The following is a 55,173-nucleotide window of genomic DNA, read 5'->3' on the forward strand; positions in this document are numbered from 1 at the left end:
ACCCAACATCACTTTCTTCCTCTGCAAATTGCGCGTTTGGTCCCTTCAGGGGCGGGCCCCCCCCCGGGGGGGGGCCCCCCCCCCTGCCGGGTGGGATTCGACGATGACGCCGCGTCGGTCAGTTGGCCGTCGCAGGGATCAGTGGCCGTCGCAGGGATCAGTGGCCGCCCCGGGACGCGGAGAACGCCTCAGCCGCGCAGGGACGTGGTGACGGTATCGGCCGCGGCAATGGTGGCGGTGGCCAGCTCGTGCAGGCGGGCGGCGGGGAGATTGGTGTCGGGGCAGGAGACGATCGACGCGATGACCGAGCCGTCGGAGGCGAAGATCGGGGCGGCCACCGAGACGACCGCATTGTGGTCGCCGAGTTCGTCGGGGAGATAGTCGATGGTGATGAGGTCGGCGATCATGGCGCTGAGACGGTGCCGCAGCGGATCGGTGACAGGGGAATGGCGAAGCGCCCCCAGGGCTTCCAGCATGGGGGCGGACTCGTCGGCGAGGCGTTCGACGGAATAGCCGCGGGCGGCGATGACGTCGAGGACCGCGGTGAGGCGGGGGCGGTGGCGCGGGTCGGCGGCCTGCAGCCAGGTCTCCCGCTCGGATTCCGGTGCCCAGGCGATGAATTCGCGGCAGACCGGCGGTGCGAACGGCATCCGGCGGGCGGGGCGGATCCACGGGACCGATGGGGTGCCGAGCACCTCGGTGATGACGATGGCCTCCTGTTCCCGCTCGGCCAGGAAGATGGGGACGCCGTGCGCGGCGGCCAGCGCGTGCATGGGCTCCACGGCCAGACGGCGCAGCGGAAAAGCGGTGTCGGCCCGCCGTGCCACGGCCAGTAGTCCGAGGCCGAGGCTGTAGTTCCCCTCGCTGTCGCGCACGGTCCAGCCGTCGGCGGTGAGCTGGGCGAGCACGGCGTGCGCGGTGGCCCGGGACATGCCGGTGGCGCGCACGATGCGGGCCAGGGAGAGGCGCTCGCCGGAATGCCGCGACAGCAACTCGATCGCCTGCACGACCCGGTGGGTCGGCGGTGAGGCGGGCGCGGAACCTGCTCCGGCCGCCGTTCCCGGTTCGGAAGCCACAGGGGCGGTGGTGGATTCAGGCAACTCGATCCCTGCTGGTGTCGGTCCCGGCGCTGCGGGAGGTTCGCGCCCGATCGTATCGACCGGGGTATCGGTCATCCGCACCGGAGTGGCCCGGATCCGGTGTGCCCGAGCTACTCCGATGCGCGGCAATTCGGGCGCGGGTATTGACCGTCGCCCGGTACCGACTTATCGTCAGTGTCACATTATCGAACAATAGCGTCGAATATTCGACACCGCAAGGTCGAATGACCGGACGGATCGGATGACGCGGCGAATGGGACGAGAGATGCGCACGGGATATGAGCTGTCGCACCTGAACGCCTTGGAGGCGGAATCGGTGCACATCATCCGGGAGGTGGCGGCCACCTTCGAGCGGCCGGTGCTGCTGTTCTCCGGTGGTAAGGACTCGGCGGTCATGCTGGAGCTGGCGCGGCGGGCGTTCTGGCCCGCGCCGTTGCCGTTCCCGTTGCTGCACATCGACACCGGGCGCAATTTCGACGAGGTCATCGACTTCCGGGACCGCACCGTGGCGCGGCTGGGCGCCCAACTGCTGGTCGGCAGCGTGCAGGACGATATCGACGCGGGCCGGGTCACCGAACGGCCGGGTGAGACCCGAAACCGGCTGCAGACCACCACCCTGCTGCGCACCATTCGCGAGCACCGCTTCGACGCGGTATTCGGCGGGGCGCGCCGCGACGAGGAGAAGGCGCGCGCCAAGGAGCGGGTGTTCAGCTTCCGCGACGAGTACGGCGCGTGGGAACCGCGGGCCCAGCGCCCCGAGGTGTGGAACCTCTACAACGGCCGGCACCGCAAGGGTGAGCACATCCGGGTGTTCCCGCTGTCGAACTGGACCGAGCTCGACATCTGGGAGTACATCGACCAGGCCGAGGTGGAGCTGCCGTCGCTGTACTACGCGCACCGGCGCACCGTGGTGGCGCGCGACGGAATGCTGCTGGCGGACAACCGATTTCTGGAGTTCGGCCCGGAGGAGAAGCGCTTCGAGGCCACCGTGCGCTTCCGGACCCTCGGCGATGCCGACTGCACCGGTTGCGTGGAATCCACCGCGGCCGACCCCGCCGAGGTGATCGCCGAAACCGCCGCCACCCGGCTGACCGAGCGCGGCGCCACCCGCGCCGACGACCGCATCTCGGAGTCCGGCATGGAAGATCGCAAGCGAGAGGGCTATTTCTGATGCGTCGCAACCTGTTACGACTGGCCACCGCGGGCAGCGTGGACGACGGTAAATCGACCCTCATCGGGCGGTTGCTGTTCGACTCCAAGAGCCTGTTCAGCGATCAGCTGGATGCCATCGAGCGCGCGAGCCTGTCGCGCGGCGGCGACGGGCCGGACCTGTCGCTGGTGACCGACGGCCTGCGCGCCGAACGCGAGCAGGGCATCACCATCGATGTCGCGTACCGCTACTTCGCCACGCCGCGAAGGAAATTCATCATCGCCGACACGCCGGGGCACGTGCAGTACACCCGGAACATGGTGACCGGCGCCTCCACCGCCGACCTGGCGCTCATCCTGGTCGACGCGCGCAAGGGCGTCTCCGAGCAGACCCGCCGCCACGCCTTCCTGTCCTCGCTGCTGGGGGTCGGCCACCTGGTGCTGTGCGTGAACAAGATGGACCTGGTCGACTGGTCCGAGCAGCGGTTCGAGGAGATCCGGTCGGAATTCGCGGATTTCGCCACCAAGCTGGATGTCGGCGATCTGAGCTTCATCCCGGTGTCGGCGCTGCACGGCGACAATGTGGTGGATCCGTCCGCGCGCACCGCCGACTGGTACCCGGGCCCGCCGCTGCTGCGGCACCTGGAAGAGGTGCACGTGGCCTCAGACCGCAACCTCATCGACAACCGGCTGCCGGTGCAGTACGTCATCCGCCCGCACGGGCAGAGCCAGCGCAGCTACGCGGGCACCGTCGCGGGCGGCATCTTCAAACCGGGCGACGAGGTCGTGGTGCTGCCGTCGGGGCGCACCAGCCGGGTCAACCAGATCTGGGGGCCGGGCGGCGGGAAGGTCGACGAGGCCTTCACCGGTATGGCGGTGTCGCTGACCCTGGACGACGAAATCGATATCGGCCGTGGCGATATGCTCGCCCGGCCCGGCAACCAGCCGCACGCCGATCGTGAGCTCGACGCCATGGTGTGCTGGTTCTCCGACGACACCGAACTGCGGGCCGGCAACTCCTACGCCATCCGCACCGCCACCCAGACCTCCAAGGTGGAGGTGAGCGAGCTGGACTACCGGCTGGACGTGAACACCCTGCACCGGCAGACGGACGCGGATCGGCTGGGGCTCAACGACATCGGGCGCGTCACGATCAAGAGCCGGCAGTCGCTGCTGTTCGACCCGTACCGGGAGAACCGCGCCACCGGCAGCTTCATCCTCATCGACGAGACCACCGATCAGACGGTGGCCGCGGGCATGATCACCGGACGCTCCACGGGCGCACCGCGGGTCGGGCAGAAGGCCTCGAATGTGGTGTGGCACAGCTCCGCCGTGGAGCGCGGGCAGCGGCTCAGCACCGGCGCGACCGTGTGGCTGACCGGGCTGTCGGGCTCCGGGAAGTCCACCATCGCCGTCGAATTGGAGCGGCAGCTCATCGAATCCGGGCAGCCCGCCTACCTGCTCGACGGCGACAACCTGCGGCACGGGCTGAACAAGAACCTCGGCTTCACCGACGAGGACCGCCGCGAGAACATTCGCCGCGTCGCCGAGGTGGCGGCGCTGTTCGCGGATGCCGGCGTGGTCGCCATCGTCTCGCTCATCAGCCCGTTCCGGGCCGAACGGCGCGAGGCGCGCAAGCTGCACGACTCCAGGAATCTGTCGTTCCGGGAGATCTTCGTGGACACCCCGCTCGAGGAGTGCGAGCTGCGCGACTCGAAGGGCCTGTACAAGCGGGCCCGCGCCGGGGAGCTGCGCGAATTCACCGGCATCAGTTCGCCCTACGAGCGGCCGGAATTCGCCGACCTGACCATCACCCCCTCGGCCGGGACGCCGGCCGAGATCGCCCATCGAATTCGAGAGATCCTAGGAATCGCTGAAAGCTGATGACAGATATAGAAAAGGCCGAGCTGCCTCTCACCGAGCCGTTCCTCGCGGCCGTTGCCGAGGCCGAGAAGCTCATCGCCGGCGCCGACTTCATCCGTGACCCGCACGACCTGGCGGAGGGCTACGACTACCTGCAGGCCGGCATCGCTGCGGTGCTGCAGCTGTCGCGGGCGCACGGCACCTCGCACCCGTACCTGGTGACCGCCACCGGGCCCTACACCAAGATGGGCCTCGACAACCCGGACACGTTGTACTACAGCGCCAATATCGAGCCGAACGCGGAATACCTGCTCACCGGCGTGCGCGGCAGCACCGTCGACCTGAGCTTCCAGGTCCTCAAGGGCGACTACACCGCATCCGACGTCCCGAACGGTGACGACGCGTTCGACGACCGGCGGCTGCAGATCGACGCGGACGGCAGCTACCAGCTGCGTTTCGGGCCGCCCAAAGAGAATCCGGAGCCGAACTACTTCGTGCTCCCCGAGGGCGCGTCCATGCTGGCCGTGCGCGAGGTGTACGGCGACTGGAATACCGAGCGCAAGGGCAGCATTCGCATCGAGCGGGTGGACACCATCGGCACCGCGCCGGTCGAGGCGGGCGTGGAACAGCTGCGCAAGCGGTACCGGGCCGCGGGGCGGATGCTGCTGACCCGGGTGCACACCTGGTTCAACTTCCCGAAGTGGTTCTACCTGAACCTGCCGGTCAATACGTTGACCGAGCCTCGGCTCACGCCGGGCGGGCTGAGCACCCAGTACTCCTCCGTCGGGCATTTCGAGCTGGACGACGATCAGGCGCTCATCATCACCGTGCCGAAATCCAATGCGCCGTATCAGGGTTTCCAGCTGGGCAGCCGCTGGTACATCTCCCTGGACTACGTCAACCACCAGACCTCGCTGAATCATCAGCAGGCGCAGGTGGATCCGGACGGGATGATCCGCATGGTCGTCTCGGCGCGGAACCCGGGCGTGGCCAACTGGATCGAGACCACCGGGCGCAAGCTCGGCATCCTCCAGTTCCGCTGGCAGCGGGTCTCGCGGCCGATGACGCCGGAGGACGGGCCGACCATCGAGCTCGTTCCCTTCGACAAAGTGGCTGAACGACTGCCCAACTTCGAACACAATCGGATCGACGAGGCCGGATGGCGCGAGCGGATCGCCGCTCGCCAGCGCGCCTTCGCGGAAAGGATGCTGGGATGAGCCGCCTGAAGACGGGTCTGCTGGCCGACAAGGTCGTGGTGGTCAGCGGCATTGGGCCCGGTCTCGGTCGCTCCATCGCGCTGGAGGCCGCGGCGGCCGGGGCCAAGGTCGTGCTGGCGGCGCGCACCGAGTCGCGGCTGAAGGAGGTCGCCGACGAGATCGCGGCCGAGGGCGGTGCGGAAACCCTCTGCGTGCCCACCGATATCACCGATGAGGCCACGGTCCAGAACCTGGCGAAGCAGACCCTGGAGACCTTCGGCCGGGTCGACGCCCTGGTGAACAACGCCTTCAAGGTGCCGTCCATGAAGCCGCTGGCGCGCACCGACTTCGAGCAGATCCGCGAGAGCGTGGACCTGACCGTGCTCGGCAATCTCCGCATGACGCAGGCGTTCACCGACGGGCTGGCCGAGACCAAGGGCTCGGTCGTCATGGTCAACTCCATGGTGCTGCGGCACTCCGAACCCCGCTACGGCAGCTACAAGGTCGCCAAGGCGGCCCTGCTGGCCATGTCGCAGACCCTGGCGACCGAGCTGGGCGAGAAGGGGATTCGCGTCAACAGCGTGCTGCCCGGCTACATCTGGACCGACCAGCTGAAGTGGTATTTCAGCGAGATCGCCAAGAAGTACGGCATCACCGAGGAACAGGTCTACCAGCAGACCGCGTCCAAGTCCGACCTGAAGCGGCTGCCGCTGCCCGATGAGATCGCCCAGACCATCGTCTTCCTCATGTCGCCGTGGGCCAATGCCATCACCGGGCAGACCATCGACGTCAACTGCGGCGAATACCACGTCTGAGCAAGGAGTTTCACCACTATGAGCGGACGTACCAACGTCGGCACCGTCGAGGATCTGCACCACTCGGCGTCGAAAGTCTGCGGCCTCACCGACTTCGGGTCCGACGACTACCTGGAGGCGCTCGGCGTCCTGCTGGAGTCCTACCAGCGTGACGCCGGGCTCACCGAGCTCGGCTCCAAGATGAGCCGGTACTTCCTGCGCGGGGCGCTCGTCGCCCGCGCCCTGAGCGAAGCCTCCTGGCAGGCCAACCCGGCCTACACCGAAACCCAGGTCACCAGGCCGATTTTCGTGACCGGGCTGCCCCGCACCGGCACCACCGCCCTGCACCGGCTGCTCGCCGCCGACCCGCAGCACCAGGCGCTGGAGATGTGGCTCGCCGACTTCCCGCAGCCGCGGCCGCCGCGCGAGACCTGGGCCGACAATCCGGTCTACCAGGCGGTCGACAAGGGGTTCGCCCAGCACCGGATCGAGAACCCGGAATTCATGGGCGTGCACTACATGACCGCCGCCGAGGTCGAGGAGTGCTGGCAGCTGCTGCGCCAGACGGTGAAATCCATCTCCTACGAGTCGCTGGCCTACCTGCCGAGCTATTCGCAGTGGCTGCGCAAGCAGGACTGGACGGATGCCTATGCGCGGCACAAGGCGAACCTGCAGCTCATCGGCCTGGGTGACAACCGGCGCTGGGTGCTGAAGAACCCCAGCCACCTGTTCGCCCTCGACGCGCTCATGAAGGTGTACCCGGACGCGCTGATCATCCAGACCCACCGCGACCCGGTCACCATCGTCGGCTCCTCGTGCAGCCTGTCCGAGCAGGCCACCGCGGGCTGGTCCACGACCTTCGTCGGCGAGAAGATCGGTGAATCACAGCTCGAACTGTGGTCCCGCGGCCTGCGCGAATTCAATACCGCGCGAGCCCGGTACAACCCGGACCAGTTCCTCGACATCGAATTCGACGAACTCCGCGCCGACCCCTTCGCCACGGTCGAGAAGATCTACTCGAAATTCCGCCTGGACTACACGGATTCGGCCCGCACCGCCATGACCACCCTCGATGAGGAGAGCAAGTCCGGCGACCGCAAACCGGTCCACAAGTATTCTCTGGCCGACTATGGCCTCACCGAAGACCAGGTCCGAGCCGAATTCGAGCTCTGACCAACCCATCTCGGACGGCCGGGTGCGCACCTCGCGCACCCGGCCGTCCGCGCTGTGGCGGGTCTGTCGCCGCGGTCGATTCGACCGTGATCAACCTCTGGCCCTCACGTCGGGTGCGCGACCGGGGAGGTCACCGCGCTCAGTCCGGCGAACAGTACGGTCAAGCCGCGCTGCATGATCGCCTCGACCTCGGCGAAATCGGTCGACTCGGCCCTGAGGATCCAGTGCGTATAGGCCTGGCGGCTGGTCTGTACCACCAGTTGGGCAGGCAGTTCGCGCAGGAACGGATCGGTGCCGAGATCCATACGCGCGGAGAGGAATTCGGTGATGGGCTCGTAGAGCCATTCGCCCCACTCCAGCCATCGACGCCGGTATTCGGGTGTGTTGATCATCAGCGTCATGAAGGTCCGATCGAAGTCGAACGACTGCCGTTGATGGACCTCGGTGGTGAATGCGTGGGTCAGGACGTAGGCCGGGTCGGCGTCGATGGGCGCCTTCGCGAGCACCTCGCGCACGAGCTGCTCACTGCGACGGAACAAGGGGAGCACCACGTCCTCCTTCGTCGCGAAGTAGCGGTGGAAGGTGCGTGGCGCGATTCCGACCGTCTCGCAGATGCGTTCGACCGTCGCGGAGGTGTCGCCGTCGGCGACGAACAGGGTGTGGGCCGCGAGCGCGATGGTCAGGCGTAGGTCTTCGGCCCGCTTGGTGGCCAGCTTCGCCTTGGCCGGGTTGCTCACGACGGGTCCTCCTCATTCCTGGTGGCGCCAACCGTAACGCCGTACCGGCAGCCCCTGGGGCGACGGGCTGGAATCCGGAGAAACGGGTCGAGTGGTGCCTTTTCCGGGCAATGTGGTCGTGCTCACGCCCTGCGTGTCATATTCTGCCACAAATGGCAGATCCTGACATTGATGTTCGAAGGCAGGTGGACCGTGGCAACGACGACACGAACTCACGACGGCCCAGCGGCCATGATCGATCGGGTGGCGTCGCTGCTCGATGCCTTCGACGGGCCGAGATCGCTGACATTGGCGGAGATCGCGCAGCGGGCCGGGCTGCCACGGTCGTCGACGCATCGGATTCTGCGGCGTCTGGTGGAACTGGGCTGGGTGGAGCGTGAAGGTTTCGAGTACGGGCTCGGCTTGCGAATGTTCGAACTCGGTGCGCAGGTGGCCCCGCAGCGCCGGTTGCGCGAGACCGCCGCACCGGTGCTGACCGCACTACATCTACGCACGGGTTTGACCGCGCACCTGAGCATTCTGACCGGGCCGGATGTGCTGCACCTCGAGCGATTGGGTCCACCGCCCGGGCCGGGAGCCGGATGGTCGGTCGGGGCGCGCCAGGCCGCGGCCCTGACCGCGCCGGGGCGGGCGCTGCTGGCCGGGCTCGACCCGCAGCGGTGGCCCGAACTGTCGTTCCAGCAGGCGCCGACCTGCTACAGCGTGCGCTCGTCGCGACAGCTGGCGCGGGAACTGGGCACCGTTCACGACCGTGGCGGTGTCGCGGTCGACTCGCAGGGCTGCGTACTGGGTGTCACGGTCGTGGCCGCGGCCATCGGCGGGCTGTGCGAGAGCGCACCGGCCGCGGTATCGCTGTCGGGTCCGACCCGGTCGGTATCCATCGAAAACGCTACGGCCGCAGTGCGAAGCGCCGCGGTCGATATCCGGCGACGCCTGCTGGGGTTGCGGCCGAACGCCCGCACCGGGAAAGCCTCCGGTGCGGGCGTGCTCGATTCGTGCTCATGACATCTGCGCGGCGGCTGCGCTCATGACATCGGCGCGGCGGCTGCGCTCATGACATCTGCGCGGCGGCTGCGCGGGCCAGATTGGCTCGGACCTCGGCATTCCAGGCCTCGGCCGGGCGGGTGGTGTCGAGTTCGTATTCGAATCGATCGACCATCGCCGGTTCGATATCGGCCTGGTCGACGTAGAACTGCTGATACCAGCGGCGCAACTGATAGACCGGGCCGTCTTCCTCGCAGAGCAGCGGATTGTCGATGCGCGCCTTGCGTTTCCAGATCGCCACGTCCTGCTCGAAGCCGACCTTGACCCAGTCGCCCATCGCACGGGCGCCGGCCATGGCTTCCTCGGCGTCGAGACCGGCGGGGATCTCGACCATGATGCCGTACTGCAGGACGAAGGAGTTCGCGTCGATCGGATAGTGGCAGTTGATCAAAACTGTTCTGTGGTCGCCGTTTTCATAGCGATAGAGCAGGTCGTCGATCATGAACGAGGGGCCGTAGTACGACGCAACCGACTGTGTGCCGAGCAGTTTCGGCTCGCCGACCGGTCCCGGCAGATCCGCACGCGCACCGCTGTCGAAGTACTGGGTCGCTACATGCCCTTCGAACACGTTGCGGAAGTAGGTGGGCAACGAGCCGTGCACGTAGAAGAAGTGCGCCATATCGACGATATTGTCGACGATTTCACGGCAGTTGGTGTCGACGACGGTGGTGTACCAGTGCCAATCGGTCCACCCTTCGCTGCCGGCCGACTCGATGCGGGGAATGGCGACCTCCGGTGGCGGCGGATTGCCCTCGGGGTCGTTCCACACGAACAGCATCCCGTCCTGCTGCAGTGTGTTCCACGCTCGGGTACGTGCCAGCGGCGGGACGCGGCGGCCGTAGGGAATCTGCTTGCAGCGGCCGTCCCCGCCCCAGCGCCAGTCGTGAAACGGGCACGCGATCTCGTCGCCTTTGACTTCGCCGTCGGACAGATCCCCGCCCATGTGCCGGCAGTAGGCGTCCAGCGCATTCAGGGTGCCGTCCGCCCCGGCGAAGACCACCAGCTTCGTCCCGAACGCCCGGATGGAATGCGGCTTGCCGTCGGCGAAGTCGCGCACCAACCCCAGACAGTGCCAGCCTCGCGCGAAGCGGGCCGGTGCCGGTTCGGCTTCGACCCGGCGGAACTCGTCACGCATCGTTGTCATAGGTACCGTCCTCGCTCGGTGTGGATGCGGAACACCAACTCACGGGCCCGTCATCGGGGCCGATCCCGCATATTTCCCGTTATAACGGTGGAAAAACTCATGCCGCACAGACGATTTCACTGACTGGAAGAGTGGAGAAAACTCCTCCATGGGGTCTCGGTGACCGGAACGTGAACCGGTGGTCGCCCCCGGTTCGCCGCTTATCGTGCCGATCGCCAGGGGGCGAGGAGGAGTTCGCAGGCGCGGTGGACGTCGGCGAGGGCTTGGTCGATGGTCAGGCGGCCCGCGATGGTCCAGGTGAGAATGCCGTAGACGCACTGCTCCAGCAGACGTGCCAGGCGGTGGTCCTCGTCGGCCGGGTTCGTGATGCCCGCGGCGGCCAGGATGCGTTCGGGCATCACCTGATCCGTGACCAGAGCTGCCGCGGCGGAAGCCGGCTCGGGGGACGACGGATCGTGCGGCAGGGCGTGGCCTTCGGCACGCACCGCGTTCATCGACACCATCATCGCCCGGGCCAGCAGGGGGTGGCGCAGCAGCTCACCGATCGCACGGCTCAGGAACTCGGTGGCACCGGTGACCGGGTCGCCGGGAACCGCTGCGGGGTGCGGCAATTCGCGGACCGCCCCATCGAGGACCGCCGCGAACAGGTGGTTCTTGGACGGGTAGTACCGGTACAGCGTGCCCAGCGCGACCCCTGCGGACTGCGCGACCTCGCTCATCTGCACCCGCTCCAGGCCGTGCTCGGCGCCCAGCCGGGCGGCAGCGCGCAGGATCGCGCGCTGCCGCTCCAGTTGCCGGGCCGTCGAGACGCGGCCGGGGGCGCGGGAGTCCTGAATGCGCGGCATGAAACCACCTTCTGTCCGATAACTAGAATTCACTCTAGTTTTTCCGGGCGGAAGTTTGTAGAACTGGAAGGGACCGAGTTCGATCTCACAGGTGAGGAAGTAGCGATGAACGGTGTGGACCCGCAACGTTATGGGCCGTGGGCGGTCATCACCGGGGGATCGGAGGGGGTCGGCCGGTCGTTCGCGTTGGAGCTCGCCGGGGCCGGGATCGCGCTGCTGCTGGTGGCGCGGCGGCTCGAACCGCTCGAGGCGACGGCCGCGGAATGTCGGGAGCTGGGGGTCGAGGTACGCACGCTCGCAATCGATCTGACCGCCGCCGATGCGGTGGGCGAGATCGTCGCCGCGGTCGCCGACGTGGAGGTCGGCCTGCTGGTTCTCAACGCCGGGGCCAATACCCACAGCGCGCCCTTCGTGGATGGGGATCTGACCGCGTTCGGGCAGGTCATCGATTTGAACATCACCTCGCCGCTCGGGCTGATCCACCACTTAGGGCGCGCCATGAAAGCCCGTGGACGAGGCGGGATTCTGCTGGTCGGGTCGCTGGCCGGGTATCTGGGCTCGCAGCACCACACCGTGTACGGCGGGGTCAAGGCGTTCGGGCGGATCTTCGCCGAGAGCCTGTGGCTGGAGCTGGGGGAGTACGGGGTGGATGTGCTCGAACTGGTGCTCGGCGTGACCCGGACACCGGCCATGGAACGCGTCGGACTCGACTTCACCGTGCCGGGGATGACGGTGTCCGAGCCCGATGACGTGGCGCGCGAAGGACTTTCGCGGCTCGGGCACGGGCCGGTGCACATCATGTCCGGCAACGAGGCGGGAGCCGCCCAGCGCAATGACCCGGATCGGGCGGCCGCCGTGCTGCGCGCCGACAAGGGCATGCGGCGGCTCATGGGTCTGCCGGAACGGGTGGTGCGATGAGTATCCGGCTCGGTCTGTCCACGCCGATCGTGGTGCAGGTGCCCGGCGTCGCCTCGCCCTGGGAGGCCACCGCCGGCCCCGAGGATCTGACCCGGATCGCCACGGCCGCCGATGAACTCGGCTTCGACCACCTCACCTGCTCCGACCACGTCGGTGTGCCCGCGGCGGCCGCCTCGGTGCGCGGCGCGACCTATTGGGACCCGCTGGCCACCCTGGCGTACCTGGCGGCGCACACCACCCGGATCCGGCTCGCCACCTCGGTGCTGGTGCTCGGCTACCACCATCCGGTGGCGCTGGCCAAGAGCTACGGCACCCTCGACCGGCTCAGTGGCGGCCGGGTAGTGCTCGGGGTCGGAGTGGGCTCTCTCGCCGAGGAATTCGCCCTGCTCGGCGCGGCCTGGGAGGACCGGGGCGCGCGGGCCGATGCGGCGCTGACCCGATTGCGCCGGGCCTGGGGTCGCCGCGATGTCGAAGGCTTCGTGCTGGAACCGCACGCCACCGCCACCACCGTGCCGATCTGGGTCGGCGGGCGCACTCGCCGGTCGCTGCGCCGCGCGGTGTCGCTGGGGAGCGGCTGGGTGCCGTTCGGCCTGCCCGCCGACCAGATCGCGGATCTGCTCGCCACGGTGACCGTGCCCGACGGTTTCGATGTGGTGCTCACGCCCGGCGTGCCGCTGGATCCGCAAGGGAACGCCGAGGATTCCGTGCGCCGGCTGGCAGCGCTGCGGGCGGCCGGGGCGACCCACCTCACCTGCACGGTCCGGGCCACCGATGCCGTCCACTACTGCGATCAGCTCGCCGCGCTGCGCGATCTGGTCGACCGTCATCTCCTGTAGCAGAAGGATTTCCATGATCGAAGAGCGTCTCGCCGTGCTCGAGGACCGGTTGCGCCGGGTCGAGGACGAGCTGGCCATCACCCGTCTGATCGCGTCCTACGGCCCGCTGGTCGATGCCGGGGCCGCCGAGGCGGTCGCCGAATTGTGGACCGAGGACGGCGAATACGACGTCGAGGGCTGGCACATGCGCGATCGCGGGCAGGTCCGCGACATGGTCGAATCGCAGGCGCACCAATCGCTCATCGCCGCCGGATCGGCGCACTTCCTGGGTCCGGTGTCGGTCACCGTGGACGGGGACACCGCGGACGCGGTGTGCGAATCGCTGCTGGTCCGGCGGCGGGACGGCGGATTCTTCGTGTGGCGGGCCGGGGCGAATCACTTCCGCCTGGTCCGCACTTCCGAGGGCTGGCGGATCGCGCAGCGGATCACCCGGGCGCTGGATGGCTCCGAGACCGCCCGAAAACTGCTCATTGCGCCCTGGACCAGCGGAGATGTCGTTTCCGAATGGAAATGAGGGTCCCCTAACGACGCCGCCGATTCTTCCAGCTATGGTTAGCATCACCTAACGCCGCACCTGGGCGTTTGCTGGAAGGACCTGAAATGAACGGACGCTCGAGCGGCATGCCGCCGGTGCGCAAGACCCTGCTGCGCGTGTCGGCACTGGGCGCAGCGCTGGTGGTCGCGGCGGCATGCAGCAATACGAAGTCGAACAACGACGACGTGAAGGCGCTCGACGGAAACCATTACGCCCAGGTCAATATCGCCTCCAGCAAGGAGTCGGACAAGGCGCAGTTCACCGACCCGAAGTTCATCAACGCCTGGGGCATCGCGGACCGTCCCAAGGGCGCCGGCGGGCACTTCTGGGTCGGCGCGGGCGGCTACTCCTACCAGTTCGTCGGTGACGTCACCAAGTCGCCGGATGCCAAGTACCAGAAGATGTTCCAGGACCCGCTGAAGCTGGTCACCATCCCGGGCGCGGACTCCATCCCGGACGACGACGGCGACGACAGTGAAGGCAAGACCACCGGCGTCGTCTTCAACTCGGCCCCCATCACCTCCGACATCTTCGCGGTGAAGGACCAGCCGGTCAGCTACGACGGCAAGAACGAGAAGCTCACCGGCTCCGCGCGATTCATCTTCGCCACCGACTCCGGCAAGATCTCCGGCTGGACCGAGCAGGGCGCGGGCGGCGCCATCGTCCGCCACGACGGCCCGGCCGTGCTCGAATACGACGGCACCGCCGCGGGTATGAAGTTCAAGGGCATCGCCCTGGACCCGTCCGGTGCCAAGCTGCTGGCCGCCGACTTCGGCAAGGACCCGCAGGTCCGCACCTTCGACAAGGACTGGAAGCTGGTGCCCACCACCGGTTTCGCCAACCCGTTCGCCACCGGTGACGCCATCGACCCGGCCGACGCGTCCAAGGGGAAGAAGGTGAAGGTCGGCGACCCGGCACCCTTCAATGTCGCCACCATCGGCGACCGCGTCTTCGTCAGCTACGCCGTCACCCAGTCCGAGGGCGGCGACCCGAACAAGCTGAAGGCCGGCGAAGAGGACAAGCTCGACAAGGACCAGGAGAAGAACGCCGGCAACAAGGCCAAGAAGGGCCAGGTCGCCGAATTCGACAAGAACGGCAAGCTGGTTCGCACCCTCGACGCCGACGGCCGCCTCAACGCGCCGTGGGCCGTCACCATCGCCCCGCAGGGCTTCGGCCCGCTGTCGGGCAAGCTGCTGGTCGGCAACTTCGGCGGCGCGGGCCACATCCTGGCCCTCGACGACCAGTCCGGCAAGTTCGTCGACTACCTGCGCGACGCCGACGGCAAGCCCGCCGAGATCGAGGGCCTCTGGGGCCTCATGTTCGGCAACGGTGAGAGCCTCGGCGACGCCGACGCCCTCTACTTCACCGCGGGCCCCAACGACGAGAAGGACGGCCTCTTCGGCAGCCTCCGCCTGAAGTAACCCGCGAAAGCCCCGGGCCCCGAGTCGATTCCGGCTCGGGGCTCACGCTTTTTCCGGGGCAGGCTCGTCGCCGGGGTCAGCTCGCGCCGACACCGAGCGCGGTGAGCAGGACCAGCACCACGGTGACGACGGCGAAGACCCCGTGCCCGCCCACGACCAGGACGGGGAAGTGGCGTTCGGCCGGTTCGGACTGCGGGACACCGGCTGCCCGGCCCCGATAGACCGGCAGCCAGCGCAGCAGCATGAAGAAGCCGAGCAGTGCCACCGGAATCAGCAGCGCGAAGGCGACCCAGGCGACGGCCTTGGTGCTGACCACCAGATAGATGATCCACAGCACCAGCCCGGCCACGGCCAGCAGGAAGTGGCCGAAGATGACGGGCGGGGGCAGATGGCTGGAACTCGGTTGCCGGACACCGCCTTTGGCGATCCAGGTGCCGAGCAGAACGAAACCGCCGGCCGCGGTGAGCAGCCAGGTGATGAGTGCCGCGATGGCCATGATCAACTCCTGTCGAGAGAGGGACGGGGATTCAGCGCTGGAAACCCGTGGCCTGGGTGGTCTCGTCGGCGACCCGGACGCCATAGCGATAGGCGAGTTTGCCGCCGAGATAGCCGGATACGGTCAGGGCCGCGAGGGCCGCCACCGACAGCAGCAGCGGACCCCACGGCACCGGACCGGGCGTGCCCTCGGCTCGCCGCCAGACGAAATCCAGTGCGAAGGCGACGGTCACCGCGAGGTTGAGGCTCAGATGGACCAGGCCGGTGCGGAAGGCCGGGGTTCCGGCCGGGATGGCCAGGAAGTCCAGGAATCCGACGGTGGCCGCCGCGAGTGCGCCGAGCACGCCGATGGCGATCAGCCACAGCGCGCCGCGCGCCAGGAACTCCGGATCACCGACCAGGTGTGAGGCGAAGTCGAAGATCAGGCTCGCCACCCAGGTCCCGATGGGCACGGTGACCAGGATCGGATGGAACGGATGGCCGTACGGCCCGGTCAGCGCCGCGCTCACCGGGCGCTTGGCCTGGTACGGATCAGGCTCGGCCTGCTGCGGATCAGCCGTCACGACAACCTCCCAACCAGCCTTGAATTCAGGAAATAATTCTTGGCGTAATTACCCGGACTGGTCAAGGACTACACGCTGGAGCGGTGCGCAATACTTTTCGGCCAAGATGATGGGCGCTATTGTGGTCGCGTGACCAGTGCTTCCGCGATCGGTGCCGTCGCCGTCCTCGATGACGACCTGCGGCGCGGCATGTACTGGTACATCCGCCGCGCCCGCCGCCCCGTCACCCGCGACGAGGCCGCCGCCGAGGTCGGCATCTCCCGCAAACTCGCCGCCTTCCACCTGGACAAGCTCGTCGACGCCGGCCTGCTGCGCGCCCGCTACGAGGCCGTCGGCGCCCCCCGTCGCGTCGGCCGTACCCCCAAGGTCTACGAACCCGCCGAAACCGATGTGCGCGTGAGCATTCCGGAACGCCGCTACGAGGTGCTGGCCGAAATCCTGATGAGCGCGGTGCTCGGCGAGGGCGCGGACGAGACCGCCCGGGACGTCGCCGTCCGCGTCGCCACCGAGCGCGGCACCGCCCTCGGCGCCGCCGAACGTGACCTCCGCAAACCCGGCCGGCTCGGCCCCGAACGCGCCCTCACCCTCCTCCAGGCCCTACTGTCCGACCAGGGCTTCGAACCCGGCCGCCCGGCCCCGTCCTGCATCCGCCTGCACAACTGCCCCTTCCACCCCCTCGCCGCCTCCGCCCCCGAACTCGTCTGCACCCTCAACCATGCCTACCTCTCCGGCATCCTCGACGGTCTGGGTGCGAACACCGTCGAAGCCGTGCTGGCTCCGGCCCCCGGTGAATGCTGCGTCGAACTGCGCCCGGCGGCCGACCGCCCGGACCACCCTTCGCCCGCCCCGGGCTCATCGGCAGCCTCCGCCTGAGCGAGATGCGGCTATTCCATGGTCTTCCCGATCAGGAACAGCGTGAGGACGATGCCCATCACCACGACCAGTCCGTAGTGGCCGGCCGACCGGCCGTAGTCATAGGTGGAGGCGGCGACGACGATCGTCATGATCAGGAAAAGAAAGCGCTTCACCACAGACCCCCACAGGCTCGTTCCCAACCGTACGAGCGGTGGATTCGGTTGTGCCACAGCGTAATGGGTGAAAGGCAGCGCAGTGGCAGCGGCCCGCCCGAACCGCCCGAACCGGGCGCGTCGGGGTGGAAACGGGGCAGCGGTCACCGGGGAATCAGGGTGCGCGACCGATGAATCCGAGACTGTCGCCACGTCCTATGAACAACCGCGCGGCCCACCTCGACCCATTCGCAAGGAGCACACCGATGCGCAAGATCACCGCAGGACTGTTCATCTCCCTCGACGGCATCGTCGCCGACCCGCAGGACTGGCACTTCCCCTACTACAACGACGAGATGGGCGAGGCCGTCTCGGCCCTGGTCGCCACCGCCGACACCCTGCTGTTCGGCCGCGTCACCTACGACTCGTTCGCGGGCGCGTGGCCCGAACGCGAGGCCGCCGGAGCCGAGGACGCGGGTTTCGCGAAGGCGCTCGGCGATCTGCGCAAGATCGTGTTCTCCCATCGCGAACTCGACTTCACCTGGCGCAATTCCGAACAGCCCCAAGGTGATCTGGTGGCGACCGTGGCCGCCCTCAAGGCCGAACCGGGCGGCGACATCTCGCTCAGCGGCTCGACCTCGATCGTGCGCCAGCTGCTGGCGGCCGCGCTCATCGACGAACTGCACCTGTTCGTGCACCCCATCGCCCTGCGCAGCGACGGCCTGCGGCTCTTCGACGAGGGCACTCCCGTCCCGCTGCGGCTGCTGTCGGCCACGCCGTTCAAAACCAGTGTGCTGCACCTGATCTACGGCCCCGCCGACGCTCCCGAGGAGGCCGGCTACGAGGACGCGCGAGCGCACCTCGCCTGAGCAGCCGCGCGGCCCCGAACCAGCGAGTAGGTCAGAGGTGTGCCAGCATCGGCCGCATGGCGATCTCTGTGGAGTCTGTTGCACATATCCGGCTCACCGTGGGTGACATCGGGCGGTCGAGAGCCTTCTACGATGCGGTCTTCGGGTGGCCGGTGGCGCTGGAGATCGCGGCCGACGCGGACGACGACACCCGACGGCGGCTGAGCTTCCTGCACGGCGGGGTGATCTACCGGATGGCGCAGGGGCTGATCGGTCTGCGGCCGGTCGGAACCGATCGGTTCGACGAGGACCGTGTCGGTCTCGACCATCTCGCCTTCCCGGTCGGGTCACTGGCCGAATTGGAGGCTGCCGCAGCGCATCTCGATGCCTGCGGGGTCGCGCACGAGGACATCAAGGACATCGGCGCCAGCTACATCCTGGAGTTCCGGGACCCGGACAACATCGCACTGGAGTTGATTGCGCCGAAGTAGGTGCCGGGCCCGGGGCTACTTCATGGCCTTGCCGACGAAGAACATGGTCAGGACTGCGCCCAGGGCTATTGCCGCGCCGTAGTGGCCGGGGGCGAGGGCGTAGGTGTAGGTCGACGCGGCGAGGATGATCGCGGCGGCGAGGAATAGCAGGCGCTTCGCTTTGGGCTCCACAGGCTGGAATTCAACCGTAGGAGGAGGCGGATTCCGGGGCGCCACGGCGGCGGAGGTCAAGGGTGGGAGCGGGTCCGCCGACGGCGGGCCCGCTCCTTGTCGGGCAGTGGCGCTCCGACCGGTTACTTGCCGAAGGATCCACCGGCCGAGCCGCTGGCGACCAGGCAGAGCGGATTGTTGACCATGAGCATTTGCGCCGAGCCCGAGGACGAACCGGTGATGCCGGAGTCGATGGCGGGTGTGTTCGGCGGTGTAGCAGCGGGATCACCGGAACCGCCGAGTCGCACCGAGCGGCCGTCGGAGTTCGGATCCGCCGGTGCACCCAGCAGGTCCAGTACCGTCGGGGTGATGTCGGCCAGGGTGTAGCCGTTGTTCTGCGCCCCCGCGGCGAAGTCCGGCCCCCGCGCGATCATGAAACTCGCTGTCTCGTAGGCGCTCTGACCGCCGTGGCCGCCCTCGGGCTTGTGCCCGTGGTCCGTGGTCACCAGGATCGTCCAGCGCTCGCCGGCGTGCGTCCGGGCGCGGTCGTCGACCGCCTTGGTGATCTTGCCGACCAGCGTGTCCACCCGGCCGATGGCATCCCGGTACGCCTGCGGCCAGATGCCGCGCAGGGTGTGGCCGACGATATCGACCTGATCGAGGTGGGTGAACACGAAATCCGTGCCGTCGTCGGTGATGGCGGACACCACCTGCGCCGCGGCATTCGAATCCGCGGTCGTCTCACAGACTCCCGCGCCGGTCGGATCGACCTGCGTCACGGACACCCTGTCCGCCGCGGGATTTCCGGTCCGGGCGATCATGCCGATCTTGTCCCAGGTACCCAGCGACGCGGTGGCCAGGCTCGGCTTCGCGCGCTCCAGCTGCGTGAACACCGTCGGATACTGTGCGAAAGGCGCAGGGGTGCAGGTGGAGTCATTGTCCTTGATGCCGTGCTTGGTATCCCAGACCCCGGTCAGGGCCGTCGCCCAGGAGACGCACGACATGGTGGTGTGCGGGGCGATGGAGGTCCGCGCCAGGGTGCCCTGGGCCGCGAGCAGGCCCAGGTTCGGGGCATTGGCCGCCTGCACCTCGCTCCACAGCGTGCCGTCGATGCCGATCACCACGACCTTGTTCACCACGGGTGCGGCCGTCGCCGGGGCGGCCGTGGCCAGCGGGAGTGCGGCCAGCGCGGCGGCGGCCACCAGTGCACGAGTACGAGACATGCGCGGCAACCTAGCCGGGGTTCGGCACTTCCGCAGCAAATTCGGACAATTGACCAGAACTGTCCCGCTGAGTGAAACGCCAGCGGGTCGCATCCCCTAGTCGGAGCGGGGGTTCGAGCGGGTCTGCCGCCGCCGGGCCCGCTCCTTCTCGATGGCGTCGAAGCGGAGTTGCAGGCCGTCGGTGAAGGCCGACAGCGCCAATTCGAAACTCTCCGAATCGATCTCGTCGGCCTTGGCGCGCAGCAGATGCGCCTGCTCCAAATGCGGGTAGCGGTCGCGGTAGACCTGGACGTCGTCGACGAAACCGCGGGAGAACGAGCCCATGGTGGCGCCCATGACCAGGTAGCGGGTGGCCGCGCCGATCATGGTGGCGTCGCGCGGGGGCCAGCCCGCGGAGACCAGGCCGCCGTGGACGGCGTCGGCGGCGCGCAGGTTCTCGTCGCGGGTGCCGGGCCCGGCGGCCAGGTAGGCGACGAAGTTGGGGTGCCGGACCAGGGCGTCGCGGTAGGAGTGGGCCCACGAGATGAGGCCGGCGCGCCAGCCCTGGTCGAAGGCCGACACATCGACCCGCGCCATGAGACCGCCCGCGATGTCGTCGAGGACGGCGTCCTTGGTGGGGTAGTGGGTGTAGAGGGAGGCGGCCTGCACACCCAGTTCGGCGGCGAGCTTGCGCATGGACAGCTCGGCGAGCCCGTCGCGATCGATCAGGGTCAGGGCCGCGTCGCGAATCCGTTCGCGACTCAGCAGCGGCACCTTCGGCCTGGCCATCCGGCTCACCTCCTTCGATGGAAGACCTCGGCGATCCCCCGGCGGACGTCGAATTTATCACCCGGTCCTTGATTAACCGAACACTGTTAGGATAACTTTCGCGTCATAAACCTAACAACGTTTGGTTAGGAGCTATCACAACCATGGACTTCGAACTCGGCGAGTCGCAGCGCGAACTGCGCGAGCTGGCCCGGGCCTGGGTGGACAAAGAGGTCGTTCCGCACGCGGCCGCCTGGGATCGGGCCGAGGCGGTCGATACCGCGATCGTCGGCAAGCTCGGTGCGATGGGCTTTCTCGGCATCGAGATCCCGGAGGAGTACGGCGGCTCCGGCGGCGCGGCCCTGGACTACTGTGTCCTGCTCGAGGAACTCGGTCGCGGCGACAGCTCGGTGCGCGGCATCGTATCCGTCTCGCTCGGCCTGGTGGCCAAGTCGATCAAGACCTACGGCACCGAGACCCAGAAGCGGGAGTGGCTGCCGCGCCTGTGCTCCGGGCAGTCACTGGGCTGCTTCGGCCTCACCGAACCCGGCACCGGCTCCGACGCGGGCAGCCTCACCACCAGGGCCGTTGCCGACGGCGATGATTGGCTGCTGTCGGGCACCAAGATGTTCATCACCAACGGCACCTGGGCCGACGTCGCCATCATCTTCGCCCGCACCGGCGGCCCCGGCCCCAAGGGCGTGACCGCCTTCCTGGTGCCCACCGACGCCCCCGGCTTCGCGCGCACCGAGATCAAGGGCAAGCTCGGCCTGCGCGGCCAGGCCACCGCCGAACTCGTCCTCGACCAGGTCCGGGTGCCCGACGCCAACCGGCTCGGCGAGCTCGGCCAGGGCTTCAAGATCGCCATGGCCGCCCTGGACAAGGGCCGCATGGGTGTGGCCGCCGGGTGTGTCGGCGTCGCGCGCGGCTGCCTGGAGGCCGCCGTGAAATACGCTCGGGAGCGCGAGCAGTTCGGCAAGCCGATCGCCTCCTATCAGCTGGTCCAGGAACTCATCTCCGATATCGCCGTCGATGTCGAGGCGGCGCGGCTGCTCACCTGGCGGGTCGCCGACCTGGTCGGGAAGGGCAAGCCGTTCGGCACCGAGGCCTCGGTCGCCAAGCTGTTCGCCAGCGAGGCCGCGGTGAAGGCCGCCAACAATGCCATCCAGGTGTTCGGCGGATACGGCTACATCGACGAGTACCCGGTGTCGAAGTACCTGCGCGACGCCCGCGTGCTCACCCTCTACGAGGGCACCAGCCAGATCCAGAAGCTGCTCATCGGGCGCGCCCTCACCGGCGTGAACGCCTTCCTCTGAACGTCATTCACAGACAGGGAGATTCAGTCATGTCGAAAGTCGCAGTCGTGACCGGTGCGGCCCGCGGAATCGGCGCGGGCACCGCGGCCCGCCTGGCGGCCGACGGTTTCGCCGTCGCCATCGTCGATCTCGACGAGGCCGCCTGCAAGGACGCCGTGGACGCCATTGCCGCCCAGGGCGGCACGGCCATCGCGGTGGGCTGCAATGTCACCGACGAGGCGCAGGTCGCCGCCGCGTTCGAACGCATTGCCGCGGAACTGGGTTCGGTCGACGTGCTGGTCAACAACGCCGGCGTGCTGCGCGACAACCTGCTGTTCAAGATGTCGGTGGACGATTGGGACATCGTCATGTCCGTGCACCTGAAGGGCACGTTCCTGTGCTCGCGGGAGGCGCAGAAGTACATGGTGAAGCAGAAGTCCGGCAAGATCGTGAACACCTCCAGCGTGTCCGCGCTGGGCAGCCGCGGCCAGGCCAACTACTCGGCCGCCAAGATGGGCATCCAGGGCCTGACCCGCACGCTCGCCATGGAATTGGGGCCGTTCGGCATCAACGTCAATGCCGTCGCGCCGGGCTTCATCGTCACCGAGATGACCGATGCCACCGCCGCCCGCGTGGGTGTCTCGCCGGAGGAGTTCCGCGCCGAGGCCGCCAAGATCACCCCGCTGCGCCGGGTCGGCGAGCCCGCCGACATCGCGAACGTGGTGTCCTTCCTGGTCTCCGATGACGCGTCGTTCGTCACCGGCCAGACCATCTACGTCGACGGCGGACGCCGCCTTTAATCACGAAACTTCGGTCCGTGCTGGGTGATTCGCTCCCGGCGCGGGCTGTCACCGGCTCAGAGAGATCGTCACCATGCAGAGAACAGTTTTCGACAAGGACCACGACGCCTTCCGCGAGACCGTGCGGGCCTTCATCGAGTCCGAGGTCGTCCCCGTCTACGAGGAGTGGTATTCGGCCGGTATCGCGCCACGCGAGTTCTATTACAAGCTGGCCGAGCTCGGTGTCTTCGGCATCGAGGTGCCCGAGGAGTACGGCGGCGCGGGCATCGAGTCGTTCAAGTTCCAGGCCATCCTCATGGAGGAAGTCGCCCGTGCCGCAGTGCATCTCGGCGGATCGGGCGTGCACGTGGGGCTGTGCCTGCCCTACCTCAAGAATCTCGCGACCGAGGAGCAGAAGCAGCGCTGGCTGCCCGGCTTCGTCACCGGCGAGATCATGTTCGCCATCGCCATGACCGAGCCCGGCACCGGCTCCGACCTGGCCGGAATGCGCACCACCGCAAAGCTTTCCGCGGACGGCACCCACTACGTGCTGAACGGGTCCAAGACCTTCATCACCGGCGGCGTGCTCGCCGACCGCGTCATCGTCTGCGCCCGCACCGCCGCCCCCGGCGACACCGATCGCCGCCACGGCATCTCGCTGTTCGTGGTGGACACCAAGTCCCCGGGCTACAGCGTCGGCCGCAAGCTGGACAAGCTGGGCCTCAAGGTCTCCGACACCGCCGAACTCAACTTCACCGACGTCGAGGTGCCGGTCGAGGACCTGCTCGGCGAGGAGCACAAGGGCTTCTCCTACCTGGGCCAGAACCTCCCGCAGGAGCGGCTGTCCATTGCCGTCGGCGCGTACGCGCAGGCCAAGGCCGCGATCCGCTTCGCCAAGGAATACACCCGGCAGCGCAACGTCTTCGGCCAGCCGGTCTCCGGCTTCCAGAACACCAAGTTCGAACTCGCCGCTTGTCAGGCCGAGGTGGACGCCGCCGAGGCCGTGGTGGATCGCGGCCTCGAGGCCCTCGACGAGGGCACCCTGACCCCGGCGGATGCCGCCTCCGCCAAGCTCTTCTGCACCGAGGTCGCGCACCGAGTCATCGACCGCTGCCTGCAGCTGCACGGCGGATACGGCTTCATCAACGAGTACCCCATTGCCCGCCTCTACGCCGACAACCGCGTGAACCGGATCTACGGCGGTACCAGCGAAGTCATGAAGATGATCATCGCCAAGGACATGGGTCTCTGACCAACCGATCGAACCGAGGTATCGATGAACGCGACTCTCTCCCTGGCCGGCATCCTCGCCGAACCGGCGTGGCGGCGACCCGACCACATCGCCCTGATCGAGGGCGACCAGCGCATCACCTTCCGCGACCTGTGGCGGCAGGCCCGCGAACAGGCCGGGGCCCTCATCGAACTCGGGGTGCGGCCGGGTGACCGGGTCGCGCTCATGGGACCCAATACCGCTGATTTCCCGCGTGCGTACTTCGCCATCCTGGCGGCAGGCGCGACCGTGGTGCCGGTGCACCTGCTGCTCACAGCGGACGAGGCGGAATACGTGCTGCGCGACAGCGGGGCCACCGTCATGATCTGCCATCCGATGGTGGAGGTCGTCGGCAAGGAGGCGGCCGGCCGGGCCGGCATCGACTGCCTGAGCCCGAAAGAGCTTTCCGGCGAGGCGATTCCGGCGTATGTGGCGCGCAGCCCGCTCGACACCGCGGTGGTGTTCTACACCAGCGGCACCACCGGCCGCCCCAAGGGCGCGGAGCTCAGCCACCTCAATATGGTCATGTGCGCGACGGTGAACGCCTTCGACGCCAACGAGGTCAAGCGCGAGGATATCGCGCTGGGCGCACTGCCGCTGTTCCATGTGTTCGGCCAGACCGTCTCCATGAACTCGCACTGGCGGCTCGGCGCGACCCTGGTGCTCATGCCGAGATTCGATGCGGCGCAGGCGCTCGAGCTCATGGTGAAGGAGAACATCAATACCTTCCACGGTGTGCCGACCATGTACCACGGGCTGCTCGCGGCGGCCGGGGGCGCGGCGGTACTGCCGAAGCTACGGCTGTGCATCAGCGGCGGCGCGGCCATGCCGCCGGTCATCATCGAGGAGTTCGAGCAGGTCTTCGGCGCGCACATCCTCGAGGGCTACGGCCTGTCCGAAACCTCGCCCACCGCAACGGTGAACCAGCCGCTGCTCGGCCCGCAGATCGGCACCGTCGGACACCCGGTGTGGGGCGTCGACGTCGAGATCGCCGCCACTGACGTGCGCGACCGCATCGAACTCCTGCCGACCGGCACCATCGGTGAGGTCGTGGTGCGCGGCCACAATGTGTTCAGCGGTTACACCGGCAAGCCCGAGGCCACCGCGGAGGTCATGGTGGACGGCTGGTTCCGCACCGGCGACCTGGGCGTCAAGGACGAGCAGGGCTACCTGCGCATCGTGGACCGGATCAAGGAGATGATCATTCGCGGCGGGTTCAACGTGTACCCGACCGAGGTGGAGGCCGCGCTGCTGCGGCACCCGAACATCGCGCAGGTGGCGATCATCGGTGTGCCGGACGAGAACTACGGCGAGGAGATCCTCGCGGTCGTCGTGCCGTCCGGACCGCTCACCGCCGAGGACGTCATCGACTACGCGAAAGAACATGTGGCGCGGTACAAGTACCCGCGCCGCGTCGAGTTCGTCACCGAACTGCCCATGGGGCCCACCCACAAGATCCTCAAGCGCGAACTGAAGCAGCGCTACGCCTAGCCGGAGGAACACCGCATGATCGACTTCAGCGACTTCGACCACCTGCGCGCCGCCGCCGGCACCGAAATCGGTGTCAGCGACTGGATCACCGTCGACCAGCAGCGCATCGACACCTTCGCCGACGCCACCGACGACCACCAGTGGATCCACGTCGACGCCGCCCGCGCGGCCGCCGGACCCTACGGGCGCACCATCGCCCACGGGTTCCTCACCCTGTCACTGGTGGTGCCGATGACCGCGCAGGTCATGACCGTCAGCGCCGCGAACATGGCGATCAACTACGGGCTCAACAAGGTTCGGTTCATCAACCCGGTGCCGGTGGACTGCCGCATCCGCGGCCGCTTCACCCTCGACGCCGTCACCGACATCCCGGGTGGCGTGCAGGCCGTGCGGACGGTCACCGTCGAGATCGAGGGACAGGACAAGCCCGCCTGCGTCGCGGAGAGCATCGCCCGCTACCTCGCCTGAGGCGCGCAGACCATGGCCCGCCGATCGAATCGATCGGCGGGCCCTGGCTTTTCGCGGACCGGCGGTGTTCCGCGGGCTACCCGCGTGGTCCGAACGGCACCGCCGACAGCGGGGCGGCGTCCGGCGTCATGGTCGCCACCACCGAGATCCCCGCCGCCTGGAAATTCATCAGCGCCCGGGCGATATGGTTCGCCGAGGTGATCAGGATCGCCGCGTGCGCGCCGATGGCGTCCATCAGCTGCGCCGAGAACGCCGCGTTCTGGACCGTCGAATTCGCCTTGGTCTCGGCATGAATGCGGGTGCGGTCGATACCGCGCTCGACCAGCCAGTCCGTCATGGCGTCCGCCTCGGTCACCCCGTTCTGCGGATTGCCGCCGGTCACGATGACCGGGGCCTGCGGCGAGAGCAGGGCCGAGACGTAGCCGGCGTAGAGCCGGGCCATGAGCTCCGGGCGCATCGAGCCGTCGGGCTGCAGACCGTAACCGAGCACCACGATCGCGGTGTCCGGGGTGAACAGCGCGGGCAGGTTCAGGCCCGGCAGGTCCATGCCGGGGATATTGAAGGTCTGCAACGCGTTGATGGTCGCCAGCATGTTCTGGGACAGCCCGGCGATGGAATCGATCTGTACCGGCTGCGGCGGCGCGTCGGCGTGGGCCGGCGCGGCGGCCGCCGCCAGTGCGATGACGGTGGCGCCGGGCAGCAGGGCCTGGATGGCCTTGGTGCGGAACTGATTCGATGTCCTGCGGTGATGGCGGCCGGGCCGGACGCGCCCCAGCTGGGGGCGGACTCCTTGCCACTGACCACTGGGTGAGATTCTCCGATGTCTGCCTGCGTCGAGCATCGCAACCCCCTAGGTAGCCGGGATGTGACTACCGGTCGGTTCACAATCGTCCGAATCATGATCGCGCCGGATCCACTTCTATGGAGGCGATTTCGCGAAATCAAGATTCACATCGTCGCGAGACAGCGTCCGAACAGCGGAAATATCAAGCCGGACCGGCATTGTCGTGAGGTCGGCGCGACCGCTCGGACCGCTTCAGATGGTATGACCGGCATCACATCACGCCCGATGTCACACCCGCGTGGGCCCCGTCGTCAACCTGACGAAGGCAACGAACGACACAGAGAAAAGAGAGAACAATGACCCGCTTCGCCCTGTACGAGAACGAAGTCGCCGCCAAGTTCAACAAGCGCCTCGTCACCGCCGCCCGCGTCGTCGACGAGTCCAGCCTGCCCAAGGCCACCCAGGAACTGGTCAAGATCCGTGCCTCGCAGATCAACGGCTGCGGCATGTGCCTGGACATGCACACCAAGGACGCCGCCCACGCCGGCGAGACCGCGGTCCGCCTGGCCATGGTCGCCGCCTGGAAGGAATCCACCGTCTTCACCGAGCCCGAGCGCGCGGCCCTCGCCCTCACCGACGAGGGCACCCGTCTCGCCGACGGTGGCGACATCTCCGAGGACACCTGGGCCCTGGTCCGCAAGAACTACGACGACGACCAGATCGGCGCGCTGATCTCCCTGATTGCCACCATCAACGCCTGGAACCGCCTGAACGTCATCTCCGGCCAGCTGGGCGGCCAGTACGTCCCCGGCCAGTGGTGACCACCTGCCCGCGCCCCAATCACCCTGGGGCGCAAGGGCAGGCATTTCTCGAGTGGCACACCACCGAGGGGAATCGGTCGAATCCCCGCGGCGGTGTGCCACTCGGCATTCGGGCCGCGCAACCAACCCCGCGATTCGGCTGCAGGGCTCGAGCTTCCAGGACGGGCGGCCATCCCGACGCCGACGACGCCCGCGCCCTCCTCGCCGACCTCGGCTGACCCCGCCGCGGAAAATCGGTACCGCTTTCCACGACGTGTCATTACTGTCATCGTCGCCACCGACGCCCTGGCGCGCAGGTCGTGGGGTGGTCCAGCCGGTGTGGAGGAGTCCGGAGTCCTCGCTTCCGTCAAGGAAGAAACCGCGGGTTCGAATCCCGTCACTGGTGCAGGTGATGTCGGCCGGGTGCGGCCGGTCGGTCCTCGAAGGCTCGGTCAGTTCTCGAAGGCGGCGCGGTGGGCCGCACACCATTCGGCGAAGGTACGCGGCGGGCGGCCGAGCAGTTCGGTCACGGTGTGGGTGCGCGCGCCCACGGTGTCGGCGCGCATGAGGGCGAAGCCCGCCACGATCGCCGCGGCCAGCGGCGGGGGAGCGCCGTTCGGGAAGCGGGCCGCCACCGCCTCCTCCGGCGTCGCGGCCTCACGAATCTTGATGTCGCGGTCCAGGATTCGGGCGAGGATCGCGACCTGTTCGCCGACGGTCAGGCTCTCCGGTCCGGTGAGGTGATAGGCCGCCCCGGCGTGGCCGGGCTCGGTGAGGCAGCGGGCCGCCACCTCGGCGATATCGGCGGGATCGATCGGGGCGAACCGGCCCGGGCCGGCGGGGTCGAGGATCGGGTCGCCCGCCCGCAACGCCGGAATCCACTCCAGGGCATTGGACATGTACCCGCCCGGACGCAGGATCGTGCACGGAATTCCGCTGGCGCGCACCAGATTCTCGCGCTCGTGGTGCCAGCTGCCCATGGCGGGCAGCGGTTCGACCAGCACGTGGGCGGAGGAGATCATGACGATCCGCTTCACTCCCGCCCCGGCGGCGGCGTGCAGCAGGTTGCGGGTGTGGTCCAGCCCGATGCCCGGGACCAGCAGGAACAGGCCGGTGACTCCGGTCATGGCCCGGTCCAGGCTCGCCGGATCGTCGAGGTCGCCCAGGCAGGTTTCGGCACGCGCGGGCAGGGTCGCCGCCCGTGCCGGATCACGCACCAGGGCACGGAAATCGAGGTCGTTGGCATCGAGGATGCGGGTGAGTTCGCGGCCGATGTTCCCGGTCGCTCCGGTCAGCAGTAGCATGGCATCTCCAGATCGTTAGCCGTCTACCGAAAAACGTTAGACGGCTAACGATCGACGGTCAATACCCGCACCCGACCGGAGGCCCCATGTCTTCCCCAGGCTCAGCCGACTTCCTGGACCTGCACGGCCGCACCTCGAAAGCCTTGCGCGCCTTGGCCGATCGCGATATGCGCCGCCTCGGCCTGCACCTCGGCCAGAATCACGTGCTGGCCGTGCTGTGGGAACAGGACGGCCGCACACCGGGGGAGATGGCGGCCGCGCTGAACGTCACCACGCCGACCGTCGTCAAGATGGCCACCCGCATGGCCGCCGCCGGCCTGCTCACCCGCCGCCGCGACGACAAGGACAACCGCCTGGTCCGGCTCTGGCTCACCGACCGCGGCCGCGACCTCCGCGACCCCGTCGAAGCCGACCGGAAGACCCTGTCCGACAAGGTGACCGCCGACCTCACCGACGCCGAACGCCGCCACCTGATGTCGGCGCTGGAAAAAATCCACCGCGCCGCCGCCGACCTCCTCGGCGAACCGCTCGACCACACCGACGCGATCCCGGACTGACCCGGACCCGCGCCGTTCGATCCCGGACCGGCGCTGCCGCCCCGGCCATCACCTAGAGTTGGGCTCATGATTACCGCGATCGTGTTGATCTCCGCCGAACCGGATCGGATTCCGGAGACCGCGCAGGAACTGGCCGACATCAAGGGGGTGGCCGAGGTCTATTCGTGCGCGGGGGATGTGGACCTGATCGCCGTGGTCCGGGTGCGCGACCACGAGGAGATCGCCGACGTGGTCACCGGCCGGATCAACAAGACGCCGGGCGTGCTGCGCACGGCCACCCACATCGCGTTCAAGTCCTACTCGCGCGCGGACGTGGAGGCCGGCTTCTCGATCGGCGAATAGCCGCCCGGGTCAGCGGGTCAGAACGGACGCGCCCAGCGCGGTGCCGGTGTGACCGGGCTCGATGGTGTGGGTGACGCCGCCCTTGCACCCGGGGAACAGGTAGACCTGGGCGCGCAGGGTGGTTTCATTGTCGACACTGAGCCGGCGCGGCACACCGCGGATGGTCACGCAGTCGCCCGGAATGCCGTAGCTGCGGCCGTCCACACTGAGGGTGCCGGGATCGGCGGTCTCGTCGTGAGCCCAGTGAGCGGCGCTCACCGGGATGCCGATGCCCAGGAACACGGCCACCAGGCCGGGTAGCACCACTCCGTATCGCATGTCGAAACTGTAACGCCGCCCCGGTGACCCGAACAGCAAACACACAGCTGGGTGACCCGAACTCTCAGGACACTCGGAGGAACTCTTCCATGAGAGGGCAGGAACCATGTTCGTGAAGGTGTGCGGGCTCACCACCGAGGAACAGATCGACTGGGCCGTCGAGCTCGGCTACTCGGCCATCGGCGTGGTCGGCACGGCCAAGAGCAAGCGGTATGTCGAGCCCGCCCGGGCGCGTGAGCTGGCGGCGTACGCGCGCGGCCGGATCCGCTCGTTCGTGGTGGCGTTCGACCGGACCGAGGTCGCCGAGGTGATCGGCGACTTCGACGTCATCCAGCTCTACAACTGGACCGACCTGCCGAATCTGGCCTACTGCTCGGCCGCCGCACCCACCCCGGAACAGGTCTGCGAATACTTCTTCTACGACGCCAGCACCGGATCGGGCGTCTTCGCCGAATTCCCGGACTGGCTGGAGCAGGTGCCCGGACAGGTGGTGCTGGCCGGCGGCCTCAGCCCCGGCAATGTCGCCGAGGTGATCACGACCCATCGGCCGTTCGGCGTCGACGTCTCCAGTTCGGTCGAAACCGCCCCTGGCATCAAGAGTTTCGATGCCATGAGCCGTTTCAAACAGGCCGTGGACTCCGCGGCCGAACCGGGGGCCTGAAGTCCCCCGGGGTCAGTTCGCGCCGAGCCCGTTGGAGACGGTGACCCAGCGATCCAGCAGCGCCGAGGCCGCACCCGAATCCACGGTCTCGGCCACCCGCTTCAAAGCCGCGGCCAGCTTGGTGTGCAGATCGCCGTCCACCCCCGCGGCGGTCAGTTCGAACGCCACCAGCGCCGCCGCCGAATTCAGCAGCACCGCGTCCCGCACCGGGCCCGGGTCGCCGGCGAACATGGCGCGCGCGATCTCCGCGTTCATCACCGCGTCGCCGCCGCGCAGCGCCGACGGATGCACCCGCTCGATGCCGAGTCTGGTTGGGTCGATGGTGGTTTCGTGCAACCGGCCGCCCGCGACCACCCACACATCGGTGGTGTCGGCGGTGGTGATCTCGTCGAGGCCGTCGTTGCCGCGGACCACGAGCGCCGAGGCGCCGCGTTCGGCGAACACACCCGCGATCACCGCCACCAGATCCGGGAAAGCACAGCCGATCAGGCCCGTGCTGGGCTGGGCCGGATTGGTCAGCGGCCCCAGAATATTGAAGACCGTCGGAATCCCGATCTCACCGCGCGCCTGACTCGCGAACCGCAGCGAGGGATGGAACACCGGCGCGAAGCAGAACCCGATGCCGGTCTGCCGCACACACTCGGCCACCGATTCCGGCCCGAGCGCGATCTTCACGCCCAGCGCCTCCAGCACGTCCGCGCCGCCGCTCTTGGACGAGGCCGCCCGATTGCCGTGCTTGATCACCGGAATCCCGCTGGCCGCCACCACGATCGAGGACATGGTGGAGATGTTCACGCTGCCCGAGCGGTCCCCGCCGGTGCCGACGATATCCACCGCCGCGCCCTCGAACGGCACCCGCTTCGCGTGCGAGAGCATGCCGGTGGCCAGGCCGCTCAGCTCGGTCGGGGTCGGGCCCTTCATCTTCAGGGCCACGCCGAAGGCCGCGATCTGCGCGGAGGTGGCGTTGTCGGAGAAGATCTCGTTCATCGCCCACGCGGCCTCATCCGAGGACAGATCGTTGCCGTCGGTGAGGATGCCGAGAATTTCTCTCCAGCTGCGCGCGCTCATTGCCTTCTCTTCCCGTTGCCGGTCCACGCCGGACACCAGTGTTGTTGCGGCAAGCCTAGTGTGCGGGGCTAGTTCTTTCCGCCAGGACCGGCGGCGGGCTGCAGGGCATCCCAGCCGAGGACATGGCCGTCGTAGCGATGGGCGATTCCCGTCATGCGGGAACGCTCCTGGGAGCAGTGCAGGGCGTCGAGCACCTGCACGCGCTGCAACACCAGGTTCGCCGGGTCGGCCGCGTCCACCGAGGCGGTGTCATAGCCGATCTGCGCGGCGATGACTTGCACCTCACCGACGCGGTCGGCGGGAACCCGGAGGTGGTGCCGAAGGACTACTGGATCGTCCGATGTCCACTGCAGAGCCTTGCCCAGGGCCGCCGAACAGGCTTCGGCATCATCGAAACTCGATGCCACCACCACCAGATCCGGCCGCCTCGGATCCAGTTCGGTCGTCCCGCCGCGTCCAGCTATCCGCCGCCACCACGATTTCACGCTCATATATCCCTCTCCACAGGGCTCAGCTTCCTCTTACCTGCGCAATCTAGGCTCTCCGGGACACGCCGAGCGCCCTGCCAGACGAGCGCTCGCGCTGGGCTTTCCGACACGTACGACAAAGTTTCGTACCCGCCTACGCCTGTCGTACTACGACAAGTCATACTTACCGGCGTGACGACCGCAGTAGGGACCCCAGGATCGGCCATTACCCAGCGTGTGCATTCGCTGAACCGGCCCAACATGGTCAGCGTCGGTACCATCATCTGGCTGTCGAGCGAGCTGATGTTCTTCGCCGGCTTGTTCGCCATGTACTTCGTTGCTCGCGCGCAGGCGCACGGAAACTGGCCGCCGGAGCCGACCGAGCTGAACATGAAGCTCGCCGTGCCGGTGACCGCGGTGCTGATCGCCTCCTCCTTCACATGCCAGATGGGCGTGTTCGCGGCGGAGAAGGGTGACGTCTTCGGCCTGCGCCGCTGGTACCTGCTGACCTTCCTCATGGGTGCGTTCTTCGTCGGTGGCCAGGCCACCGAGTACCACGCCCTGTACTCGGAGGGCACCTCGATCTCCAGCAGCGTGTACGGCTCGGTGTTCTTCATCACCACGGGCTTCCACGGTCTGCACGTCATCGGCGGTCTCATCGCGTTCGTGTTCCTGCTGATCCGCACCAAGCTCAGCAAGTTCACCCCGGCGCAGGCCACGGCGGCGATCGTCGTCTCCTACTACTGGCACTTCGTCGACATCGTCTGGATCGGCCTCTTCGCCACGATCTACTTCGTCCGCTAACACCGGACGCGCCGAGGCCCAGCCCGCGTCGGCAACCCAGAAACTTGTACAAGTCGGTTCCGTCTACTCCAAAGGGACACAGATGAGTTCATCTCCCCCGTCAGCGCCAGATCCCGAGGGGATCGGCCAGGCCACCAAGATCCGCAAGCAGCGCCGGATGCGCCGGAAGCTGGCCGGCGGTCTGGTCCTCCTGATGGGCCTCGTCGGAGCCGGCTTCGCGGCGTCGGCCCTGACCCCGCAGGCTCAGGTCGCCACCGCGAAAGAGGACCAGTCCGCGCTGATCCGCGAGGGCAAGCAGATCTACGACACCTCCTGCGTCACCTGCCACGGTGCCAACCTGCAGGGTGTCCAGGATCGCGGCCCCAGCCTGATCGGCGTCGGTGAGGCCGCGGTCTACTTCCAGGTTTCCACCGGTCGTATGCCCGCCGCCCGCAACGAGGCGCAGATCCAGCGCAAGCCCCCGAAGTTCGACGCGCACCAGACCGACGCGCTCGGCGCGTACGTCCAGTCCCAGGGCGGCGGTCCGACCGTGCTGCGCGACAGCAACGGCGAGATCGCGCAGGAGTCCATCGTCGAGGACCGTGACCTCGGCCGCGGTGGCGAGCTGTTCCGCATGAACTGCGCCTCCTGCCACAACTTCACCGGCAAGGGTGGCGCGCTGTCGTCCGGCAAGTTCGCGCCGCCGCTGGAAGAGGCCACCGAGCAGCAGCTCTACCTGGCCATGCTGACCGGCCCGCAGAACATGCCCCGGTTCTCCGACCGGCAGCTGACGCCGGACGAGAAGAAGGACATCGTCGCCTACATCAAGGACCGCATGGAGACCCCGTCCGAGGGCGGCTACGGCCTCGGCGGCTTCGGTCCCGCGACCGAGGGCCTGGCCATCTGGGTCGTCGGCATCGTGGTCCTGGTCGGCTCCGCGATGTGGATCGGTTCCCGGTCATGAGTGAACAGGAGCGAAACAGCATGGGGGACAACCCCACCGAACCCACCGATGAGCAGCTCGACGCCATGTCGCGGGACGAGCTGGTCAAGCTCGGCACCGAGCTGGACGGCGTCGACGTCGCCTACCGTGCCCCGCGCTGGCCGGTCCCGGGTACCCGGGCCGAGAAGCGCGCCGAGCGCCGGGTGGCGCTCTGGTTCGGCATCTCCGCGCTCGCGGGTGCCGCGCTGATCGGTGTCTTCCTGTTCTGGCCCTGGGAGTACAAGGGCCGTCACCAGGACGGCAACGGCATGTACACGCTGACCACCCCGCTCTACGGCCTCACCCTCGGCATCGCCGTGCTGGCCGTCGGCGTCGCGGTGGTGCTGATCCGCAAGCATTTCATCCCCGCCGAGATCTCCATCCAGGACCGCCACGATGGCGCGTCCAAGGAGGTCGACCGGCGCACCCTGGTCGCGCAGCTGCAGGACGCCGCCGAGACCTCGACCCTGGGCCGCCGCAAGCTCATCACCCGCACCGCGGGCCTGGGCGTGGGCGTCATGGGCGTCGGCGCGCTGCTCGTCTTCGTCGGCGGCATGATCAAGAACCCGTGGGCCAAGCGCGACAAGTCGCCGCTGTGGGTCTCGGGCTGGACCCCGGACTACCCGGGTGAGACCATCTATCTGCGTCGCGACACCGGCCGCCCCGAGGACATCGTCCTGGTCAAGCCGGAGGATCTGGACGCCGGTGCCATGGAGACCGTCTTCCCCTGGAAGGAATCCTGGCGCGGTGACGAGCACAAGACGCTGGAATCGCTGCGCGGTATTCGCAACGCGGTCATGCTGATTCGCTTGCGCACCCACGATGCCGAGCACGCCATCAAGCGCAAGGGCCAGGAGAGCTTCAACTTCGGCGACTACTTCGCCTACTCGAAGATCTGCACCCACCTCGGCTGCCCCACCTCGCTGTTCGAGCAGCAGACCAACCGAATCCTGTGCCCCTGCCACCAGTCGCAGTTCTCCGCGACCGAGTGGGGTAAGCCGGTCTTCGGTCCCGCCGCGCGTGCGCTGCCGCAGCTGCCGATCACCGTCAACGCCGATGGCTACCTGGTCGCCCAGCACGACTTCATCGAGCCCCTCGGCCCGGCCTACTGGGAGCGTCGTTCATGAGCCCTAGCAAAGTGGCCGTCCAGGCCAACGAGATGGACGAGCGTTACCGCCTCGCGGCGTTCGCCAAACGATCGATCAACAAGGTCTTCCCGACCCACTGGTCGTTCCTGCTCGGTGAGATCGCGTTGTACGCGTTCATCATCCTGCTGCTGTCGGGTATCTACCTGACGCTGTACTTCGACCCGTCCATGTCGGAGACCGTCTACCAGGGTGCCTACCAGCCCCTGCGCGGTGTCACGATGTCGCGGGCCTACGAGACCGCGCTGAACATCTCCTTCGAGGTGCGCGGCGGTCTGTTCGTGCGCCAGGTGCACCACTGGGCGGCGCTGCTGTTCGCGTCGTCGATCATCATCCACCTGTTCCGCATCTTCTTCACCGGCGCTTTCCGCAAGCCGCGTGAGGCCAACTGGGTGATCGGCTCGCTGCTGCTCATCCTGGCCATGTTCGAGGGCTTCTTCGGCTACTCGATCCCGGACGACCTGCTCTCCGGCACCGGTCTGCGCGCCGCCTTCGGTGGTATCACCATGGGCATCCCGGTCATCGGCACCTGGATGCACTGGCTGATCTTCGGCGGTGACTTCCCGGGCACCATCATCATTCCGCGTCTGTACATCGCGCACGTGCTGCTGCTGCCGGGCATCATCCTGGCGCTCATCGCCGCGCACGTCGCGCTGGTGTGGTACCAGAAGCACACCCAGTTCCCCGGACCGGGCCGCACCGAGAAGAACGTCGTCGGCGCCCGCATCATCCCGGTGTTCGCCGCCGACCAGGGCGCGTTCTTCGCCTTCACCCTGGGTGTCGTCGCCATCATGGGTGGCGTGTTCCAGATCAACCCGATCTGGAACCTGGGTCCCTACAACCCGTCCCAGGTCTCGGCGGGTTCGCAGCCGGACTTCTACATGATGTGGACCGACGGCATGGCGCGTCTCATGCCGCCGTGGGAGCTGTACCTGGGCCGCTACACGGTCCCGGCGCCGTTCTGGGTCGCGCTGATCATGGGTGCGGTGTTCGGTGTGCTGATCGCCTACCCGTGGATCGAGAAGCGTCTCACCGGCGACACCGCCCGCCACAACCTGCTGCAGCGTCCGCGCGACGTGCCGGTCCGCACCGCCATCGGTGCCATGGCCATCGCGTTCTACCTGGTGCTGACCCTGGCGTGTGTGAACGACATCCTGTCGCTGAAGTTCGACATCTCGCTGAACGCGACGACCTGGTTCTTCCGCATCGCGCTGCTGCTGGCTCCGCCGCTCGCGTACTTCGTGGCGTACCGGTTCTGCATCGGCCTGCAGCGCAGTGACCGTGCGGTGCTCGAGCACGGCATCGAAACCGGTGTGATCAAGCGGCTTCCGCACGGTGAGTACATCGAGGTGCACCAGCCGCTGGGCCCGGTCGACTCGCACGGCCACCCGATCCCGCTGGAGTACCAGGGCGCCCCGGTGCCCAAGAAGATGGCCAAGCTGGGTTCCGCGGGCAAGCCCGGCACCGGCTCCTTCCTGCGCGCCGACCCCGCGTCGGAGCAGGCGGACCTGGTCGCCGTCGCCCACGAGGAAGAGCACAAGATGCTCGAGGTGCTGGAGGACGCGCAGAACGCCGCCGCCGGCAAGCACGAGCACTGATCCTCGCCGTCACACGGGAAGGCCCCGAGTCGAATTCGACTCGGGGCCTTCCCCGTTCCCGGGACTCGGCCGATCGGATGACAAGGTGACCGGGACCTGTTAGCTTCCGGACTATGGCTGTCCAGCCGGATCGACGGGCGGTCGCCCGGCCCGCGGTGGCGACCCGCTATGCGGTGGAGACCGGTCGGGCACAGGGGATTCCGGCCTCGGCCTGCCTGGCCGGGACGGGGCTGCGCGGCAGTGACCTGGAAGAACCTGGCGCACAGGTGCGGTCGGGCCAGGAACTGCGGGTCATCCGGAATCTGATCGCGCACGGGGGAGACCCGGCCGAACTGGGGGCCGCGACCGGGCGGCGGTACGCGCTCCCCGGCGCGGGGATCGTGGGCTACGCCATGATGACGAGTCCGACCGTGCGGGAGGCGATCCGGCTGCTGCCCGGGTACTTCGCGGTGACCTCCGTCCGATTCGGGCCGTCGTTCACCGAGACCCGGGCGGGGCTGGCGGTCACAGCCGGGGACGGGGCGGTGCGCGGCGACGTGCGGGCGTTCCTGCTGGCCCGCGATCTGACGGCCGCCTGCACGCTGGTCTCGGCGCTGGCCTCGGACACCGATGTGCTGCTGGACCTCGAATTCGAGCCCGGCCGAGGCAGGTTCACCGTGCCGCCCGAGGTGCTCGATCAGCCCGCCCGGCCGCCGGACGCGCTGTGCATCCAGCAGTGCGAGCTGGCACTGGACCGCCGGCATCGATACACCGGTCCGGCAGCGCAGGTGCGCCGAGTGCTGCTGCGGACGCCCGCGACCGCGCCGTCGCTCGCCGAGGTCGCCCGGGAACTCACACTGTCCGAACGCGGCCTGCACCGCCGACTCGCCGACCAGCACATCAGCTTTCGCGGCCTGGTCGATCAGATCCGGCAGCAGCTCGCCGCCGAACTCCTGGAGCTCGGGCTCACCGGCGAGACCGTCGCCCGCATGGTCGGCGCATCTGCCCAGCCGGTTTTCGGCCCCGGTTACCGAGGGCGCCCGGGCACCCAGCCCGGCCGCACCCACGACATCCCGCGCTAGCGATGGCGCCGACAGTGCGTGGTTGCGTCCTGCCGACGTGCCGCACTCGCGGTCGGCGCCGACCTCCCACTTCGGCGGCTAACCCTGCGGTGCAGCCGGATTCGGCCTGGTCCATACCAGCGAGAACCGCCACAGTACGTGCCGTCGGTAGCGCACGCCGGGCAAGATCTCGGCGGCCGTCCGCCGCGTCTCGGCATAGGTTTGCGGTGGCGGCCACACGACCGGCGAGGGGTGCGCCCACTGCGCCCGGAACAGCCGATCCTTGAAACTGGTGAGCAGGGCGGCGGCCTCCCACGGTAGATCCGCCGGAAAGTCGTTGCGCGCCATGCCCACCACGGCCAGGGTCCCGCCCGGCCGCAACAGCTCCCGCATCCGGGTGAGCGCCTTGACGGTGTCCATGTGGTGCAGGGCCGCGATGGACACGATCCCGTCGAACGACTCCGGCTCGAAGGGGTGCTCGAGGAAATCCGCCTGGAGATAGGTGATGTCGCCCGCCCCGGACTGGTCCCGGGCCAGCTCGATACTCCGCGCATCGGGATCGATCCCGGTCACTGCGGCCCCGCCCTGCCGGATCCGCCTGGCCAGCATGCCTTCCCCGCACCCGACGTCCAGCACGTCCCGCGCCCCGGCGACCGCCGCCGCCAGCAGCGGGTGGTACTCGATGTTGTGATTCCAGCGCTCCGCATCTGGCACATACATCCCGCCATTCTGGCAGCGCGCCGCTCCCGCCGCCCGTACGTTCCGGTACTCACCTCCGCACCTGCCCCGGAATGGCCTCGAAGCCGCGCGTTTTCACCGCGCTGGTCATCAGCCCGGCGGGGACTGATCCGGGGTGGTGATCTGGGCGGCGGCTTCGGCGCGGGCGACCCAGTCGAGCCAGGCGCCCGCGCCGCGGCGGGGTTCGCCGTAGCCGTCGGTGGTGCGGACGATGCGGGTGCCGGGCTGTTCGAGCCAGCGGACCAGCAGGCCCGCCTCCTCCGGAAGTGCCCCGCGCAGTGGGGGATAGGCGGGCGCGTCGTCCGGGCCGGGAAGGCGGGGCGGTATGACGGTTTCGGCGGCAGCTGCGAGGCGATCCACCACCGCCATGGGGGAGATGCCGCGCACGGCGGTGCCCGCGGCGGCGAGGCGGGCGTGGCGGATGATCGCGAACTCCCAGCCACCCGCGCCGTCGGGGCGGGCAGCTATCAGTTCCGGGATGGCGGCCAGCGCGACCAGGCGCTGGGTCCGGCGCAGGGCGCGGATCACCGTCACGGTGCGATCCCGCAGCCGGGCTGCGGCCTCGAAATGTTCTGCGGTGGACAGGCTTTCGAGCCGCTCGGCGATCGCGTGCAGCAGGGCGTCGTCGGCGCCCGCGAACAGGGCGCGGACCATGGCCGGAGCTTGCTCGTACTCCTCTATATAGAGGGGGCTGCTGTGGGCGCTCGCGGGGCAACCGCCGACCACCGCCGGCGGGCAATCATGGCGGCCGGTGCGCGGGATGCGGGTGGTGCAGGTGCGCAGGCCCGCCTGCTCGGCGACGGTGGCGGCGATCTCCAGCGCGTCGGCGCGAGAGGTGAACGGGCCCAGCGCGTCCCGGGCCGGGGTGCGCGAGACCGCGAACCGCGGGAACGGCTCGTCGGTCAGCGTCAGCCACCAGGCGCGTTGCGGGAACTTCGATCGCCGGTTGTAGGGCGGGGTGTGGGCGAGCAGCAGCCGCAGCTCCCGCACCCCTGCCTCCAGGCCGTGTGAGCACTCGACATGGTCGACCCGGGTGGCCAGCTGCACCATCTCGCGCATGCGCGGGCGGGTGTCGGAACCGGTGAAGTAGGTGCGGACACGCCGGCGCAGATTCACCGCCGTCCCGATATAGAGGACTTCGTCCGAGGGCCCGCGGAACAGATACACCCCCGGCGTGGCCGGAAGATCCGCTGCCATCACACGTTTCGCGCGTTGGCGGCGTGTCACCTCGGGCAGATAGTCGAGCAGCTCGGTGAGACTCTGCACCCCCTGATTGCCCACCCGGGCGATGAGCGCGTGCAGCACGTCCACCGTGGCGCGGGCATCGTCGAGGGCGCGGTGCGTAGGCCGGGTCTCGGCGCCCAGCAGCTGAGCCAGGTACCAGAGTTTGGCCGAGGGCGCTTCGTCCTTGCCGAGCACCCGCCGCGCCAGCTGGACCGTGCACAGCGTTTGGAAAGCGGGCCAGGGCAATTCGCACCGGGCCGCGGCGGCCTTCAGGAATCCGGTATCGAAGCGGGCATTGTGGGCGACCAGCACCGCACCGCGCGCGAACTCCAGAAACCCGGGCAGCACCTGCTCGATGAGGGGCGCGTCCACCACCATGGCGGTCGTGATCCCGGTGATCTGCACGATCTGCGGGGGAATCGCACAGCCGGGATTCACCAGGGTCGCGAACTCGCCGAGTACCTCGCCGCCGCGCACCTTCACCGCGCCGATCTCGGTGATCGAGTCGCCCTCGGGGCTGGTGCCGGTCGTCTCCAGGTCCACCACCACGAACGTCGTGTCATAGAGCGGGGTTTCGAGCTCGTCGAAGGCCAGCTGTCCGGACACGGACGGGAAGCCTAGGCGCAGGGTCCGACAACCTTTCCCGCCAAGGCGTTCACCGCAGCTCCGGGGGTCGTGACCGTCTCCGAGAACGCGTGATCCGGCACTTTCCGCAGGTCGGGCCGGGAACTTTGGCGAGGTCCGGGGAGTTGCTTCGCGCGACCTGGGGAAAGTCTGAATATGTGGTGGAGATTCTCGAGATGAAATCCTCGAATTGCGGAAATATGCGCGATTGTGACCAGGGTCACTATTATTCGGAAAGCGTATCAATCTCGGGTGTGAGGGTGGTCGGTTCGCACCGGCCTCCGGCGTGTGCCGCCCCGCTGTCCTGCGGTCGGGCGTGTCGCGTTGGCGTGTCGAAATCGCCCAGGTCGGCTGTCATGGCTCTGACCTTGTGTTATGCGTAATTTGTCGAGGTCGGGAGGGCCTCGGGCGAGCGCTGGCTACTCACCGGTAGCTAGTGGTGCGCTCTCCGGAAAATGACCGCTGTTATCGTTTCGTGATTGGTGTGACGTTTATCGCACCGAAATGGGGGCGCGTAACAATTTTGAGTGACGGCCCGGCCGTCTCGGCTTTACAAAGCACCGTTATGGACTCGTAATCTTCCTGAGACCTCGCGGAGTCCGACGCACCACCCGGTGCAGCGTCGCGGGGGAGATTGGAAGTACCTCATCATGGCGACCACCACCGTCAAGCGACAGGTCCGGGGCATGCAGCGCACTGCGCGTCGTGCCGCTGCGGCCGGTGCCGTCGGCGCCGCCGCGGTGAGCGCGCTGCTGCTGCCAGCGACCCCCGCGTCGGCCCAGCCGGTGAACACACCGGTCGGCACCATCGACGTGCCCGACCTGATCCAGCTCCCCGCCGGCATCCCGGGGCTCCCGGAATCCCTCCCGGTGAACATCCCCGCCATCCCCGGCATCATCACCCCGTGGGGCCCGGCCATCCCCGGACCGCGGAGCGGCCCGCGCCAGGCCGCGGTCAACGCCGCCCTGAGCCGCGTCGGCGACCCCTACGTCTACGGCGCCGCCGGCCCGGACGCCTTCGACTGCTCCGGTCTGGTGCAGTGGTCCTACGCGCAGGCCGGAGTCAGCCTGCCGCGCACCAGCTATGAGCAGCTCAATGCCGGCAGCCCGGTGTCGTTCGACGATCTGCAGCCCGGCGACGTGGTGTCGTTCTACGGCGGCAGCCACTCCGGCATCTACGTCGGCGACGGCAATGTGGTGCACGCGTCGACCTCCGGTCAGCCGGTGAAGGTCGCCCCGATCTCCTCGATGCCGTTCACGGGCGCGCGCCGCATCTGATCCGCTGCTCGACCGGGGCGTCTTCCCCGTAGCCGACCGCAGGCGGCCGACCTGTGGAAGAGGCGGTGACCGTGATGATTCCGTGGCCTGCTGGACACAAGCGGTCGCCGTTTCGTAATCTTATCGAGACCTTCTGAACCGGCTCGGGGTAAGAGAACGGGACGACACCAACGGTGGCAGCGCAGCAGCGACATCATCGGACACACAGTCAGCGAACCAGGCGACTGGTGGGTGAAGCCCTCACGGTAGGCGCACTCATGGTCGGCACCTACGGCACCCTGGGCCTCGGATCCGCGACAGCCGATCCGGTCTCCGCACCGGCATCTGCTGGGGAAGCAGTGCAGCGGCTCATCGACCTGTCGCGGCAATCCGAACAGCTCAATCAGCAGGCGCTCGACGCCCAGTCCGATCTGGACACCAAGGCCGCCGCCGCCGGTGTCGCCGACCAGCGGGCCGCCGACGCGGCCGCCACCCTGGACGCGGCCAAGGCGGAAATCCGTCGCTACCAACCGGTCATCGATCGGGCCGCGACCTCCGCGCTGCTCGGCAGCCGCACCAACCGGCTCACTTCGCTACTGGTCAGCAATTCGCCGCAGCAGCTGCTCGACCAGATGTCCATCGTGGACTTCGTGGGCGCGCGCACGAATGATCAACTGGGCCAGTACGAGAAGGCCACCGACGCGGCCTCGGTCGCCGAGGCCGCGGCCCGCGCCGCCGCCGACACCGCGCGCGCCGCCAGCGCCGCCGCCGACGCGGTCCGCCAGGACCTGGAATCCAAACGCGCTGCGCTGCAAGGATCCATGGCGCAGGTGATCGCCGCCTGGGGGCAGCTCTCCGCCGGTGACAAGTCCGCGCTCGCGGGCTCCATGTTCCCGCCCGGCTTCGATCGCGACAGCCTGCTCCGGGGCCTGGTGCCCGGTTCCGGCACCAGCGCGCTGGCCGCGGGACTCACCCGCGTCGGCGATCCGTATGTCTGGGGCGCCACCGGTCCCGACCAGTTCGACTGCTCCGGCCTGGTGCAGTGGGCCTTCCATCAGGTCGGCAAGAGCGTGCCGCGCACCAGCCAGCAGCAGTCCAGCTACGGCACGCCGGTCGACGAGAAGGACCTCCAGCCCGGCGACGTCGTCTTCTTCTACTCTGACATCTCGCATGTGGGTATCTACGCCGGCAACGGATTGATGCTGCACGCTTCCACTTTCGGCGTACCGGTTCAGGTCGCGCCGATGAGCTCCACACCGTTCCATTCGGCGCGCCGGTTCTGAGCTCTCGCGGACCCGGCATGAGTGGTCAGGACCCGGAGGAGGCAGCTTGCGTAACCACGTAGGGTCCCCACTCGTGCCCTATATGCAGCACATGATCACGACGAGGTGGCGATGAGCGCTCTGCGGCAGCTGCGCGGCTGGCTGGCGGCGCGGCGGCGGTTCCAGTTCGTCGCCACCCTGGTCATGGTCAGCACGCTGACCGCGGCCTGCGGGGCGCTGCTCATGCTGCCGAACTCGGTGCTGCCCAAGCTGCGCGCGGTGGTGCCGGGGCAGGACTCGGGTCAGGCCACGGCCTCCGATCCGCAGGTGCCGCTGGTGAAACGGACCATGGAGGGCTACGGCAGGGTGGTCGCCGAGACCACGGCGACCGGGTCGGGGCGGATCGGTGTCGTGCTCGGTCATTCCGGGCAGCGCGCCGATATCGATGTGCTGGCAGGCGAACTCGCGGCAAGCACCGCCGCGGTCACCGCGCTGTGGGGTGCGGACTGGAATCAGGCCCCCGTCGTGGTGGTGGCGTCCAGCGTCTCCGAATTCGCCGCCCTCACCCACGCCGCCGGTGACGTGCCCGCCGAGGTCGCGGCTTCGACCGTCGCCGACCCCTTCCGCCCCGGCGCCCAACTGACGGGCCAGCGCGTGGTTTTCGGCCCCGACGCCGGACGCCGCCTGGGACCCGACGGCCTGCGCTCGGTGTTGCGGCACGAACTCACCCATATGGCCTCGCGCGCGGTCACCGTCGACGGCTCCCCGATGTGGACGCTCGAGGGCTTCGCCGAATATTCCGCCCATCGCAACCTGCGCCGGCCCATCACCGAGATCGCCCCCACCCTCACCACCCGCGCCCGCGCCGGCGACCTCCCCGCCGACCTCCCGCCCGACGCCATGTTCGAGCCCACCAGCGGCCAAGCCTCGTTGGCCTACGAACAGGGCTGGTCCGCCTGCGCTTTCATCGCCGACCGCTACGGCGACCCGAAACTCGTCGCCCTCTACCGCCAACTGGCGTCGGGCCCCAAGGACCGCGCCGCCGTCGACACCGCCCTGCGCGCCACCCTCGGCACCGGCTACCAGGACCTCGTCACCGATTGGCGCGCCTGGCTCGCCACCCGCACCGCCGAAGGCGCGTAGCACTCGGAGGCCAGGGGGGTGCGAGGTTTCGGGGTGGGAGGAGTGCGGGCCCCGGGTGCAGTAGGTTTGAGGGCATGGGGCGAACTCTGCTGGTTACCAATGATTTCCCGCCGCGACCGGGTGGGATTCAGTCGTATCTGCATGCGCTCGCCCGGCAGCTGCCCGCTGACGAGTTGGTGGTGTACGCGCCGCGGTGGCGGGGCGACAGCCACTGGAAGTTCGATGCGCAGCAGCCCTTTCAGGTGGTGCGGCATCCGACGACGCTGATGCTGCCGACACCGCTGGTGGCGCGGCGCGCCAAGAAGCTCATGCGCGACGAGAAGTGCGACCGGGTCTGGTTCGGGGCGGCGGCGCCGCTGGCGCTGCTGTCGCCGCTGCTGCGCCAGGCGGGCGCGGAGCGGATCGTGGCGTCCACGCACGGGCACGAGGTGGGCTGGTCGATGCTGCCGGCGGCGCGGCAGGCGCTGCGGGTCATCGGCGATCACACCGATGTCGTCACCTATGTCAGCAAATACACGCGGCGGCGGTTCTCGTCCGCGTTCGGGGCGCAGGCCGCGCTCGAATACCTGCCCCCCGCCGTGGATTCGGAGGTGTTCAAGCCGGATCCGGCCGCTCGCGCCGAACTGCGGGCCCGCTACGGGCTGGGGGACCGGCCGACCATTCTGTGCCTGTCGCGGCTGGTGCCGCGCAAGGGCCAGGACATGCTGATCACGGCCATGCTCGAGATTCGCAGGCGGGTCGACGGGGCGGTGCTGGTCATCGCCGGCGGCGGGCCGTACGAGCAGAAGCTACGGCAGTTCGCCGAGGTCATGGGCCTCGGCAATGACGTGGTCTTCACCGGACGCGTCCCGTCGGGCGAGCTCGCCGCCCACCACACCATCGCCGACGTGTTCGCCATGCCCTGCCGCACCCGTGGTTTCGGCCTGGACGTCGAGGGCCTGGGCATCGTGTTCCTGGAAGCCTCCGCCACGGGAGTGCCGGTGGTGGCGGGCAATTCCGGCGGCGCGCCCGAAACCGTGCGCGAGGGTGAGACCGGACGGGTGGTGAACGGCCGCTCCGCCGAAGAACTCACCGACGCCATCGTCGACATCCTCTCCGACCGGGACGCCGCCGCTCGCATGGGCGCGGCCGGGCGCGCTTGGGTGCAGCAGCAGTGGCGCTGGGACCTGATGGGCGCGCGACTACAGCAACTGCTGGATCCCGCGGCTCCCCGGTCGGCGCGGGTCTGAGACGATTCCCAACCTGCGCTAGGCTCAGCCCCGTGAGCAGTATCCAGGTTGCCGACCAGACATTCGTCGCCGCGCCGGGCACGGCGGTGGCCGAGGTGCTGGCCGATCGTGCCCGCTGGCGCCGCTGGTGGCCCGACCTGCAGTTGGAGGTCCGGGAAGACCGGGGCGACAAGGGAATTCGCTGGACCGTCAGCGGTGGTGCGGACGGCACCATGGAGGTCTGGCTGGAGCCCATGCTGGACGGCGTCATCATGCACTACTTCATGCACGCTGAACCCCGCGGCGGCATCGGCGGTATGTCCGGACGTGAGCTGCTGGCCCTGAACCGGACTCGCCGCGTCGCGGGCAAGGCCATGTCCTTCGAGATCAAGGCCCGCCTCGAGGCGGGGCGCAAGGCCGGGGTCGCTCCCGCGGCCGCTCACTAGAAAGGAAGCGTTGCCGCCCATGGCCGATCGAACTCAGAGGTCGATCGTGATCGACGCCCCCTCGGATCGAGTGATGGCGGTCATCGCCGACCTGGAGTCGTATCCGGAATGGGTCTCCGCGGCCCGCTCGGTCGAGGTGCTGGACAAATTGCCGGACGGCCGCGCCCGCACCGCCCGCTTCGTGCTGGACGCCGGCGTCGTGAAGGACACCTACACCCTGTCCTACACCTGGCGGCCCGACGGGCGGGCAGTGAGCTGGAGCCTGATCTCGGGTGACCTGCAGAAGGCGCAGGACGGCACCTACGAGTTGATCGCGCTGCCCGACGGCACCACCCAGGTGGTCTACGAACTGACCGTGGATCTGAACATCCCGATGATCGGCATGTTCAAACGCAAAGCGGAGAAGGTCATCACCGACACCGCCCTCAAGGAACTCAAGAAACGGGTCGAAGGCTGACCGCCGGCGGTACCGAACGCTCGCCGCACCCCGCCACCCGCGTCGAGCTGTTCATCGGCAAGGGCGGCGTCGGAAAAACAACCCTGGCCTGCGCCACCGCACTCGCCTACGCCCGCAACGGCCGCCGCGTCCTGCTGGCCTCGCTGGACCAGGCCCACTCCCTCGGCGATGCCCTGGGCTACCGCCTGCGCCACGGCGCGACCCCCGCGGTCGCCACCCTGCCCCTGCCCATGTTCCACAGCCCGGCACCGGCTTTCGCGGACGTCCGCGACCCCGACGCCGAGCCGGCGCTGGATGTCATCGAGGTGGATTCGCTTGCGCTGCTGGAGGATCGGTTCCGGCAGGTGCTGGTCATGGCGTCCGGGGCCGGGCACGAGCACGGATTCGACCTGGGGGCACTGGATCCCGCGGAGCTGACCGGGCTGCCGGGGGTGCAGGAACTACTGGCCATGCTGGAGATCACGCGTTTCGCCAACGACGCGCGGTGGGATGTGATCGTGGTGGACTGCCCGCCGTCGGCGGACATGCTGCGCATCGTCACCGCGCCGGACACCGTGCTCGGTTACCTGGAGCGGGTGTGGCCCGCGCACGCCAGGACGATGGAGGCGATCGGCGCGGACTTCCGCAAGGCGGTGCTCGCGGTGACCGTCGAGCAGATCGTGCAGGCGGTGACGGAAGCCCGTGACCTGCTGGCGGATCAGGCCCGCACCGGCGCCCGCTTGGTGACCGCCGCGGAACTGGTCGCGGTGGCCGAGTCGGCGCGGGTGCGCTCGGCGGCGGCGCTGCTGGGTCTCCGCCTGGACGAGGTGCTGGTGAACAGGGTGCTCCCCGAGATGCCCGCCCCGCCCCCGGTCGAGCCGCCGCATCCGGCGGTGCAGTGGTACTTCAACCGGCGCGGCGAGCAACTCGATGTCGTGGGGGAGCTGCGCAAGCGGTTGCACGGGGTTCCGGTGCAGGTCGTGGCGCATGCGGGAGCCGAACCGGTGGGGATCGGCTCGCTGGCCGCGCTGTCCTACGCGGTGGACGCGAGTGGTAACTGGGTGGGAGGGCGTCCGGTCCCTATGCTTGGCACAGATGCGGACGGTGTGCTGCCCGGCCCCGAGACAAGTACCGCCGCCGAGCCGGTGGTGCGGCTCGAGTCCGGGGCGGGCGTGCACTCGGTGTTCGCGATGCGCATGCATCTGCCGGTGGTCGATTCGTCGACCCTGCGGCTGGGACGAGTGGAGGACGATTTGATCGTGGGAGCGGACGGGGTCCGGCGGCGGTTGCGGCTGGCCCCGGTATTGCGGCGGTGCACGGTCGAGGCCGCCGAGCTCGACGGCGACCACCTGGTGATCCGTTTCCGGCCCGATCCTCAGGTCTGGCCGAAATGACCACCACGCATCACCCGCGTCCCGGCCACCCCGACGAGAATCTCGGCGAATTCGCCGAGGAGCTACGGCTGTTGGCCGAGGCCGTCCTCGAGCGCGTCGAACCGGTGCTGCGCCGCACCGCCGCCGACGGCCGCACCGAATGGTCCAGCTGCAGCTGGTGTCCCGTGTGCGCGGCCGCGGCCATCGTGCGCGGCGAGCACCACGATGTGGTGGCGGCCATCGCCGAACACGGCACCGCCATCGTGACCGTGCTGCGCGAGGCGCTCGCCGGTGTGCCGGTGGATCCGGTGATCCCGCCGGACCTGGATCCTGAATCGCCGGAATATCAAGCCTGGCATCACTTTTCGCACGTCGCCGAAACCGGCTCCGGTGCAGGTGATCTGCCGTTCGCCGACGTGCGCGGCGATGCCGGCCCGGATGTTGAGAGCGAATTCCTCCGTGGTGGAGGGCAATCCGGCGACCTGCACGGTGCGGCGGGCCTCGCTGCGGTGTTCGCGCGTTTCCTCGCCGGTGCGCAGGGCCGTGCGGCGGCCCCGAATCGGTCCCACGCCCACCCGGCCGCCGAGGCGTCGGACGACCCCTTCGGTCCCGGCCCGGGCGCGGCTCGCCGCCCCGGAGGCAGTCACCCGGGTGACTCGGAGGCGGTGCCGCACAACGATTTCCGTACGGACTCCGCCGGCGGACGGGTGGCAGGTGATCAGCCCGCCCCCGACCGTCCTTTCGGCCCGCCGGTCGCGCACCCCGACGCCGAGCCCGGTCCCGCCGGATCCGCGGGACAGCCCGCACCCGCCCGCGATTCGGGCCCGGCCGCCGGTCGCGGCGGTGCGCAGCCCGGTGCCGGCAGGCGGTCCAAGCGCGCCAAGTACGTGCCCATCGACGTGACGATCAAGGCATGACGGGCGGTGAGGACGTGCCGTTGACCGTGGGTATCGATGTGGGCGGCACGAATATTCGGGCGTCGGTGGTGGACGGTGCGGGCGAGGTGCTCGACACCGTGACCGCGCCGACCCCGCATTCCGCCCGCGCCCTCGAGGACGGTCTGGCCCGGGCGGTGCATGACCTGTGTTCCCGCCACGCCATCGGCGCGGTCGGTCTCGCGGTGGCGGGTTTCGTCGACGAGGACCGCGCCACCGTGCGTTTCGCCCCGCACCTGCCGTGGGAGGACGCCCCGGTCGCGCAGCGGCTCACCGACCGCCTCGGCCTGCCGGTGATCCTCGAGCACGATGCGAATGCCGCACTGTGGGCGGAGTATCGATTCGGTGCGGCGGCGGGCGGTCGCAATGTGGTGCTGGTGGCCATCGGCACCGGTATCGGCGCGGCGCTGCTCAGCAACGGCCAGCTGTATCGCGGAAGCTTCGGTGTCGCACCGGAACTCGGGCATCTGCAGGTGGTGCCCAACGGGCGCGCCTGCGCCTGCGGCAAGCGCGGCTGCTGGGAAAGGTATTGCAGCGGAACGGCTCTGGTGGACACCGCGATCGAGCTGCTGGCCACCGATCCGCAGCGCTCCACGGTGCTGGCCCGGGAGTCCGGGCGCGATCCCGGCTCGCTGACCGGTCGCCGGGTGGCGGGCGCGGCGCAGGACGGCGACCCGGTCGCCCTCGACGTGATGGCCGATTTCGCGCGCTGGCTCGGCCTGGGCCTGGCCTTCGTGAGCGACATCTTCGACCCGGATCTGATCGTGGTGGCGGGCGGCGTGAGCAGTTCGGCCCCACTGTTCCTCGACGATGCCCGTGAGCATTACGCGGCCTCCATCACCGGCGCCCGGCACCGCCGGCTGGCCCGCATCCGCACCGCCCAACTGTGTGAGGCCGCCGGCATGATCGGCGCTGCCGAACTGGCCCGCGCAGCGGTGCTTGCCCAGCAGGACCCGGTGTCGGCCCACCGCTGATCACCGCCCGACCGATTCCGCTCGGTCGTCCCGTTGCTCGAAGTAGCAACTGATTTGGTGTCTCGTCACTAGAAGTGACAACTGATTTGGTGCCGGTTGGGGTAACTCGTCGGGTACCCCCAAAATCGGTTCGGCACTTAACCGCCGGCACGGGTGCACGACGGGCAACGGCTCTCGGCTGTCCGCTGAAGGTTCGGGGAGGCGGTGGAGTAGGGTATGCAAGCGAGTGGTGGTGCCCGCAACGAGGCCGGTCCCGGGTATCGAAAACAGGGGAAAGGACGCAATGTTCTACTGGCTGCTGAAGTATGTGTTCCCGGGTCCATGGATGCATCTCGTCAACCGGCCCCACGTTGAGGGCGTCGAGAACATTCCCGCCAAGGGCGCAGCGATTCTGGCCGGCAATCACTTGTCGTTCACCGACTGGCTCTTCACCCCGCTGATGAGCCCGCGCCGCATCACCTATCTGGCCAAGGCCGAATACTTCACCACGCCCGGTCTCAAGGGCCGGTTGCAGAAATGGTTCTTCTCCGGTGCCGGTCAGTACCCGATCGACCGCTCCGGCGCGGACGCCGCGGAGAGCGCCCTCAATACCGCGCGCAAGCTGCTGGACGAGGGTCGCCTGGTGGGCCTGTACCCCGAAGGCACCCGGTCCCCGGACGGCCGCCTCTACAAAGGCAAGACCGGTGTGGCACGCCTCGCCCTGGAGACCGGAGTACCGGTGATCCCGGTTGCCCTGATCGGCACCGACGAGGTGTGCCCGCCCGGTCCGTTCCGCTGGCGGCCGCGCAAGGTCACCGTGAAATTCGGTGAGCCGATCGACTTCTCGCGCTACGAGGGTATGGGCGGCAACCGCTTCGTCGAGCGCGCCGTCACCGACGAGATCATGTACGAGCTCATGCGGATGGGCGATCAGGAATACGTCGACGTGTACGCCGCGAGCCTGAAGAAGGGCGTGCCGTCGGGCAGCCGCCCCGACGCGGACCGCATTCCGGAGACCATGGCGGGCTAGCCTGCCGGACCATCGAGAAGGCCCCGGGAGACCAAGTCTCCCGGGGCCTTTCGCATGCTGATCTCAGACCGCGCGCAGGCGCCGGGCCGCTTCGATGGCCTCGAATTTGGCGAGGTTGTGGCGGGCGTCGGCGAGCGCGTCGTGCGCGTCCTTCGGTACCGGCGGCAGAGGCGGGCGGCCGTGCTGCTCCCAATGCTGGCGCAACTCATTGGTGTAGCGGGGCAGCGCGTTGGGGAGATCGACCATGGAGCCCCACAGCTGGCACAGCGCCACGTGGTCATAGGCGCCGACCCAGGCCCACAGTTCGGGTTCCACGCCGGGGCGGGGGACCAGGAACTTGTAGAGATCGTCGCGGATGCGCTCGCGCGAACGCCACAGCGGCGAGGACGGCGGCGGTAGCTTGGGCAGGACATTGCGGCGGACGAACGGCCCGGCCTTCTCGGGATCGAATTCGGTGGAGACCGCGTAGAACTCGCGTCCGTCCTCGCACACCACCGCGATGGACACGAGGTCGATGACGGTCCCGTCCTCGATGAATTCCGAATCGTAAAAGTACCGCAGTGAGATGGGTCTCTCCTCAGCTCAGGTCCGGGTCGGATGGGCAGATCATCGGGTCCCAGCGTAGGCGGCGAACCGGTGTGGGGAACTCGAGCCCTGGGGGTGGTCCGGTTCACGGAGAGCAATCCGTATTCTGAACTGGTGAACTGGACCGTCGATGTACCGATCGATCGCTTGCCGGAACTTCCGCCGCTGCCCGCCGAGCTCCGTCGGCGTCTCGACGACGCGCTGGCCCGCCCGGCGCTGCAGCAGCCGTCCTGGGATCCAGAGCAGGCCGCCAAGATGCGCACCGTCCTGGAGAGCGTGCCGCCCATCTGCGTGCCCGCCGAGGTCGAGGAGCTGCGCCTGCGCCTGGCCGAGGTGGCCCGCGGCGAGGCGTTCCTCATGCAGGGCGGTGACTGCGCGGAGACCTTCGCCGACAACACCGAGCCGCACATCCGCGGCAATATCCGCACCCTGCTGCAGATGGCCGTGGTGCTCACCTACGGCGCCAGCCTGCCGGTGGTGAAGGTGGCCCGTATCGCGGGTCAGTACGCCAAACCCCGTTCCGCCGACATCGATTCGCTGGGCCTGCGGTCCTACCGCGGTGACATGGTGAACTCGCTGGTCGCGGATGCGGCGCTGCGCGAACACGATCCGTCGCGACTGGTCCGCGCCTACGCGAACGCCTCGGCGGCCATGAACCTGGTGCGGGCGCTCACCTCCGCCGGCATGGCCGACCTGCACAAGGTGCACGACTGGAACCGCGAGTTCGTGAGCCAGTCCCCGGCCGGCGCCCGCTACGAGCAGATGGCCACCGAGATCGATCGCGCGCTGGCCTTCATGAAGGCGTGTCGCGTCAACGATCCCAACCTGTCCAGCGCCCGGCTCTACGCCAGCCACGAGGCGCTGGTGCTCGACTACGAGCGGGCCATGCTGCGTCTGAGCGAGCACCCGGTCTCGGGTGAGCCGGTGCTCTACGACCTGTCGGCGCACTTCCTGTGGATCGGTGAGCGCACCCGGCAGCTCGACGGCGCGCACGTCGCCTTCGCGGAACTGGTGGCCAACCCGATCGGCCTCAAGATCGGCCCGACCACCACGCCCGATCAGGCCGTGGAGTACGTCGAGCGCCTGGACCCCAACAACGAGCCCGGCCGCCTGACCCTGGTCGCGCGGATGGGCAACCAGAAGGTCCGCGACGTGCTGCCCCCGATCATCGAGAAGGTGCAGGCCACCGGCCACCAGGTGATCTGGCAGTGCGACCCCATGCACGGCAACACCCACGAGTCCTCCACCGGCTACAAGACCCGGCACTTCGACCGCATCGTCGACGAGGTGCAGGGCTTCTTCGAGGTGCACCACGCGCTGGGCACCCACCCGGGCGGTCTGCACATCGAGCTCACCGGCGAGAACGTCACCGAGTGCCTCGGCGGCGCGCAGGACATCTCGGACCTCAACCTGGAGGAGCGCTACGAGACCGCCTGCGACCCGCGCCTGAACACCCAGCAGTCGCTGGAGCTGGCCTTCCTGGTAGCGGAGATGCTGCGGTAGCTCCCCCGCCTCTCCGGGACTCGAGCGGGCTCCCCCCGCCTCCCCGGGACCGAGCGGGCTCCTCCGCCTCCCCGGGACTCGAGCGGGCGGCCGGGAGCCGCTGCCGGTTGCGCACCCGTGCCGGCGGCTGGTTGCCGAGCCGATTTTGGCCGTGCCCGGTGAGTTACCCCCACCGGCACGAAATCAGTTGTCGCCCTTCGCAACGAAGTGAAGAACGCTCAGAGCCCGGACCGCGATAGGCGGTCCGGGCTCTTGCTTTACGTATCTCGTCGCTCAAGGCGGCAGCTGATTTCGTACCGGTGGGGGTAACTCGTCGGGTACGCCCAGAAGCGGTTCGGAACCTGACCGCCGGCACGGATGCATTGCCATCAACGGCTCCCCGCCGCCTGCTGGAGGCGCGGGGAGGCGGCTACGGTATCGCTACCAGGGTGATGGTGGAGCCGGGCTGGACGGCGTCGCCGGGTGCGGTGCTCTGCGAGATGACGATCGAGCTGTCGTTGTTGGCGAGCTGCCGGACGGTGACCGAGAGGCCGAGGGCTTGCAGTTTGCTGCGGGCGGTGGAGACGTTGGCGCCCAGCAGGTTCGGCATGTCGATCGCGCTGTTGACGATGAGGACCACGCCACTGCCGGATTCGGTGCTGGTGCCGGTGGCGGGATCGGTGCCGATCACCTGCCCGGATTTGATCTTCGCGTCGTACTGGTCGCGGGTGGAGCTGACGGTGAGTCCGGCCTTCTGCAGGGCCGTCCGGGCCTCGTCCTCGGTCTTGCCCCGCACGTCCGGCACCTTGACCGGCTGGGAACCCTTGCTGCGGTAGACCTTCACCTGGGCATTGGCCGGGAGTACGGTGCCGGGCCCCGGATCCACCTTGGCGACCGTGCCTTTCGGCGCGGTACTGCCCATCTCACCGGCGTCCACCGGCGTCAGTCCGGCGTCTCTGATGGCCTTGTCGACCGAGGTGACGTCCTGTCCGGGCTGGATGTCGGGGACCTTCGGCTTGCCGCTGGAGACCAGCACGGCGACCAATGAGCCCTTGGTGACCCGGGTTCCCGCGGGCGGATCGGTGCCGACCACATTGCCCACCGGAATCATGTCCGAGGCCTTCTGCCGGGTCTCGGTCTTGAAGCCCGCGCCCTGCAGTGTGGAAACGGCCTTCTGGGTGTCCATGCCGGCGATCGACGGCACCGCCGAATATCTGCCGACGCCGAGCCACCAGCCGCCGAGGCCCAGCAGCACCGCCAGCGCGACCACGATGCTCAACCAGATGACGACCTTGCGCCGCGACTTGCCGCGGTCCTCGATCAGGTCCGAGCCGTAGCCGTGGCCGCCCGGCGCTCCGTGCGGCGGCGCGTACTCGGGCTGCGGCTGGTACTCCGGCGGGAGTTCCCGCGCCGCGGTCATCACCCGGGTCTGCTGCGCCTGCGGCTGCATGTGCACGGTCGGCGGGTCCGCGGGTAGCCGGGTGGTGAGATCGGCCGCGCCCGGCAGGGGCCGGGACGGCGGCGAGACCGGTCCGCGTGGTGCGGGGGTGGGCCCGACCCGGTACTTGGCGCTGAGGTGCTCGGCCGATTCGGTGGGCGCGGGCACCCGGTACTCGGGTAGCTGCAGGTCGCGGGCGATGCGGCGCAGGTCGTTCGCCATCTCGGTGGCGTCGGTGTAGCGGTGCATGGGTTCGCGCGCGGTGGCGTGCGCGACCAGCTCGTCGATTTCCGGTGGCACGCCGTTGATCAGGCGGCCCGGGCTGGGCACGTCCTTCTCGACCCGCTGCAGCGCGATCGACAGCGAGTTGTCGCCGGTGAACGGTGTTCGGCCGGTGAGCATTTCGAAGATCAGGATGCCCGCGGAGTAGACGTCGCTGCGGGCATCGGCGGTGCCGCTGGTGACCTGCTCGGGCGAGAGGTAGGCGGCGGTGCCGAGGATCACGCTGTCGGAGGTGATCTTGGCTTCGGCGACCGCGCGCACCAGTCCGAAGTCGGCGATCTTCACCTCGCCGGAGTCGGAGATGAGCACGTTCTCCGGTTTGATGTCGCGGTGCACCAGCCCGGCCGCATGGGCCACGCCGATGGCGTAGAGCACGGGCTCGGCAACGGCCCGCACCGCGTGCGGGGGCATGGGCCCGCGTTCGCGCAGCAGTTCGCGCAGCGTGCCGCCCTCGACCAGTTCCATGATGAGGAACGGATGTTCGCCGTCCACGCCCTGGTCGTAGACCGCGACCAGCGACGGGTGCTTGAGTTTGGCCACGGCCCGCGCCTCGAGCTCGAAGCGGGTGAGGAATTGCGGGTCGCTGGCGAACTTCGGGTCCATCACCTTGATGGCGACCGGTCGATCCAATCTGGTGTCCACCCCCCGGAACACCATGGACATGCCACCACGCGCGATCGGCGCGTCGATGCGGTAGCGCCCTTCCAGCATCTGGCCGATCAAACTGCAACCCTTCCGATTTTCCCGAGTCCGCCCGGTGCGGCTCACCCGATGGTAGTCGCGTCGGGGTGTGATGCGACGGTCGCGACGCGAGAGACTACCGTGGTCGGCGTGAGTGCCTTTCCATGCAGCGAAGACGTCCTGCCGGATTCGGTGACCCTGATCCCGCTGCCCGACGTGGCCGACCAGTTGGGCATGGTGGTCACGCGGGTTCACCAGATGCTGCGCGACCACCAGATCCTCGCCGTCCGCCGGGACGGCGTGGCCGGCATCCCGAAGGAGTTCTTCGACTCCACGGGCGCCGTCGCCAAGCATCTGACCGGTCTGATCACGGTGATGCGCGACGGCAAGTACACCGACGAGGAAATCCTCGAGTGGATCTACACCGAGGACGACAGCCTCCCCGGCCGACCCATCGACGCCATCCACGGCCCGCTGGCCCGTGAGGTCCTGCGCCGCGCCGCGGCCGACCCCTTCTGAGCTCGCCCGCCTCCCGCGGCTCATCCGCCTCTCCGCGCCTTTGCCGGTCGCGGGGAGCCCCCTCACGGAGGTTGCCGGGCCGACGGTAGGGAGCGGGTTGGCTTCTGGGCGTACCCGACGAGTTACC

At 68.6% G+C, this 55,173-nt stretch carries 57 protein-coding genes; 39 read left to right on the forward strand and 18 right to left on the reverse strand.

Annotated features, from left to right (window positions below):
- Positions 1-188 precede the first annotated feature (188 nt).
- The gene (locus ACWEKS_RS28770) at positions 189-1,076 is read right to left on the reverse strand and encodes a helix-turn-helix domain-containing protein (protein WP_452342976.1); all 888 of its coding nucleotides are present in this window, start codon (positions 1,074-1,076) and stop codon (positions 189-191) included.
- A 289-nt stretch (positions 1,077-1,365) separates the two neighbouring features.
- Here ACWEKS_RS28770 and cysD point away from each other — a divergent pair, with 289 nt between their 5' ends.
- From cysD to ACWEKS_RS28795, 5 genes are read left to right on the forward strand one after another with little or no spacing between them, the layout of a single operon-like run.
- Positions 1,366-2,271, forward strand: a complete 906-nt coding sequence (cysD, locus tag ACWEKS_RS28775) for a sulfate adenylyltransferase subunit CysD (RefSeq protein ID WP_354851579.1) — start codon at positions 1,366-1,368, stop codon at positions 2,269-2,271.
- Positions 2,271-4,133, forward strand: coding sequence for an adenylyl-sulfate kinase (gene cysC / locus ACWEKS_RS28780; protein WP_452342977.1), 1,863 nt, complete (start codon positions 2,271-2,273; stop codon positions 4,131-4,133). Before cysD ends, cysC begins: the two co-directional genes overlap by 1 nt.
- Complete coding sequence (locus tag ACWEKS_RS28785) at positions 4,133-5,329, forward strand: hypothetical protein (RefSeq protein WP_452342978.1); 1,197 nt, start codon at positions 4,133-4,135, stop codon at positions 5,327-5,329. The genes cysC and ACWEKS_RS28785 overlap by 1 nt, the downstream gene beginning before the upstream one ends.
- Positions 5,326-6,123 (forward strand): SDR family oxidoreductase, encoded by a 798-nt coding sequence (locus ACWEKS_RS28790; RefSeq protein WP_452342979.1) that lies wholly within the window; start codon positions 5,326-5,328, stop codon positions 6,121-6,123. The genes ACWEKS_RS28785 and ACWEKS_RS28790 overlap by 4 nt, the downstream gene beginning before the upstream one ends.
- Positions 6,124-6,141: 18 nt before the next feature.
- Positions 6,142-7,275 carry a sulfotransferase family protein gene (locus ACWEKS_RS28795; protein ID WP_452342980.1) on the forward strand — a complete coding sequence of 378 codons (1,134 nt, stop codon included), beginning with the start codon at positions 6,142-6,144 and terminating at the stop codon, positions 7,273-7,275.
- Positions 7,276-7,379: 104 nt separating this feature from the next.
- Here the strand turns inward: ACWEKS_RS28795 and ACWEKS_RS28800 are convergent, their stop codons facing one another.
- Positions 7,380-8,012: a TetR family transcriptional regulator gene (locus ACWEKS_RS28800; RefSeq protein WP_452342981.1), complete on the reverse strand. Its 633-nt coding sequence runs from the start codon at positions 8,010-8,012 to the stop codon at positions 7,380-7,382.
- Between the two features lie 171 nt (positions 8,013-8,183).
- Here ACWEKS_RS28800 and ACWEKS_RS28805 point away from each other — a divergent pair, with 171 nt between their 5' ends.
- Positions 8,184-9,017 carry an IclR family transcriptional regulator gene (locus tag ACWEKS_RS28805; RefSeq protein WP_452342982.1) on the forward strand — a complete coding sequence of 278 codons (834 nt, stop codon included), beginning with the start codon at positions 8,184-8,186 and terminating at the stop codon, positions 9,015-9,017.
- Between the two features lie 46 nt (positions 9,018-9,063).
- Here the strand turns inward: ACWEKS_RS28805 and ACWEKS_RS28810 are convergent, their stop codons facing one another.
- Positions 9,064-10,200, reverse strand: coding sequence for a Rieske 2Fe-2S domain-containing protein (locus ACWEKS_RS28810; protein ID WP_452342983.1), 1,137 nt, complete (start codon positions 10,198-10,200; stop codon positions 9,064-9,066).
- Between the two features lie 200 nt (positions 10,201-10,400).
- A complete protein-coding gene (locus tag ACWEKS_RS28815; protein WP_452342984.1) occupies positions 10,401-11,045 on the reverse strand; it encodes a TetR family transcriptional regulator in 645 nt (214 codons plus the stop codon).
- Positions 11,046-11,150: 105 nt separating this feature from the next.
- Between ACWEKS_RS28815 and ACWEKS_RS28820 the strand changes: the two genes are divergently transcribed.
- From ACWEKS_RS28820 to ACWEKS_RS28835, 4 genes are all read left to right on the forward strand, one after another.
- On the forward strand, positions 11,151-11,963 hold the full coding sequence (locus ACWEKS_RS28820) for an SDR family NAD(P)-dependent oxidoreductase (RefSeq protein WP_452342985.1): 813 nt from the start codon (positions 11,151-11,153) through the stop codon (positions 11,961-11,963).
- A 2-nt stretch (positions 11,964-11,965) separates the two neighbouring features.
- Entirely contained in the window at positions 11,966-12,799 is an 834-nt protein-coding gene (locus ACWEKS_RS28825) for a TIGR03619 family F420-dependent LLM class oxidoreductase (protein WP_452343063.1), read from the forward strand.
- Between the two features lie 13 nt (positions 12,800-12,812).
- Entirely contained in the window at positions 12,813-13,313 is a 501-nt protein-coding gene (locus ACWEKS_RS28830) for a nuclear transport factor 2 family protein (RefSeq protein WP_452342986.1), read from the forward strand.
- 86 nt (positions 13,314-13,399) lie between these two features.
- Positions 13,400-14,755, forward strand: a complete 1,356-nt coding sequence (locus tag ACWEKS_RS28835; protein WP_452342987.1) for a TIGR03118 family protein — start codon at positions 13,400-13,402, stop codon at positions 14,753-14,755.
- A 76-nt stretch (positions 14,756-14,831) separates the two neighbouring features.
- On the opposite strand, the gene ACWEKS_RS28840 is transcribed toward ACWEKS_RS28835, so the two are convergent.
- Both ACWEKS_RS28840 and ACWEKS_RS28845 read right to left on the reverse strand, forming a co-directional pair.
- Positions 14,832-15,251: a hypothetical protein gene (locus ACWEKS_RS28840; RefSeq protein ID WP_452342988.1), complete on the reverse strand. Its 420-nt coding sequence runs from the start codon at positions 15,249-15,251 to the stop codon at positions 14,832-14,834.
- 31 nt (positions 15,252-15,282) lie between these two features.
- Positions 15,283-15,813 carry a DUF2231 domain-containing protein gene (locus ACWEKS_RS28845; RefSeq protein ID WP_452342989.1) on the reverse strand — a complete coding sequence of 177 codons (531 nt, stop codon included), beginning with the start codon at positions 15,811-15,813 and terminating at the stop codon, positions 15,283-15,285.
- A 129-nt stretch (positions 15,814-15,942) separates the two neighbouring features.
- Between ACWEKS_RS28845 and ACWEKS_RS28850 the strand changes: the two genes are divergently transcribed.
- The 3 genes from ACWEKS_RS28850 to ACWEKS_RS28860 all read left to right on the forward strand — a co-directional run bounded on the left by ACWEKS_RS28850 (position 15,943) and on the right by ACWEKS_RS28860 (position 18,159).
- Complete coding sequence (locus tag ACWEKS_RS28850) at positions 15,943-16,686, forward strand: helix-turn-helix transcriptional regulator (RefSeq protein ID WP_452342990.1); 744 nt, start codon at positions 15,943-15,945, stop codon at positions 16,684-16,686.
- A 400-nt stretch (positions 16,687-17,086) separates the two neighbouring features.
- Positions 17,087-17,689: a dihydrofolate reductase family protein gene (locus ACWEKS_RS28855; protein WP_452342991.1), complete on the forward strand. Its 603-nt coding sequence runs from the start codon at positions 17,087-17,089 to the stop codon at positions 17,687-17,689.
- A gap of 56 nt (positions 17,690-17,745) precedes the next feature.
- Positions 17,746-18,159: a VOC family protein gene (locus ACWEKS_RS28860; RefSeq protein WP_452342992.1), complete on the forward strand. Its 414-nt coding sequence runs from the start codon at positions 17,746-17,748 to the stop codon at positions 18,157-18,159.
- A gap of 15 nt (positions 18,160-18,174) precedes the next feature.
- Here the strand turns inward: ACWEKS_RS28860 and ACWEKS_RS28865 are convergent, their stop codons facing one another.
- The 3 genes from ACWEKS_RS28865 to ACWEKS_RS28875 form a co-directional block, all read right to left on the reverse strand.
- Positions 18,175-18,330, reverse strand: coding sequence for a hypothetical protein (locus tag ACWEKS_RS28865; protein ID WP_452342993.1), 156 nt, complete (start codon positions 18,328-18,330; stop codon positions 18,175-18,177).
- A 122-nt stretch (positions 18,331-18,452) separates the two neighbouring features.
- A complete protein-coding gene (locus tag ACWEKS_RS28870) occupies positions 18,453-19,532 on the reverse strand; it encodes an alkaline phosphatase family protein (protein ID WP_452342994.1) in 1,080 nt (359 codons plus the stop codon).
- Between the two features lie 96 nt (positions 19,533-19,628).
- Positions 19,629-20,300 carry a TetR/AcrR family transcriptional regulator gene (locus ACWEKS_RS28875; RefSeq protein WP_452342995.1) on the reverse strand — a complete coding sequence of 224 codons (672 nt, stop codon included), beginning with the start codon at positions 20,298-20,300 and terminating at the stop codon, positions 19,629-19,631.
- A gap of 143 nt (positions 20,301-20,443) precedes the next feature.
- On the opposite strand from ACWEKS_RS28875, the gene ACWEKS_RS28880 reads away from it, so the two are divergent.
- The 5 genes from ACWEKS_RS28880 to ACWEKS_RS28900 all read left to right on the forward strand — a co-directional run bounded on the left by ACWEKS_RS28880 (position 20,444) and on the right by ACWEKS_RS28900 (position 25,582).
- On the forward strand, positions 20,444-21,595 hold the full coding sequence (locus ACWEKS_RS28880; RefSeq protein ID WP_452342996.1) for an acyl-CoA dehydrogenase family protein: 1,152 nt from the start codon (positions 20,444-20,446) through the stop codon (positions 21,593-21,595).
- Positions 21,596-21,624: 29 nt separating this feature from the next.
- Positions 21,625-22,374: a 3-oxoacyl-ACP reductase FabG gene (fabG, locus tag ACWEKS_RS28885; protein ID WP_364616325.1), complete on the forward strand. Its 750-nt coding sequence runs from the start codon at positions 21,625-21,627 to the stop codon at positions 22,372-22,374.
- 73 nt (positions 22,375-22,447) lie between these two features.
- Positions 22,448-23,605, forward strand: coding sequence for an acyl-CoA dehydrogenase family protein (locus ACWEKS_RS28890; RefSeq protein WP_452342997.1), 1,158 nt, complete (start codon positions 22,448-22,450; stop codon positions 23,603-23,605).
- 24 nt (positions 23,606-23,629) lie between these two features.
- Positions 23,630-25,114, forward strand: a complete 1,485-nt coding sequence (locus tag ACWEKS_RS28895) for a long-chain-fatty-acid--CoA ligase (RefSeq protein ID WP_452342998.1) — start codon at positions 23,630-23,632, stop codon at positions 25,112-25,114.
- Between the two features lie 15 nt (positions 25,115-25,129).
- Positions 25,130-25,582 carry a MaoC family dehydratase gene (locus tag ACWEKS_RS28900; protein ID WP_452342999.1) on the forward strand — a complete coding sequence of 151 codons (453 nt, stop codon included), beginning with the start codon at positions 25,130-25,132 and terminating at the stop codon, positions 25,580-25,582.
- A gap of 76 nt (positions 25,583-25,658) precedes the next feature.
- Here the strand turns inward: ACWEKS_RS28900 and ACWEKS_RS28905 are convergent, their stop codons facing one another.
- Positions 25,659-26,423 carry a YdcF family protein gene (locus ACWEKS_RS28905; protein WP_452343000.1) on the reverse strand — a complete coding sequence of 255 codons (765 nt, stop codon included), beginning with the start codon at positions 26,421-26,423 and terminating at the stop codon, positions 25,659-25,661.
- A gap of 299 nt (positions 26,424-26,722) precedes the next feature.
- On the opposite strand from ACWEKS_RS28905, the gene ACWEKS_RS28910 reads away from it, so the two are divergent.
- The gene (locus tag ACWEKS_RS28910; protein ID WP_452343001.1) at positions 26,723-27,187 is read left to right on the forward strand and encodes a carboxymuconolactone decarboxylase family protein; all 465 of its coding nucleotides are present in this window, start codon (positions 26,723-26,725) and stop codon (positions 27,185-27,187) included.
- 431 nt (positions 27,188-27,618) lie between these two features.
- On the opposite strand, the gene ACWEKS_RS28915 is transcribed toward ACWEKS_RS28910, so the two are convergent.
- Positions 27,619-28,470 carry an NAD(P)H-binding protein gene (locus tag ACWEKS_RS28915; protein ID WP_452343002.1) on the reverse strand — a complete coding sequence of 284 codons (852 nt, stop codon included), beginning with the start codon at positions 28,468-28,470 and terminating at the stop codon, positions 27,619-27,621.
- Between the two features lie 86 nt (positions 28,471-28,556).
- Between ACWEKS_RS28915 and ACWEKS_RS28920 the strand changes: the two genes are divergently transcribed.
- Together ACWEKS_RS28920 and ACWEKS_RS28925 are read left to right on the forward strand one after the other, a co-directional pair.
- A complete protein-coding gene (locus tag ACWEKS_RS28920) occupies positions 28,557-29,027 on the forward strand; it encodes a MarR family winged helix-turn-helix transcriptional regulator (protein ID WP_452343003.1) in 471 nt (156 codons plus the stop codon).
- 66 nt (positions 29,028-29,093) lie between these two features.
- Positions 29,094-29,369 carry an Lrp/AsnC family transcriptional regulator gene (locus ACWEKS_RS28925; protein ID WP_040856541.1) on the forward strand — a complete coding sequence of 92 codons (276 nt, stop codon included), beginning with the start codon at positions 29,094-29,096 and terminating at the stop codon, positions 29,367-29,369.
- Between the two features lie 9 nt (positions 29,370-29,378).
- On the opposite strand, the gene ACWEKS_RS28930 is transcribed toward ACWEKS_RS28925, so the two are convergent.
- A complete protein-coding gene (locus ACWEKS_RS28930; RefSeq protein WP_452343004.1) occupies positions 29,379-29,687 on the reverse strand; it encodes a hypothetical protein in 309 nt (102 codons plus the stop codon).
- A gap of 106 nt (positions 29,688-29,793) precedes the next feature.
- Here ACWEKS_RS28930 and ACWEKS_RS28935 point away from each other — a divergent pair, with 106 nt between their 5' ends.
- Positions 29,794-30,348, forward strand: coding sequence for a phosphoribosylanthranilate isomerase (locus ACWEKS_RS28935; protein WP_452343005.1), 555 nt, complete (start codon positions 29,794-29,796; stop codon positions 30,346-30,348).
- A 12-nt stretch (positions 30,349-30,360) separates the two neighbouring features.
- Here ACWEKS_RS28935 and trpD read toward each other — a convergent pair whose 3' ends face one another.
- Complete coding sequence (gene trpD / locus ACWEKS_RS28940) at positions 30,361-31,416, reverse strand: anthranilate phosphoribosyltransferase (protein WP_452343006.1); 1,056 nt, start codon at positions 31,414-31,416, stop codon at positions 30,361-30,363.
- A gap of 68 nt (positions 31,417-31,484) precedes the next feature.
- Positions 31,485-31,907, reverse strand: a complete 423-nt coding sequence (locus ACWEKS_RS28945) for a hypothetical protein (RefSeq protein ID WP_452343007.1) — start codon at positions 31,905-31,907, stop codon at positions 31,485-31,487.
- Positions 31,908-32,075: 168 nt separating this feature from the next.
- Here ACWEKS_RS28945 and ctaE point away from each other — a divergent pair, with 168 nt between their 5' ends.
- The 5 genes from ctaE (at position 32,076) to ACWEKS_RS28970 (ending at position 37,452) form a co-directional block, all read left to right on the forward strand.
- Positions 32,076-32,687 (forward strand): aa3-type cytochrome oxidase subunit III, encoded by a 612-nt coding sequence (ctaE, locus tag ACWEKS_RS28950; protein ID WP_083868641.1) that lies wholly within the window; start codon positions 32,076-32,078, stop codon positions 32,685-32,687.
- Positions 32,688-32,769: 82 nt separating this feature from the next.
- Entirely contained in the window at positions 32,770-33,630 is an 861-nt protein-coding gene (gene qcrC, locus ACWEKS_RS28955) for a cytochrome bc1 complex diheme cytochrome c subunit (RefSeq protein WP_379437023.1), read from the forward strand.
- Positions 33,627-34,775, forward strand: coding sequence for a cytochrome bc1 complex Rieske iron-sulfur subunit (qcrA, locus tag ACWEKS_RS28960; RefSeq protein WP_364616283.1), 1,149 nt, complete (start codon positions 33,627-33,629; stop codon positions 34,773-34,775). Before qcrC ends, qcrA begins: the two co-directional genes overlap by 4 nt.
- Positions 34,772-36,391, forward strand: coding sequence for a cytochrome bc1 complex cytochrome b subunit (gene qcrB / locus ACWEKS_RS28965; protein WP_452343008.1), 1,620 nt, complete (start codon positions 34,772-34,774; stop codon positions 36,389-36,391). The genes qcrA and qcrB overlap by 4 nt, the downstream gene beginning before the upstream one ends.
- 113 nt (positions 36,392-36,504) lie before the next feature.
- Entirely contained in the window at positions 36,505-37,452 is a 948-nt protein-coding gene (locus tag ACWEKS_RS28970; RefSeq protein ID WP_452343009.1) for an AraC family transcriptional regulator ligand-binding domain-containing protein, read from the forward strand.
- A gap of 78 nt (positions 37,453-37,530) precedes the next feature.
- Here the strand turns inward: ACWEKS_RS28970 and ACWEKS_RS28975 are convergent, their stop codons facing one another.
- Together ACWEKS_RS28975 and ACWEKS_RS28980 are read right to left on the reverse strand one after the other, a co-directional pair.
- Positions 37,531-38,151, reverse strand: coding sequence for a class I SAM-dependent methyltransferase (locus ACWEKS_RS28975; RefSeq protein ID WP_452343010.1), 621 nt, complete (start codon positions 38,149-38,151; stop codon positions 37,531-37,533).
- Positions 38,152-38,259: 108 nt separating this feature from the next.
- Complete coding sequence (locus ACWEKS_RS28980) at positions 38,260-39,999, reverse strand: DEDD exonuclease domain-containing protein (protein ID WP_452343011.1); 1,740 nt, start codon at positions 39,997-39,999, stop codon at positions 38,260-38,262.
- A gap of 668 nt (positions 40,000-40,667) precedes the next feature.
- Here ACWEKS_RS28980 and ACWEKS_RS28985 point away from each other — a divergent pair.
- From ACWEKS_RS28985 to ACWEKS_RS29030, 10 genes are all read left to right on the forward strand, one after another.
- The gene (locus ACWEKS_RS28985; RefSeq protein ID WP_452343012.1) at positions 40,668-41,294 is read left to right on the forward strand and encodes a C40 family peptidase; all 627 of its coding nucleotides are present in this window, start codon (positions 40,668-40,670) and stop codon (positions 41,292-41,294) included.
- Positions 41,295-41,521: 227 nt separating this feature from the next.
- Positions 41,522-42,556 (forward strand): NlpC/P60 family protein, encoded by a 1,035-nt coding sequence (locus ACWEKS_RS28990; RefSeq protein ID WP_452343013.1) that lies wholly within the window; start codon positions 41,522-41,524, stop codon positions 42,554-42,556.
- Between the two features lie 111 nt (positions 42,557-42,667).
- On the forward strand, positions 42,668-43,678 hold the full coding sequence (locus ACWEKS_RS28995; RefSeq protein ID WP_452343014.1) for a peptidase MA family metallohydrolase: 1,011 nt from the start codon (positions 42,668-42,670) through the stop codon (positions 43,676-43,678).
- Positions 43,679-43,752: 74 nt separating this feature from the next.
- Positions 43,753-44,907 carry a glycosyltransferase family 4 protein gene (locus ACWEKS_RS29000; RefSeq protein WP_452343015.1) on the forward strand — a complete coding sequence of 385 codons (1,155 nt, stop codon included), beginning with the start codon at positions 43,753-43,755 and terminating at the stop codon, positions 44,905-44,907.
- Positions 44,908-44,939: 32 nt separating this feature from the next.
- On the forward strand, positions 44,940-45,332 hold the full coding sequence (locus ACWEKS_RS29005) for an SRPBCC family protein (RefSeq protein WP_364616259.1): 393 nt from the start codon (positions 44,940-44,942) through the stop codon (positions 45,330-45,332).
- Positions 45,333-45,351: 19 nt separating this feature from the next.
- Positions 45,352-45,789: an SRPBCC family protein gene (locus ACWEKS_RS29010; protein ID WP_452343016.1), complete on the forward strand. Its 438-nt coding sequence runs from the start codon at positions 45,352-45,354 to the stop codon at positions 45,787-45,789.
- A gap of 47 nt (positions 45,790-45,836) precedes the next feature.
- On the forward strand, positions 45,837-47,162 hold the full coding sequence (locus ACWEKS_RS29015; RefSeq protein ID WP_452343064.1) for an ArsA family ATPase: 1,326 nt from the start codon (positions 45,837-45,839) through the stop codon (positions 47,160-47,162).
- Complete coding sequence (locus ACWEKS_RS29020; protein ID WP_452343017.1) at positions 47,159-48,058, forward strand: hypothetical protein; 900 nt, start codon at positions 47,159-47,161, stop codon at positions 48,056-48,058. The genes ACWEKS_RS29015 and ACWEKS_RS29020 overlap by 4 nt, the downstream gene beginning before the upstream one ends.
- Positions 48,055-49,050 (forward strand): ROK family glucokinase, encoded by a 996-nt coding sequence (locus ACWEKS_RS29025; RefSeq protein ID WP_452343018.1) that lies wholly within the window; start codon positions 48,055-48,057, stop codon positions 49,048-49,050. The genes ACWEKS_RS29020 and ACWEKS_RS29025 overlap by 4 nt, the downstream gene beginning before the upstream one ends.
- A 283-nt stretch (positions 49,051-49,333) precedes the next feature.
- Positions 49,334-50,059: a lysophospholipid acyltransferase family protein gene (locus ACWEKS_RS29030; protein WP_452343019.1), complete on the forward strand. Its 726-nt coding sequence runs from the start codon at positions 49,334-49,336 to the stop codon at positions 50,057-50,059.
- A gap of 63 nt (positions 50,060-50,122) precedes the next feature.
- Here ACWEKS_RS29030 and ACWEKS_RS29035 read toward each other — a convergent pair whose 3' ends face one another.
- Positions 50,123-50,620, reverse strand: coding sequence for a polyadenylate-specific 3'-exoribonuclease AS (locus ACWEKS_RS29035; protein ID WP_354843238.1), 498 nt, complete (start codon positions 50,618-50,620; stop codon positions 50,123-50,125).
- Positions 50,621-50,758: 138 nt separating this feature from the next.
- Here ACWEKS_RS29035 and ACWEKS_RS29040 point away from each other — a divergent pair, with 138 nt between their 5' ends.
- Positions 50,759-52,147 carry a class II 3-deoxy-7-phosphoheptulonate synthase gene (locus tag ACWEKS_RS29040; RefSeq protein WP_354843080.1) on the forward strand — a complete coding sequence of 463 codons (1,389 nt, stop codon included), beginning with the start codon at positions 50,759-50,761 and terminating at the stop codon, positions 52,145-52,147.
- A gap of 409 nt (positions 52,148-52,556) precedes the next feature.
- Here ACWEKS_RS29040 and ACWEKS_RS29045 read toward each other — a convergent pair whose 3' ends face one another.
- Positions 52,557-54,557 (reverse strand): protein kinase domain-containing protein, encoded by a 2,001-nt coding sequence (locus ACWEKS_RS29045; protein WP_452343020.1) that lies wholly within the window; start codon positions 54,555-54,557, stop codon positions 52,557-52,559.
- A 120-nt stretch (positions 54,558-54,677) separates the two neighbouring features.
- On the opposite strand from ACWEKS_RS29045, the gene ACWEKS_RS29050 reads away from it, so the two are divergent.
- The gene (locus ACWEKS_RS29050; RefSeq protein ID WP_354843075.1) at positions 54,678-55,046 is read left to right on the forward strand and encodes an Rv2175c family DNA-binding protein; all 369 of its coding nucleotides are present in this window, start codon (positions 54,678-54,680) and stop codon (positions 55,044-55,046) included.
- The last annotated feature ends 127 nt before the right edge of the window (positions 55,047-55,173 follow it).

It is taken from the genome of Nocardia sp. NPDC004711, from assembly GCF_053601595.1.

What these genes read in the sequence shown, in the direction of transcription:
- ACWEKS_RS28835 (WP_452342987.1), top strand. Translation starts at nt 13,400, where the DNA reads ATGAACGGACGCTCGAGCGGCATGCCGCCGGTGCGCAAGACCCTGCTG.
- ACWEKS_RS28860 (WP_452342992.1), top strand. Translation starts at nt 17,746, where the DNA reads ATGGCGATCTCTGTGGAGTCTGTTGCACATATCCGGCTCACCGTGGGT.
- ACWEKS_RS28805 (WP_452342982.1), top strand. Translation starts at nt 8,184, where the DNA reads ATGTTCGAAGGCAGGTGGACCGTGGCAACGACGACACGAACTCACGAC.
- ACWEKS_RS28995 (WP_452343014.1), top strand. Translation starts at nt 42,668, where the DNA reads ATGAGCGCTCTGCGGCAGCTGCGCGGCTGGCTGGCGGCGCGGCGGCGG.
- fabG (WP_364616325.1), top strand. Translation starts at nt 21,625, where the DNA reads ATGTCGAAAGTCGCAGTCGTGACCGGTGCGGCCCGCGGAATCGGCGCG.
- ACWEKS_RS29000 (WP_452343015.1), top strand. Translation starts at nt 43,753, where the DNA reads ATGGGGCGAACTCTGCTGGTTACCAATGATTTCCCGCCGCGACCGGGT.
- ACWEKS_RS28840 (WP_452342988.1), bottom strand. Translation starts at nt 15,251, where the DNA reads ATGGCCATCGCGGCACTCATCACCTGGCTGCTCACCGCGGCCGGCGGT.
- qcrA (WP_364616283.1), top strand. Translation starts at nt 33,627, where the DNA reads ATGAGTGAACAGGAGCGAAACAGCATGGGGGACAACCCCACCGAACCC.
- ACWEKS_RS28875 (WP_452342995.1), bottom strand. Translation starts at nt 20,300, where the DNA reads ATGGCCAGGCCGAAGGTGCCGCTGCTGAGTCGCGAACGGATTCGCGAC.
- ACWEKS_RS28910 (WP_452343001.1), top strand. Translation starts at nt 26,723, where the DNA reads ATGACCCGCTTCGCCCTGTACGAGAACGAAGTCGCCGCCAAGTTCAAC.
- ACWEKS_RS28930 (WP_452343004.1), bottom strand. Translation starts at nt 29,687, where the DNA reads ATGCGATACGGAGTGGTGCTACCCGGCCTGGTGGCCGTGTTCCTGGGC.
- ACWEKS_RS28895 (WP_452342998.1), top strand. Translation starts at nt 23,630, where the DNA reads ATGAACGCGACTCTCTCCCTGGCCGGCATCCTCGCCGAACCGGCGTGG.
- ACWEKS_RS28820 (WP_452342985.1), top strand. Translation starts at nt 11,151, where the DNA reads ATGAACGGTGTGGACCCGCAACGTTATGGGCCGTGGGCGGTCATCACC.
- ACWEKS_RS28785 (WP_452342978.1), top strand. Translation starts at nt 4,133, where the DNA reads ATGACAGATATAGAAAAGGCCGAGCTGCCTCTCACCGAGCCGTTCCTC.
- trpD (WP_452343006.1), bottom strand. Translation starts at nt 31,416, where the DNA reads ATGAGCGCGCGCAGCTGGAGAGAAATTCTCGGCATCCTCACCGACGGC.
- ACWEKS_RS28890 (WP_452342997.1), top strand. Translation starts at nt 22,448, where the DNA reads ATGCAGAGAACAGTTTTCGACAAGGACCACGACGCCTTCCGCGAGACC.
- ACWEKS_RS28905 (WP_452343000.1), bottom strand. Translation starts at nt 26,423, where the DNA reads ATGCTCGACGCAGGCAGACATCGGAGAATCTCACCCAGTGGTCAGTGG.
- ACWEKS_RS28915 (WP_452343002.1), bottom strand. Translation starts at nt 28,470, where the DNA reads ATGCTACTGCTGACCGGAGCGACCGGGAACATCGGCCGCGAACTCACC.
- ACWEKS_RS28900 (WP_452342999.1), top strand. Translation starts at nt 25,130, where the DNA reads ATGATCGACTTCAGCGACTTCGACCACCTGCGCGCCGCCGCCGGCACC.
- ACWEKS_RS28870 (WP_452342994.1), bottom strand. Translation starts at nt 19,532, where the DNA reads ATGTCTCGTACTCGTGCACTGGTGGCCGCCGCCGCGCTGGCCGCACTC.
- ACWEKS_RS29020 (WP_452343017.1), top strand. Translation starts at nt 47,159, where the DNA reads ATGACCACCACGCATCACCCGCGTCCCGGCCACCCCGACGAGAATCTC.
- ACWEKS_RS29030 (WP_452343019.1), top strand. Translation starts at nt 49,334, where the DNA reads ATGTTCTACTGGCTGCTGAAGTATGTGTTCCCGGGTCCATGGATGCAT.
- qcrC (WP_379437023.1), top strand. Translation starts at nt 32,770, where the DNA reads ATGAGTTCATCTCCCCCGTCAGCGCCAGATCCCGAGGGGATCGGCCAG.
- cysD (WP_354851579.1), top strand. Translation starts at nt 1,366, where the DNA reads ATGCGCACGGGATATGAGCTGTCGCACCTGAACGCCTTGGAGGCGGAA.
- ACWEKS_RS28935 (WP_452343005.1), top strand. Translation starts at nt 29,794, where the DNA reads ATGTTCGTGAAGGTGTGCGGGCTCACCACCGAGGAACAGATCGACTGG.
- ACWEKS_RS28815 (WP_452342984.1), bottom strand. Translation starts at nt 11,045, where the DNA reads ATGCCGCGCATTCAGGACTCCCGCGCCCCCGGCCGCGTCTCGACGGCC.
- ACWEKS_RS28855 (WP_452342991.1), top strand. Translation starts at nt 17,087, where the DNA reads ATGCGCAAGATCACCGCAGGACTGTTCATCTCCCTCGACGGCATCGTC.
- ACWEKS_RS28790 (WP_452342979.1), top strand. Translation starts at nt 5,326, where the DNA reads ATGAGCCGCCTGAAGACGGGTCTGCTGGCCGACAAGGTCGTGGTGGTC.
- ACWEKS_RS28920 (WP_452343003.1), top strand. Translation starts at nt 28,557, where the DNA reads ATGTCTTCCCCAGGCTCAGCCGACTTCCTGGACCTGCACGGCCGCACC.
- ACWEKS_RS28970 (WP_452343009.1), top strand. Translation starts at nt 36,505, where the DNA reads ATGGCTGTCCAGCCGGATCGACGGGCGGTCGCCCGGCCCGCGGTGGCG.
- ACWEKS_RS28925 (WP_040856541.1), top strand. Translation starts at nt 29,094, where the DNA reads ATGATTACCGCGATCGTGTTGATCTCCGCCGAACCGGATCGGATTCCG.
- ACWEKS_RS28985 (WP_452343012.1), top strand. Translation starts at nt 40,668, where the DNA reads ATGGCGACCACCACCGTCAAGCGACAGGTCCGGGGCATGCAGCGCACT.
- ACWEKS_RS28975 (WP_452343010.1), bottom strand. Translation starts at nt 38,151, where the DNA reads ATGTATGTGCCAGATGCGGAGCGCTGGAATCACAACATCGAGTACCAC.
- ACWEKS_RS28880 (WP_452342996.1), top strand. Translation starts at nt 20,444, where the DNA reads ATGGACTTCGAACTCGGCGAGTCGCAGCGCGAACTGCGCGAGCTGGCC.
- qcrB (WP_452343008.1), top strand. Translation starts at nt 34,772, where the DNA reads ATGAGCCCTAGCAAAGTGGCCGTCCAGGCCAACGAGATGGACGAGCGT.
- ACWEKS_RS28945 (WP_452343007.1), bottom strand. Translation starts at nt 31,907, where the DNA reads ATGAGCGTGAAATCGTGGTGGCGGCGGATAGCTGGACGCGGCGGGACG.
- ACWEKS_RS28830 (WP_452342986.1), top strand. Translation starts at nt 12,813, where the DNA reads ATGATCGAAGAGCGTCTCGCCGTGCTCGAGGACCGGTTGCGCCGGGTC.
- ACWEKS_RS29010 (WP_452343016.1), top strand. Translation starts at nt 45,352, where the DNA reads ATGGCCGATCGAACTCAGAGGTCGATCGTGATCGACGCCCCCTCGGAT.
- ACWEKS_RS29025 (WP_452343018.1), top strand. Translation starts at nt 48,055, where the DNA reads ATGACGGGCGGTGAGGACGTGCCGTTGACCGTGGGTATCGATGTGGGC.
- ACWEKS_RS28810 (WP_452342983.1), bottom strand. Translation starts at nt 10,200, where the DNA reads ATGACAACGATGCGTGACGAGTTCCGCCGGGTCGAAGCCGAACCGGCA.
- cysC (WP_452342977.1), top strand. Translation starts at nt 2,271, where the DNA reads ATGCGTCGCAACCTGTTACGACTGGCCACCGCGGGCAGCGTGGACGAC.
- ACWEKS_RS28795 (WP_452342980.1), top strand. Translation starts at nt 6,142, where the DNA reads ATGAGCGGACGTACCAACGTCGGCACCGTCGAGGATCTGCACCACTCG.
- ACWEKS_RS29045 (WP_452343020.1), bottom strand. Translation starts at nt 54,557, where the DNA reads ATGCTGGAAGGGCGCTACCGCATCGACGCGCCGATCGCGCGTGGTGGC.